Source organism: Pseudomonas saliphila (genome assembly GCF_008638345.1).
In the GTDB taxonomy this organism is placed as follows: domain Bacteria; phylum Pseudomonadota; class Gammaproteobacteria; order Pseudomonadales; family Pseudomonadaceae; genus Halopseudomonas; species Halopseudomonas saliphila.
Genome location: NZ_VTVA01000014.1, coordinates 57,672 through 115,342, shown reverse-complemented (window position 1 = coordinate 115,342; position 57,671 = coordinate 57,672). Strand labels below are relative to the sequence as shown.

The following is a 57,671-nucleotide window of genomic DNA, read 5'->3' as shown; positions in this document are numbered from 1 at the left end:
GAACGCCTGCTCGGTGGTCAGGTTGTTCAGGCCTTCGATTTCCAGAATGCGGCCAGAGAAGACGTTCTTCTTGCCTTTCTTCTCAACGGTCAGGTGACCTTCCTGAATCGCGAAGTAAGGGATCGCATGCACCAGATCACGCAGGGTGATGCCGGGCTGCATTTCGCCCTTGAAACGGACCAGTACGGATTCAGGCATGTCCAGCGGCATGACGCCGGTGGCCGCGGCGAAGGCAACCAGGCCAGATCCGGCCGGGAACGAAATGCCCATCGGGAAGCGGGTGTGCGAGTCGCCACCGGTGCCGACAGTGTCAGGCAGCAGCATGCGGTTCAGCCAGCTGTGGATGATGCCGTCACCGGGACGCAGTGCAACACCACCACGGTTGTGGATGAAGTCAGGCAGTGTGTGGTGAGTCGTGACGTCGATCGGCTTTGGATAGGCCGCGGTGTGACAGAACGACTGCATGACCAGGTCAGCAGAGAAGCCCAGGCATGCCAGGTCTTTCAGTTCGTCACGGGTCATCGGGCCAGTGGTGTCCTGGGAGCCAACGGTAGTCATTTTCGGTTCGCAGTACGTGCCCGGGCGAACGCCTTCAACACCACAGGCTTTACCGACCATCTTCTGCGCCAGGGTGAAGCCCTTGGTGCTGGAAGCCGGAACATCAGGCTTGCGGAACAGTTCTGTGCCCGGCAGGCCCAGCTCGGTACGCGCCTTGTCGGTCAGGCCACGGCCAATGATCAGCGGGATACGGCCACCGGCGCGGACTTCATCGAGCAGCACCTGAGTCTTCAGTTCGAAGGTGGTGATGACTTCGTCAGTACCGTGCTTGCAGACCTTGCCTTCGTAGACGTAGACGTCAATCACGTCGCCGGTGTTGATGTCGTTGACATCGAACTCGATAGGCAGGGCGCCTGCATCTTCCATGGTGTTATAGAAGATAGGAGCGATCTTGGTACCGAAGCAGAAACCGCCGGCACGCTTGTTGGGGACGTAAGGTACGTCATCACCGAAGAACCACAGTACCGAGTTGGTGGCAGATTTGCGCGATGAACCAGTACCGACGACATCACCGACATAGGCGACGGGGAAGCCCTTGGACTTCACCTCTTCGATCATTTTCAGCGGACCAGTGACGCCTTGCTCGTCTGGCACGATACCGTCGCGTGCCATTTTCAGCATGGCCAGCGCGTGCAGCGGGATATCTGGGCGTGACCAGGCATCAGGTGCAGGTGACAGGTCATCAGTGTTGGTTTCGCCAGGCACCTTGAAGACGCTCAGGCTGACCTTGTCGGCCACTGCAGGACGGTTAGTGAACCACTCGGCATCGGCCCAGGATTGCAGTACGGCCTTGGCGTGTTCATTGCCCTGTTTGGCGCGGTCGGCAACATCGTGGAAGGCGTCGAACATCAGCAGGGTGTGCTTGAGTTCCTTCGCAGCAGCGGCTGCCAGCTCTGGGTTATCGAGCAGTTCAACCAGCGTCGCGATGTTGTAACCGCCCTGCATGGTACCAAGCAATTCAACGGCGCGAAGCTTGGTCAGCAGGGGGGAGGTCGCTTCGCCCTTGGCTACGGCGGACAGGAAGCCAGCCTTGACGTAGGCAGCTTCGTCGACCCCTGGAGGTACGCGGTTGGTCAGCAGGTCGAGCAGAAATTCTTCTTCGCCGGCGGGTGGGTTGCGCAGCAGTTCAATCAGGCCAGCGGTTTGTTCGGCGTTTAGCGGCTGAGGCACGATGCCCTGGGCGGCGCGCTCTTCAACATGTTTGCGATAGGCTTCAAGCACAATTATTACCCTCATCAGTCTGTTCCGTTTGTAACGGAACGGTCATCCTCACGGACCATGACGCCGGATCTGAGGTTGGGTGCAAGCGCAGGCCCGATCTGGTGGGGGCAACCTGGGTAACTGGGTTGGCAGCTACAATATGGTCGCGGGCGAACGCCTGTCACACTCCCTAACGGCGCGCCGATTCTACAGTAAGCCTCGTCTAAAGTTAAGCTGCGGTGCGGGTAGACCTTGGGATGAGAAATGCGTGGCTCAACGGGCGGGGTTCTGGCGCGTTACCGCAATTCTTGGTCTGGGGAAGGCAGAGGTGGGGAAGCGTGGCAGGGTCTGTCGACCCTGCCGATGAGCTCACTTTTCCAGCAGATTCTCGAGATGGGCGAGCATGTCTTCAGGCTTGAGGACCAAGACGTCGCTGTGCAGTTGATCAAGCACGACTTCGGCCGTGTTACCGATAAGTGCTCCGGAGATGCCTGTGCGGGCGACGGTGCCAATGACGGTCACGCTGGCGCCGAGCTGTTTGGCCATTTTCGGAATCAAGGTGTCGGCCGGCCCTTCTTCGACGTGTAGCTGGGTCGGCGAAAGGCCGTACTGGTTAATATATTTGGAGGCTTCCTCGGTGTACTGCCGGGCGATGTTTTCGCGCAGCTGGTACACCGGATTGGCGGCGGACAGCATGGGAGCCGGGTGCGCACTGGCCAGATGAATCTCGCCATTAATCATTTCGGCGATATCAGCAGCGTGGCTGACGATGGTGTCATGCAGCACGTGGTGCTGATCATCATGATTACCCAGATCAACCGCAGCAAGCACCTTGCCGCCCATCCAGGAGTCTCCGCTCTTGACCATCAGTACTGGAGCCGGACAGTAGCGCAGGAGTTTCCAGTCATCAGGCGTTAGTAGCGCTTTTTTAAATGCGCTATCTGGCAGATGCTGCTTGATCAGCAGGCCACAACCCTCCCGGCGCAGCTCCTGAACGACAGTGTCGGTCATGCTGTTGTGCCAGGCCTGTGCATGGGAGACCGTCAAGCCCTCACTGCGAAGTCCGGTGCTGAGCTCCTCCAACAGAGGTGTATAGTCCTGCCGGTTTTCGCATACCAGCAAATGCAGCTCGGCTTCTATGACGCCGGCAATCAACTTGCCGCGGGTCAGTGCGAGATGTTCTGTCTGGCTAGGATCAATGACGACCAGAATACGTTTAATGGCTTGCATGGCGCTCCCTTTTTCAAGCTATCGCTAATCAGAAACATGCCGAACACGGTAGTGCTCAGCCTTTCAGGGTCGAAGTCTCGCTAAGAATGCCTGTTTAGAGCATCCGATGCGGGCGTGAACCCGAACCGATTTTCTGTTCCACTTCGTCTGTCAGACCTGGGCATGCTACGTTTGTCAGCGGTTCCCTGTGTTTACTCGTTCCTACTCATTCCAATGTAGCCTGTTTTAAACTATATGCCGTTGATTTGCATCAACGTAGTTGGTGCCGCTGGCGAGGCTGCCCGTATAATTCGTCAAATCAGTATCTGATCACATACAAGAGCTTTCATGACCCTTCCGGAAGAATTAGTGGCGTTCCTGCCATGTGCTACACCCACTGCATGGATCAGTCAGGCGCTGGAGCATCCAGACGAGCTATTGATTGATCACGCCAACTGCGAAAAAAAAGCTGCGTCCACTGCATTGAATCTGATGTTCCGCTATATCGACAAACCGGAGCTGTTGCAGAAGATGTCGCGCCTGGCACGCGAAGAGTTGAAGCATTTCGAACAGGTGACGGCATTGATGACCAAGCGCGGTATCACCTACCGCGGCCTGTCAGCCAGCCAGTATGCCCAGCGCTTGCGCGGACATGTGCGCACGACCGAGCCGGGTCGGCTTATCGATACCCTGATCATCGGTGCTTTTATAGAGGCACGCTCCTGCGAGCGCTTTGCCTGTCTTGCGCCTTATCTGGATAGTGAACTGGCTTATTTCTACCGGTCGCTGCTGAAATCCGAAGCGCGGCATTATCAGGACTATCTGAACCTGGCACGCCAGTACGCGGATGGTCCTATTGATGAACGTATTGCGTTCTTCGCCGGGATCGAAGCCGAGGCGATAGCGCAACCCGACACCGAATTTCGTTTTCATAGCGGAGCGGTCTAGGAAGCAACCACAGGATTCACAGGAGACAATATGAAGCGATTGGCGAGATCTTCCCTGGCGGCGCTGGTGCTGCTTGGTACGGCGCAGGCGCATGCCGCAGAGGGTGCCTGTGAGCGCATCGTGGTGACGGGTAATCCGCAATATCCTCCTGTGCTGTGGGTCGATCCGGAGAATGAAGACAAGCTGATTGGCGCAGGCGTCGAGCTTCTGGAACTGGCGCTGGAAGGGACGGGAATAACAGTTGAGGTGATGAATACCGGGCCCTGGTCACGGGCGCAGGAAGAAGTTCGCAGTGGTCGGGCGGATATGCTGGCCGGGGCGTTTCTCACCCCGGAGCGTTTGACCTACATGGACTACATTCACCCGTCTTACGTCGAAATCCCGAGCGTGCTGTTCGTCCGTAAGGGGCAGGCATTTCCCTATGGTGGCTGGGATGATCTGCAGAGCAAGCGTGGCAGTACGCTGGTGAACAACAGTTTCGGTTCGGCTTTCGACACCTATGCCAAGGATCACCTGGATATCGAACAGGTTCCCTCGGTCGAGCAGTCCTTTCGGCTGCTGCTGAGTGATCGTGTCGACTATGTTGTTTACGAGCGCTACCAGGGTCTGGCGATCGCGGAGGGGCTGGGTATCACCGATGAGCTGGATGTGCTGGAGGGGTCGTTGATCAATGAAGATCTGTACTACACCGTCTCGCACAATTCGGCCTGCAACTCCCCGGCGCTTCGCTCGGCGCTGGCGCTGGGAATGCACAAAGTAGTCAGTCAGGGTGAGCCGCGGCGTCTATTGGAGAAGTATCGGGAGCAGTGGGCGAGTCAGTTCATGCCTGAAGCGAGAAAGGGCGCGCCTGAGGTCAGTGAGTAAAGGGCGCAACCGGGAAGGCGCCTGGACAAGCGCGTTCCCCGGTTTTGCGGGCTGATGCAGCTGGATTCAGGAGGTCGCCAGTTCTTCGCGTTCTTTCGAGTCCCTGCGCTCAAGCTGTTGACTTAATTCAATTATTTGCTCGCGCATCCAGCGGTTGGCCGGGTCCTGGTCGGTGCTTTCGTGCCAGAACAGGTGACTCTCGATGGCTGGCACATCGTTGATCGGCAGGGCCGTCCAGTGCAGGTTATGGCGGCGTGCGAAGCGCTCGGACACCGTCATCACCAAGTCGGTGGATTCCAATACCAGGGGCGCCATCTGATAGTGCTGCGAGCGCATGACCACGCGCCGTTGCAGCCCCACTTTTCCCAGCGCAAGATCAACATGACCCAGGCCATTGCGACGGCTTGAGATGTGGATGTGCGACTGGGCCAGGTAATCATCGAGGGTTATCTTCGCCTTGCTGGCCAGCGCATGGCCTTTGCGCATGACGCACACATAGCGGTCTTCAAACAGCTTGACGTGGCGTACCTGAGTATCGGTATTCAACGGCGCATCAATGGCGAAGTCCAGTCGCCCGGCAGCCAGTTCCTTGGTGGTTTCACGACGCTTGGTCAGAAAGCTGTCGATATTCACGTTAGGCGCAAGCCGGCAGATACGTGCAGCAAGGTGCGGCAGGATAACCGCCTCTGACAGGTCGGTCATGCTGATGCGGAACGTCTTGGTGGCCTGGTCGGGATTGAAACTCCGGCTCTCTTGCACCGACACCCGCAATAGCTGCAGAGCGTGGCGGACCGGTGTGATGATGTTCTGCGCCATTGGGGTGGGCACCATGCCCTGGGCGGTCCGCACGAACAGCGGGTCGTTGAAGGTTTCACGCAGTCTGGCCAGCGCGTTGCTCACAGCAGGCTGGGTGATACCGACGATCTGGCCGGCGCGGGTCAGGTTGGCTTCAGTGTAGATGGCGTCAAATACAATGAACAGATTCAGGTCGACTTTACCGAGGTTCATCGCAAAAAATCCTTCCGTCGTTATGCCTCAAATCGAGACAGGTATGCTTAAGTTCTTGGCGAGAGTATATATTGATTGTATGAATGTTAATACACGCCGGAAATGCCTTCGATATATTCCGCTTTCTCATCTAGCATCGGGCTTGTCATGAACAACACACAGGCGCACAGCTATGGATTTCGGATATTCTCCCAAGGTCAAGGAACTGCGTGAACGCGTAGACACCTTTATGCAGGAATTTGTTTTTCCGGCCGAGTCGATTTTTCACCAGCAGGTCAATGAAGGCGATCGCTGGCAGCCAACTGCTATTGTCGAAGAGCTCAAGCAGAAAGCGCGCGCAGAAGGGTTATGGAACCTGTTTCTGCCTGAGTCGGAGCTGGGTGCCGGTCTGACCAATCTCGAATACGCTCCGCTGGCTGAGCTGATGGGCCGTTCAGGGCTGGCTTCCGAGGCGTTCAACTGCAGCGCACCGGACACCGGTAACATGGAAACCATCGTCCGTTATGGCAATGATGAGCACAAGGAACAGTGGCTCAAGCCGTTGCTCGCAGGCGAGATCCGCTCCTGCTTCGGTATGACGGAGCCAGGCGTAGCGTCATCCGATGCAACCAATATGCAAGCCAATGCGCGCCGCGAAGGCGATGAGTGGGTGATCAACGGCCGCAAGTGGTGGACGTCGGGCGCGTGCGATCCGCGTTGCAAGATCATGATCTTCATGGGGCTGACCAATCCCGAGGCGCCGCGCCACCAGCAGCATTCGATGATCCTGGTGCCGATGGATGCGCCCGGCTTGAAAGTGATTCGTCCGTTGCCAGTGTTCGGCTATGACGATGCGCCACACGGCCATGCGGAAGTCATTTTGGAGAACGTGCGCGTTCCCTATACCAACGTGCTGTTGGGTGAAGGTCGGGGCTTTGAGATCGCTCAGGGTCGGCTTGGGCCTGGACGTATTCACCACTGCATGCGCTCCATTGGTGCGGCTGAACGTGCGCTGGAACTCATGTGTCGCCGCTCCGTCGAGCGCGAAGCTTTTGGCAAGCGTCTGGCGCAACTGGGCGGCAACATCGATCTGATCGCCGAATCACGCATCGAAATCAATCAGGCGCGGCTGCTTACGCTGAATGCGGCGTACATGATGGACACCGTGGGTAACAAGGTAGCCAAGAGCGAAATCGCTCAGATCAAGGTCGTCGCGCCGAACGTGGCGCTGAAGGTGATTGATCGCGCGATTCAGATGCATGGTGGCGCGGGCGTGTCCGAAGATACGCCGCTGGCGCATATGTACGCCATGCAGCGGACATTGCGTCTGGCTGATGGCCCGGACGAAGTGCACCGGGCCTCCATTGGCAAGATTGAGCTGGGTAAGTACATGGCGCGGTAAGCCTGACTTGCAGTAAAAGAGCAGCCCGCGGATTTCGCGGGCTGCTTCGTTCTGGACGGATCAATCTCAATCCGTTGCCTAGCCCTCGTCCTCGGCGCGGTCACCCAGAATATCCTGCACATACAACATGTTGACTAAAACCATGCCTGCAGCAGCGAGCGGCGTGGCCAGAATCAGACCGAGCGTTCCAGCAAGCAATCCGAACAGTATCTGGATACTGATGGTCAGCGCTGGCGGCATTTCCACGATGCGGTGTTGTAACCAGGGCGTGAGTCCCCAGCTTTCAATGGCCTGTACGCCCATATACAGCGCAACCACCCAGAGGACGGTGTCAGTGCCCTCGAGGGAGGCCAGTAGAATCGCCGGAATGATTGCCAGGATCGGGCCGATGTTGGGGATGAACGAGAGCAGGCCTGCGATCACGCCAAGGACCAGCGCCAACTCGATACCGATGAACCACAGGCCGACGGTGGTGAGCACGCCGATCAGCAGCATTTCCAGTAGCTTGGCGATCAGCCAGGATTGTAATGTCGAACCTGTTTCGTGCAACACCTGTTTGGCCCGAGGACGGTAGCCCAGCGGGATCAACTTCAGAAAGCCGCCGACGTATGTCTTGGGCCCAATGCTCAGGCAGATCCCCAGCACAAAAGCGATCGCGAAACTGCTGAACGCGCCAGTGATGGAGGACAGTACGCCCGTCACAACGCTGAATACGCCGGTGCTTTGCTCTACCGCCTGCTCCAGACGGTCTCGCTGCTCCAGAACGAAACTCATCCAGGTCGAGTCTTCAGCGCGTGCGCGCCACTGTTCGAGTGCGCGGGGAAGGTTATCCGCCAGGGATTCGAACTGTGCGCTGATGCTTGGCGCAAGGAGAAACCCGGCTGCGCCCAGCGCGATGATGAGGAGGACGAAGAAAAGCAACAACGAGACGCCGTAAGGCATGTGAGTCTTGTCGGCCATCCATTGGGCTATGCCATTGAACAGCACGCCGAACAGAATCGCCGCAAAGATAAGCAGCAGGAACTCGAAGGCGAGCCATGAAATGATGCAGAACAGCACTACTAGCGCCAGAACGCTGGCCTGCACCAGGGTTCTAGTCCCGACGGCGCGGGGGGAGTAGGGATCACCTTGGTCTGTCATTGAGAAACTCCATGCTGGCGGCCTACAAAGGCGCGCATTTTCACGTGATAACTGCCGCGAAGTGATTGGTGAGCGGATTTGATTCCGCTCATCGTAAAGCTTGCGATAATCAGCAGTTAGGACTGTGTGCAAGGAGCATCGTTCAGCCACGCAACATGGTTCAGCCACGCAACAACGCCATCCGAAGTACCACCGGATGGAGCGATCGAAGGAGCTGGCGTTGTCGTGTAGGTGCTAGCGGGTCGGCTCGGTATTAACGAGCGCGGTAGGTGATGCGGCCCTTGGTCAGGTCGTACGGAGTCAATTCGACACGGACCTTGTCGCCGGTCAGGATGCGGATGTAATTTTTGCGCATCTTGCCTGAAATGTGGGCAGTCACGACATGGCCGTTTTCCAGTTCTACGCGGAACATGGTGTTAGGCAGGGTGTCGATGATGGTGCCTTCCATTTCAATACTGTCTTCTTTCGCCATTAAGCAAAGGCCTCTCAATTTCGGTTCATTAAGCAGGCTATTAAAATGATGCCCGCAAAAAAGGTGAGCAATTGTGCCCTAAAACGGCCGGGCAGCCAAGGTCGGCACCCAATTATATGACGAAGACTCGCAGCGTCGGTTCGCCAGTGCCCGGGAAAATACCTGAATGCGTGTTCGAAGGCTTCTGTCAGAGCGATGTTGCAGGTGTCAGGTGGGCGTCAGTTGACGACAATCCAGCGCTGATTGACCAGCATTTCGATGGGACGGTATTCGGTCTTGTAGTTCATTTTCTTGCAGTTCTTGATCCAGTAGCCCAGATATACAGCCTGCAGATTGCACCGGCGTGCTTCCTCGATCTGCCAGAGGATTGCGTAGCGGCCAAGGCTGCGGCGCTGCTCGTCCGGGTCATAGAAGGTGTATACAGCAGACAGGCCATTGATCATCTGATCGGTAACGGCGACGGCCAGCAGTTTTCCGTCCAGACGGAACTCATAGAAGATGCTGAACGGCCACTTGCGCACCAGAAACGAAGTGAATTGCTCCCGGCTCGGCGGGTACATGTCGCCGTCGGCGTGGCGAGCCTCAATATAACGCGCATACAGCGAATAAATTTCTTCAGTGGTCTCGGGAATGGTCCCTGCCACCACCAGATCGCGGTTGCGCTTGAGGATGCGCTTTTGCGCCGAACTCGGAAGAAAACTGTCGACCGGCAGACGCGCCGCGATGCAGGCCGTGCAGGTGCGGCAATGAGGGCGATACAGATGGTCTCCGCTGCGTCTGAATCCCAGCTCGGACAAGCGGCTGTAGGTCACCGTATCGATTGGCTTCTGGGGATCCAGAAACAAGGTCGTAGCCTGCTCATCCGGCAGGTAGCTGCAGGCATGGGGCTGTGTTGCGTAGAATTTCAGATGTGACAGATCGGTCATGGTCGTAGCTTCAATACGCTTTTCCAAGGAGTATAGGCCGCGCCACCAGGCGCATCAAAGAAACCGCGCCAGCCAGGAGTCAATCGGCTCGTGGCCAGCAGTCAGGCGTTCCCTCGGTGCACAGGCGCGCAAGGAGTAATCTGAACTCACGCCGCGGAATGCTCTCGGCGCCCAGGCTGAACAGGTGCTCGGTTGGCATCTGACAATCAATCAGCTCAAAGCCCCATTCGCCAAGCTGCTCCACCAAGCGGATGAACCCAGTCTTGGAGGCGTTGGTTTGCCGGCTGAACATGGACTCGCCGAAGAACACCTTGCCTAATGCGACGCCATAGAGCCCACCAATCAGCTGATTACCATCCCATACTTCCACGGAATGGGCGATGCCGCGCGCATGCAGTTCACAATACGCTGCTTGCATCTCCGGCGTAATCCATGTGGAGTCGGTGTAATCCCTTGGCTCCGAGCAGGCGGCCATGACGCCCGCGAAGTCCTGATCCATAGTGCTAGTGAAATGCGTCTGACGGAGAAACTTGCGCATGCTGCGTGAGATATGCAGCTTCTCCGGGCGCAGTATGGTTCTGGGATCGGGGCTCCACCACAACAGTGGTTGACCCTGTTGATACCATGGAAAAATTCCGAGCCGGTAGGCGCGTTCCAGGCGGGCAGGGGAGAGGTCACCTCCTACAGCCAGTAGGCCATTGGGATCTGCCAGTGCGTGTTCCGCTGCAGGAAAATCCAGGTTGTGCGGGCTTAGCCAGCTTATTTGGCTCATGGCGTCTCACCGAGTCGTTTATACATAAGACCTTTCATCAGCAAGATGATATAAGTTATTGTCTCGATTAAAGATAGTGCTTACTTGGTACTGAACGCAAATGCGTAAACGAGGTCTGCTCGAATACGCGAAACCCAGGCAAGTCTGCCTCCGACCACCGGCGGTTGTGAAATCAGCCGCGGTAGGCCGTACAATAGCGCCCTGAACAATGACGGAAGCCAGAACGTTGAAGGATACCCGATCCCAGAAAGCAGCCCATCTAGCGGTGCGCGAACAGCTGAGTCTGCGACTGCGCGAAGGCGCATTGCTGGCGATGATCGCCTTGTGCCTGTACCTGTGCATGGCTCTATTCACCTACGATCTCAGCGATCCAGGCTGGACGCGCAGCGGTAGCGTATCGCAAGTGCAGAACGCTGGGGGACAGATGGGCGCCTGGATCGCCGATGTATTGCTGCTGGCGCTAGGTTATCTGGCGTTTCTGTTCCCGGTGATCGTCGCAGTGAAAGTCTGGCAGATGTTTCGCCGCCGGCATCAGCCATTCATCTGGAACGGCTGGTTATTTTCCTGGCGTCTGATCGGTTTCTTCCTGACCTTGTTTGCCGGCACCGCACTGGCAGCCTTGCATGGCACGGCCCCGGAAAGCTTTCCAGATGGTGCGGGTGCCGGCGGGATACTGGGTCAGCTCCTGCGCAATCTGGCCTATCCGGCCCTGAACCTACATGGCAGCACGCTGGCGTTTCTGACGCTGTTCCTGTTCGGTATCACCGTATTCACCAATCTGTCCTGGTTCAAGGTCATGGACCTAACCGGACGTATCACCCTGGATCTGCTGGATCTGCTCAAGCGGGCATGGAGCGGCTGGACTTCGCGTCGGGCCGCCGATCGATCGGAACGCGAGGAGACCGTGCGTCCATCACGCAGCCCGGCACCGCGCAAAGAACCGTCTATTTCCAGCGAGGATCGGCAGCGTGCCGACGATCTGCGCGCCCAGCGTCAGCAGTCGCTCGAGCGGCATGTTGCATCCCAGCAGACCCGTCAGCCGCCGGAAATCGTGCCCCCCGAGAAGAAGCCGATCGAGCCGAGCAGCCGCCTGCAGAAAGAAAAACAGTCAAGGCTCACCTTCGACAGCGTTGAGCCGGGTTCGCTGCCACCGATATCGCTGCTCGATGCGCCCAGCAAGAAAACCAAAGGGTTCTCAGCTGAATCACTTGAGGGTATGTCGCGCCTCCTCGAGTTGAAACTCAAGGATTTTGGCGTCGATGCCGAAGTCGAGAAGGTCCAGCCGGGTCCGGTTATTACCCGCTTTGAAATTCAGCCTGCTGCCGGGGTCAAGGTCAGCAAGATATCCAACCTGGCCAAGGATCTGGCGCGTTCGCTGGCAGTTATCAGTGTGCGGGTGGTGGAAGTGATCCCCGGCAAGACGACTGTCGGCATCGAGATACCCAACGAAGACCGGGAAATCGTGCGCCTGTCCGAAGTGCTGCAAACGCGGGAATTCGATGAAGCACATTCGCCGGTGACCCTGGCGCTGGGGCATGACATCGGCGGCAACCCGGTGATGGCCGATCTGGCGAAGATGCCGCACTTGCTGGTGGCCGGTACCACCGGCTCGGGTAAGTCTGTCGGCGTGAACGCCATGTTGCTGAGCATCCTGTTCAAATCTCACCCGGAAGAGGTGAGGCTGATCATGATCGACCCGAAAATGCTCGAGCTGTCCATTTATGAAGGCATCCCTCATCTGTTGGCCCCTGTAGTGACCGACATGAAGGAAGCGGCCAATGCGCTGCGCTGGTGCGTGGCGGAAATGGAGCGGCGTTACAAGCTGATGGCGGCGATGGGTGTGCGTAACCTGGCCGGCTTCAACCGCAAGGTCAAGGACGCGGAGAAGGCCGGCACGCCGTTGACCGATCCGCTATATCGCCGTGAATCCATGGATGATGAGGCGCCGGAGCTTGAGTCACTGCCGACCATCGTCGTGGTGATCGACGAATTCGCCGACATGATGATGATTGTTGGCAAGAAGGTGGAAGAGCTGATAGCGCGGATCGCCCAGAAAGCGCGTGCGGCGGGTATCCACCTGATTCTCGCTACCCAGCGGCCCTCGGTGGATGTGATAACCGGTCTGATCAAGGCTAACATCCCCACCCGTATGGCGTTCCAGGTCTCCAGCAAGATCGACTCGCGCACCATTCTTGATCAGGGCGGCGCGGAGCAGCTGCTCGGTCACGGTGACATGCTGTACATGCCGCCAGGTACCAGCCTGCCGGTGCGGGTGCATGGCGCCTTCGTATCCGACGAGGAAGTCCACCGGCTGGTCGATGAGTGGAAGCTGCGCGGCGAGCCGAACTACATACAGGACATCCTGGATGGTGTTGACGACGGCGGTGCTGGCGCCTTCGACAGTGCCGGGGGCGGCAGTGGCGACGACAGCGAATCAGATGCGCTGTATGACGAAGCGCTGCGCTTTGTCACCGAAAGCCGTCGCGCCTCGATTTCAGCAGTACAACGCAAACTCAAGATAGGCTATAACCGCGCTGCAAGAATGATTGAAACCATGGAAATGGCCGGCGTAGTAACACCCATGAATACCAACGGCTCGCGCGAAGTGATCGCGCCGCCGCCCGTGCGCGATTAAGCGGAGATACCCCTTATCATGATGAAAACCCTGTTGCGCTCGACACTGTCTGCGCTTTGCCTCGTCAGCCTGCCGTTCACGGCCATGGCCCAGGGGCAGGGCGAGGCGGCCGAACGCCTGAATGAACTGCTGTCGTCGGCCAGGACCATCACGGCCGACTTCTCGCAGATGACGCTCAGCTCCAATGGCGCCAGCATGCAGGAAACCGAGGGCACGCTGGAGGTCAAGCGCCCCGGCATGTTCCGCTGGCATACCGACCCACCGCTGGAGCAGGAGCTGGTGTCTGACGGGCAGAAGATCTGGTTGTATGATCCGGATCTTGAGCAGGTCACCATCCAGAGCCTGGATCAGCGCATGTCACATACGCCGGCGTTATTGCTGTCCGGCGATGTCAGCACCATAGAAGAAAGCTTCACCATCAGCTGGAACCAGGGCGGCACTGTCGAAGACTTCGTGCTTGAACCCAAGGACAACGAGTCAATGTTCGACAATCTGCGGCTGTCCTTCCGCGATGGCGTGCTCAACGATATGCAGATGAGTGACCCTATTGGTCAGCGCACCAACATCCTGTTCCAGAACGTGGAAATGAACCCTCAGCTTCCCGACAGCCGGTTCACCTTCGAGATTCCTCAGGGAGTCGATGTCATCAGTGAATAGCACGGGGCTGTTTGACGACCGGGCACCTCACCAGCCACTGGCTGCGCGCATGCGCCCGGCCAGCCTGGATGAGTACGCCGGTCAGTCCCATCTGCTTGGGCCGGGGCGCCCGCTGCGGGTCGCGCTGGAGCAGGGCGCGCTGCACTCGATGATCTTCTGGGGCCCGCCGGGGGTGGGCAAGACCACCCTGGCCAAACTGCTGGCCACCCTGACCGATGCCCATTTCGTGACGATTTCGGCGGTACTCGCCGGGGTAAAGGATATCCGTCAGGCGGTCGAGACCGCCAGGCAGCAGGCCGCGCAGAACGGCCGGCGGACTATCCTATTTGTTGACGAAGTGCACCGTTTCAACAAGTCACAGCAGGACGCCTTTCTGCCCTATGTGGAAGACGGCACCTTGCTGTTTATTGGCGCGACCACGGAAAATCCGTCCTTCGAGCTGAACAATGCCTTGCTCTCGCGCGCCAGGGTCTATGTACTCAAGTCGCTGGATGACGAAGCGCTGAATGATCTGCTGGACCGCGCACTGAATGATGCGCGCGGGCTCGGCGAGCACAAGCTGTCGATCGACGACGAAGCGCGCAGCATATTGCTCAGCGCCGCCGACGGTGACGCCCGCCGGGTGTTGAATCTGCTGGAAATTGCGGCTGATCTGGTCCCGGATAACGGCACCATCGCAGCCAGCCTGGTCAGTGATTTGCTGAATGACACCCGGCGTCGATTCGACAAGGGTGGCGAAGCCTTCTATGACCAGATCTCGGCGCTGCACAAGTCGGTGCGCGGCTCCAATCCGGACGCCTCACTGTACTGGTTTGCGCGAATGATCGATGGCGGCTGCGATCCACTGTATGTTGCCCGGCGCGTGGTCCGTATGGCCAGCGAAGAGGTCGGCAATGCCGACCCGCGTGCTCTGGAGCTGTGTCTGAATGCCTGGAACGTGCAGGAACGCCTGGGTAGTCCGGAGGGCGAGCTGGCGGTGGCACAGGCGATTGTCTATCTCGCCTGTGCGCCCAAGAGCAATGCGGTGTACAAGGCCTACAACGCGGCGATGAAGGATGTCGCCAGCCAGGGGTCACTCGAACCGCCATTGCATCTGCGCAATGCGCCGACCAAGATGATGAAGGAGCTGGGTTACAGTCAGGGCTATCGCTACGCCCATGACGAACCGGGCGCCTACGCCGCCGGCGAGGATTACTTCCCGGAAGAGTTGGAGCCGCGCCAGTATTACCACCCGGTCAATCGCGGACTCGAATCCAAGATATCCCAGAAGCTGGAACACCTGCGTCAGCTGGATGAGCAGAGCACGGTCAAAAGGAGAACTGATCGGTGATAAGGACTATCGCAGTAATCGCCCTGGGTGGATCCCTTGGAGCCCTCGCGCGGTTCGGTCTGGCACAGTGGATCACTGCACACTGGCCGAAATCCTTTCCCCTGGCGACCTTTGCGGTCAATCTGATTGGCTGCCTGCTCATCGGTATACTCTATGGCCTGTGGTTGCATCGGCCGGAGCTCTCGCCCTTGTTACGCCAGGGCGTGTTCATTGGCTTCCTGGGAGCCTTCACCACCTTTTCCACGTTCTCGCTGGATACCCTGCGGTTGCTCGAGAACGGCGAGAGCCTGATGGCTCTTGGATATATCCTGCTCAGTGTGTGCATCTGTCTGATTGCCACCTGGGCCGGCCTGTCGCTGACCCGTTGAGTCGTCAGGCTGCCACCAATAAACCATAAGTGATGACCCATGCTTGATCCGAAACTGGTCCGTAATCAAACCCAGCAGATCGCTGAACGCCTTGCCACCCGCGGTTTCGAACTTGATATCGTTGCGCTGGAGTCTCTGGAATCACGCCGCAAATCAGTGCAGACCCGCACCGAAACATTGCAGGCCGAGCGCAACAGCCGCTCAAAATCCATCGGCCAGGCCAAGGCGCGTGGCGAAGATATTCAGCCGCTGCTGGCCGACGTTGACCGTATGGGCGAAGAGCTTGCTGCCGCAAAGCAGGAGCTGGATGCGGTTCAGACGGAAATGGACGCTTTATTCCTGACCATGCCCAACCTGCCTGATGAAAGCGTACCGGTCGGCAAGGACGAAGACGACAACGTCGAAGTGCGCCGCTGGGGTACGCCGCGTGAGTTTGATTTTGAAGTAAAAGACCACGTCGCGCTGGGCGAGCGCTATGGCTATCTGGATTTCGAAACGGCGGCCAAGCTGTCTGGCGCGCGGTTTGCAATCATGCGCGGGCCCATCGCGCGGCTGCACCGTGCACTGGCCCAGTTCATGCTGGACGTCCATATCAACGATCACGGTTACGAAGAAGTCTACACGCCGTATCTGGTGCAGGCCGAGGCGTTGCTGGGGACCGGTCAGCTGCCCAAGTTCGAGGAAGATCTGTTCAAGGTCCCGCGTGGCGATGACCAGCGTGATCTGTACCTGATACCGACGGCTGAAGTCTCACTGACCAACATGGTCAGTGGGGAGATTCTCAGCGCAGACCAGTTGCCGATGAAAATGACTGCGCATACGCCGTGTTTCCGTAGTGAAGCCGGTTCCGCCGGGCGCGACACCCGCGGCATGATCCGCCAGCATCAGTTCGACAAAGTCGAGATGGTGCAGATCGTGCGCCCGGATGCGTCGATGCAGGCGCTCGAAGAGCTGACCGGTCACGCCGAGGATATTCTCCAGCGTCTTGAGCTGCCGTACCGGGCCCTGGCGCTCTGTACCGGCGATATGGGCTTCGGTGCGGTCAAGACCTATGACCTGGAAGTATGGATACCCAGTCAGGGCAAATACCGCGAGATTTCATCCTGTTCCAGCTGTTCGGACTTTCAGGCACGCCGCATGCAAGCAAGGTGGCGCAACCCGGAAACCGGCAAGCCGGAACTGGTGCATACCTTGAACGGTTCCGGTCTGGCCGTGGGGCGTACACTCGTGGCCTTGCTGGAGAATTATCAGCAAGCTGACGGCAGCATTCAGGTTCCGGCGGCGTTGCAGCCGTACATGGGTGGTATCGAGCAAATAGGCTAACCGGAGATGGACCCTCGCAGCCCTGTTCCCGCTGCGAGGCTGGCGCGCCTATGCGACGCCAGCGAACCCAAGTGTCGTCCTACTTAACCCTGAGGTAGCCATGGATTATCTTCCCCTGTTTCATAACCTGCATGGTCGGTTGGTGCTTGTGGTTGGCGGCGGCGAGATCGCGCTGCGCAAGTCGCGATTGCTGTCCGAGGCCGGTGCGGTATTGCGCGTGGTGGCTGCACATATCGAGCCCCAGCTCCGCGAGCTGGTCGAGCAGGGTGGCGGTGAATGCCATGAGCGCTTCTATCAGCAAACCGACCTCGACGCTGCGCAGCTGGTTATCGCCGCGACCGATGATGCGCCGCTTAACGCCCAGGTATCAGCCGAGGCGCAGGCACTCAATCTGCCGGTGAATGTAGTGGATGCACCGGAGCTTTGTTCGGTCATCTTTCCCGCCATTGTCGACCGTTCGCCGCTGATCATTGCTATTTCCAGCGGCAGCCATGCGCCGGTACTGGCGCGGCTTACCCGGGCGCGTATCGAAACCCTGTTTCCCCATAGCTACGGAAAGCTGGCGCAATTGGCCAAACGTTTCCGTGGACGGGTGAAGGCGGCCTTTCCGCAAATCAATCAACGGCGGGCGTTCTGGGAAAATGTCTTTCAGGGCGATATCGCCGAGCGGGTATTCGCCGGTCAGGAGCAAGCCGCCGAAGCGCTGCTTGAACGCCAGCTTGGTGCTCAGGCCGGCAAAAGCTACACCGGTGAGGTGTATCTGGTGGGGGCCGGTCCGGGTGATCCGGACCTGCTGACGTTTCGGGCGCTGCGGCTGATGCAGCAGGCTGATGTGGTGCTGCATGATCGTCTGGTGCCGGACGCGATTATCGATCTGTGTCGCCGCGATGCGGATCGCATCTATGTGGGCAAGACCCGCGCCAATCATGCGGTGCCGCAGGAACAGATCAACCAGATGCTGGTACGCCTGGCGAAGGAGGGCAAACGCGTCCTGCGCCTCAAGGGTGGCGATCCCTTCATCTTCGGGCGCGGCGGCGAGGAAATTCAGGAATTGACGGCCAACGGTGTTCCTTTTCAGGTCGTGCCCGGTATTACCGCAGCCAGCGGCTGCTCGACCTACGCCGGCATACCTCTGACACATCGCGATTTTGCGCAGTCGGTACGCTTCATTACCGGACACCTCAAGGATGGGTCGACCAATCTGCCGTGGGCCGATCTGGTGGCACCGGGTCAGACGCTGGTTTTCTATATGGGCCTGGTCGGCCTGCCGGAAATCTGCGCGCGCCTGATCGAGCACGGGCGTGGTGCGGATACGCCCATCGCGTTGATTCAGCAGGGCACCACGGTCAACCAGAAGGTACTGATCGGGACACTGGCGAGCATGCCGGAAATAGTACGAAATACCGAAATTCGTCCACCCACGCTGCTGATTGTCGGCGAAGTGGTCAGCCTGCATGAACAGCTCAAATGGTTCGAGCCGGGTGCCCAGGAAAATCCCCAGGGCGTGCTTTAAGAGCCTGATGCGGTTGCGAATTCCAAAGGAGAGGACATGGCTCGGAAGATAGTCGTCAAGCGCGGTCGCAAGGTAGGCGCGCCGCCCGGCACCCTGGTGCACATTGGCAAGGCCTACGACGGTGCGACGCCGATTCAGGTGATTGACTATGATCAGGATCACCTGACCGACAACGCCATCACCAACCTGGACGAACTGGGCCAATACCGCGATGGCGACCGCGTGTCCTGGCTGAACATCGACGGAGTGAATCAGCCAGAGCTGATCAATGCCATCGGCCAAGCCTTCGAGTTGCATCCTCTGGTGCTCGAAGATGTGCTCAACACCGACCAGCGGCCCAAGGTCGAGGATTACGACGGGTATCTCTATATCGTGCTGCGCATGCTGCGGTTCGATGCCGAGCGTCAACAGATTCACTCTGAGCAGCTCAGCCTGGTGCTTGGCGATGGCTACGTGATTTCGCTGCAGGAACGTCCGGGCGATGTGTTCGATTCGGTACGCGAGCGGCTCCGCACGGGCCGGCGCATCCGCTTCATGCGTTCTGATTATCTCGCCTATGCGCTGCTCGATGCCGTGGTGGACCACTATTTCGTGCTGCTGGAGCATCTTGGTGACCAGATCGAGGCGCTGGAAGACGAGCTGATAGAGAACTCGACGCCAGCGACCCTCAGCAAGATTCACCATTTCAAACGTGAGATGTTGCTGTTACGCAAATCCATCTGGCCACTGCGCGAGCTGCTCGCGCGCCTGTCGCGGGATGAAAATCCACTGATTGGCGCCGAAACCAGACTGTTCCTGCGCGACGTATACGACCACGCAGTACACGTCATCGATACGGTCGATACCCTTCGCGAGTTGCTGATCGGCATGCTCGACCTGTATCTATCCAGCGTCAGCAACCGCATGAACGAAGTGATGAAGGTATTGACCATCTTTGCCACGCTGTTCATGCCGTTGACCTTCATTGCCGGCGTCTATGGGATGAATTTCAAGGTTATGCCCGAGCTCGAATGGGCCTACGGGTACCCAGCAGTGCTGGGGCTGATGCTGGTCATGGTCATCACACTGGTGATTTTCTTTCGAAAGCGGCATTGGCTCTAAAATCCCTCGCGATCCGGCTTAAGCAACTATGCTGGATCAAGCGTCACGGGGGCGGTGCTTCGGGGAGTGCATATGCGCGCACATTATCTGCAACACGCTGACTTCGAGGGGCCAGGTTCCATCGAGACCTGGCTCCAGCGTATGGGCTATGGCATTACCTCGACCCATCTGTACTCCCGGGACCTGTTGCCCAAACTCGGTGAGCTGGATCTGCTGATCATCATGGGTGGCCCCATGAGTGTGCATGACGAAGCAGCTTATCCCTGGCTGATTACTGAAAAGCAGTTCATTCGTGACGCTATTGCTGCGGGCATCCCGGTATTGGGTGTCTGCCTGGGCGCGCAATTGATTGCCGACGTCATGGGCGCACGAGTATTCCCGGGTGCCGAGCGCGAGATTGGCTGGTATCCGGTACAAGGGCTGCAACATGGCAAGCCTGAATGCTTTCAGTTGCCTGATGAGCTCAATGTCCTGCACTGGCACGGTGAAACCTTCGATCTGCCGGCCGGTGCAACACGCCTGGCAAGTAACGCAGTCTTTGAGAATCAGGCCTTTCAGCTCGGTGATCGGGTGATAGGCCTCCAATTTCACCTTGAAGCCACTGCTGCGCTGGTCGACGCCTTTGTCCAGGCAGATACGGCGACGCTGGAGCAGGGCGGCACCTACGTACAAACCGCAGCAGACATATGTGCGGTAACACCCGAACAACTGCAAGCGACGCAGTCAGTGATGACTTGCATACTGGATTTCCTGCATAGAAAGGAGCATGACAATGATGTGTCGTAACGCATTGGTCGCACTGGGTGTTGCTTTGCTGGTTGGCTGCGTCAGTCTGCCGGACAAGGTCGTGCCGGTGGATAACTTCGACAAAGACCGCTACCTCGGTACCTGGTACGAAATCGCTCGACTGGACCATTCATTCGAGCGGGGACTGAGCAACGTCTCGGCCGAATACAGCCTGAGAGAAGACGGCGGCATCCGGGTGCTCAATCGCGGTTACTCCAAAGAGAAAGGCGAGTGGAGCGAGGCAGAAGGCAAGGGCTACTTCGTTTATTCGGAAGACATCGGTCACCTGAAGGTCTCATTCTTCGGCCCATTCTATGGCTCCTACGCCATCTTCGGCCTCGACAAGGAGGACTATCAATACGCCTGGGTGGCCGGCAACAACACCAACTATCTCTGGTTGTTGGCGCGTGAGCCTGAAGTCAGTGATGAGCTGATCGAAGCGTTCGAAACCCGGGCTGAAGAGCTCGGCTTCGCGACCGATGAGCTGATTTATGTCGAGCATGACTAGCCTGTCCGGCTGGTGAGACGTTCGCGCGCTGGGCTGATTGCTGAATAATGACTATATTAAGGGGGTTCCGGACAATGCCGGAACCTGTTTGATGCTAAGGAAGCGCCTGAAAATGCCATGCCAGACCCTCGCAGGTCGGTAGGAGCGTTTTCAGAGGTCCTCTAACAATAACCAAGGAGCACTACATGAGTGCCGCGATTCTGTTGGTAATCGGCCTGGTTCTTATGGCCCTGGGGTATTTTATTTACTCCAAGTTCATCGCTGAAAAAATCTACCGTCTGGATCCGGATTACCGAACCCCAGCCCATGAGTTCGAAGACGGTATCGATTTTGTTCCAACCAATAAATTCGTCCTGTGGGGCCACCACTTCACCTCAGTGGCGGGCGCCGCGCCAATTGTCGGGCCGGCGATTGCGGTGATCTGGGGTTGGGCGCCGGCGTTTCTCTGGGTGGTGTTCGGCACTATCTTTTTCGCCGGGGTGCATGATACCGGCGCCATCTGGGCCAGTGTACGCAACCGGGCTCGTTCAGTCGGCTCGCTGACCGGTGATGTGGTCGGCAAGCGCGCACGCAGCATTTTCATGATCGTTATCTTCCTTGTGCTGCTTATGGTGAATGCGGTGTTCGCGGTGGTAATTGCCAATCTGATGATGAGTTTCCCGACGGCGGTGGTGCCTGTCTGGGGTGCAATCATCGTGGCGCTGATTATCGGGCAGCTGATCTACCGTCGTGTCCTCTCGCTGGCCGTCGTCTCTGTGCTCGGGGTTGTGGCGCTCTACGCGATGATCTGGATTGGGCCGTCGGTGCCGTTGCAGATGCCTGCTGAAGTCGCAGGGATCTCGGGCAATGCCATGTGGATCCTGCTGCTGTTCGCGTATGCCGCCATTGCCTCGGTACTACCGGTCTGGGTGCTGCTGCAGCCGCGGGACTACATCAACGGCCTGCAGCTGTTCGTTGGCCTGATCGTTCTGTATGGCGCGATCGTGCTGCTCAATCCCACCATGATTGCTCCAATGCTGAACATTGACGTGCCGGTTGGTACGCCGTCCATGGTGCCGCTGTTGTTTGTCACCATCGCCTGTGGCGCGATCTCAGGCTTCCATGGTCTGGTGTCTTCGGGTACTACCTCCAAGCAGCTGAACCGTGAAACTGACGCGCGCTTTGTTGGTTATTTCGGCGCCATCGGTGAAGGTGGACTGGCATTGGCCGCGATCCTTGTGGCTTCAGCCGGTTTTGCCAGCTTTGCTGACTGGCAGGCCATGTACAGCGCCTTTGGTCAGGGCGGCGTCAAGGCCTTCGTCGAAGGTGGCGCGTTCATCATCCATAACGGTCTGGGTGTACCAGAAGTCACCGCCGCTACGTTGCTCACGGTGATGGCAGCACTGTTCGCCGGCACCACCATGGACACCGGCTTGCGTCTGCAGCGCTATATCTTCCAGGAGTGGGGCGAGATCTATCAACAGAAGTGGATGACCCAACCGCTGCCCGCTACGCTGCTGGCCGTAGGCAGCTGCCTGCTTCTGGCATTCGGCGCTGGTGGCGCGGATGGCTCCGGCGGCATGATCATCTGGCCGCTGTTTGGCACCACCAACCAGTTGCTGGCCGGTCTGACCCTGCTGGTGATCACCGTCATGCTGGTGCATCTGCGTCGGCCTATGTGGTTCACGCTCGCACCGCTGTGCTTCCTGCTGGTGATGACCGTGGTCGCGCTGCTGTTCCAGCTGCGCACCTTCTACGAAGCGGGCAACTGGTTCCTGCTCGGGTTGGATATCGTGGTGCTGGTCGCAGCCGTGCTGGTCGCGCTGGAATGCGCCGCCGCGCTGAAACGTCACCGCGCGCTGGTCGCCTCGGAAAGCTGATGGCCAGAAAGACACCGTCCGAGTGGCGCGCCTGGTTAGGCCAGGCGCGCTTCTTTCTGGAAGAGGTCTACAGCACCCGTTATCGCGGCGCGATTGCCCGCGCCCGGCGGGACGAAGATGATCTGTTCATGCTTCTGGTGTTCGCCGAGATGATGGGCGTGCCTAACCCTGCGGCGTATTACACCCTCGAATTGCAACCGCTGTTGCTCGAGCGTTTCCATGACTGGCACAAGCGCCAGGGTATGGAGCATTCCCCGCTGGATCATTTCCGCTGTTGCTGATCACAGTCTGTTGCCACAAGGAATGCATATGTTTGATTTGTTGAGTCGTCGCCTGGTCTGGGTGGGCGGCAAGGGCGGCGTGGGCAAAACCACTGTCTCAGCTGCGCTGGCAGTACTGGCAGCGCGCAGGGGCAAGCGCTGTCTGGTGGTGTCTACTGACCCGGCACACAGTCTAGGTGACGTATTCGCCAAACAGCTGGATGATACGCCGCGTCGCCTGCTGCCCAATCTGGATGCCATGGAGATCGATCCGGATATCGAGGTGGAGGCACACCTGGCGCGCGTCACCGCGCAAATGCGCGGCTTTGCTGCCCCCGAAATGATGGAGGAGCTCAAGCGTCAGATGCAACTGACCCGGCAATCGCCAGGCGCGCAGGAAGCGGCTCTGCTTGAGCGCATTGCCCGGCTGATCACCGATCCTGAACTGCCCTACGATCTGATCATCTTCGATACAGCGCCGACGGGTCATACCCTGCGGTTACTGACCCTGCCTGAGGCCATGGCCGCCTGGACGGATGGTCTGCTCACGCATAATCGCAAGTCCGAACAGCTGGGCAAGGTACTCAAGCATCTGACACCCAAGAGCGGCCGCGACCTGAATACCCCCTTCGATGATCCGAAGGAGGACGCATTAAGTGCCCTGGACCAGCGCACCCGGGACATAGCCGAAACGCTGCTCAACCGGCGCCGGCTGTTTCACCAGGCGCGTCGGCGGCTGGAGGACGCAACGCTGAGTGGTTTTCTGTTCGTTCTGACACCCGAACGCTTGCCCATCCTGGAAACCGCCAGGGCAGTGAACACGCTGCAGGAGGCAGGTATTCCTGTGGTGGCCGCTTTGGTGAATCGAGTCATTCCCGCCGAAGCGGACGGTGAGTTTCTTAATCGCCGGCGCCAGCAGGAGGCGACCTATCTGCAGCGCATAGACGAGGAATTCGCCAGTCTGCCGCGCCCGCGTTTGCCTTGGCTGGATACGGACGTGCAAGGCCTCGATATCCTCGAGGACCTGGCCGATCGGCTGGCTGGCGAAGGCTTCTGATCAGCACGCTCTGATACACAGGCACGCTTGTAGCGCGACGCTAAAATTGCTATGGTGACCGACAGTAATCAGTGATCAGGAGAATGGTTATGGCTACGTCTTCACCGCTTCGACTTGATGAAAAACTGGTAGTGGCCGCGGCAACCCAGGGCAGCCTGGAAAAGCGCACCACGCCGCGCCAGATTGAGTACTGGGCCGAAATCGGCCGCGCCGTGGAACGCGATCTGGATGCCCGCGCATTGCTCGCGGTCAGGGAAGGGCTGGCACGGATCTGCATTGAGCCGGTGCGCGTCGAGCCGGTCGCCTCCGATGATGTATTCGCCGATATCGACCTGGCCCGGGCCGCCGGCACCCTGAGTGACCGGGTCAGCGCCTCGACGATCCGTTATCAGGCCAGCCGCTCGATGCCGGGCCTGCTGGAAGAGCACCACCCGGACGGGCGCATCGAGACCGGGCGTTTCCGCGATGGCCAGTTTGTGCCCCTGCAGGGATGATCAACTGACCCATGCCACCGGAGAAACAACTCTGGATCCTTACCGGCGGCAATGGCGCGGGCAAGAGCACCTTCTACCGGCTGTTCCTTGAGCCACGGGGCATGGTCTTCATCAATGCCGATAATATCGCCCGGGATCTATCCCCTGACAGCCCGGAAGAGAGCAGCTACCGCGCCGCGCGGTTAGCGGAGATCATCCGTTATGAGCTGCTGCAGGAGGGCGCCACCTTCTGCTACGAGACCGTCTTCTCGCATCCCTCCAAAATCGATTTCATCGCCGACGCCAGAGCGCTTGGCTATCAGGTGATTCTGGTGCTCATTCATCTCGACTGCTCGGATCTGAACAAGGCGCGGGTCGCGCAGAGGGTGGGTGAGGGTGGTCATGCCGTGCCTGAAATCAAAATTGAATCCCGTATCCCCCGCACCCTCGACAATGTCCGCCGGGCGCTGGCGCTCGCCAATGAAGTACATGTGATCGACAACAGCAGTCTCGAGCAACCGTTCATTCGCATCGCAAGATTGAGCGAAGGCCACCTACAGGCGTACCAGCCGCTTGAATCCTGGGCCAGAGAGCTGTTGATCGATTATCTGTGGAAGGCCAGAAAGGAAAACACCGAGTTGCCAGGATAGCCGCTGGCGAATAGCGGCGGGGTGAATCCAGGCATTTGATCAGATAGGTTGTGATCAGGCTGCGGTGTCAGCCCAGACGACTTGCCAGTAGCCCGGCTAGACTGGAGGTAGGTGCCGAGGGGGAATATATTCAGCAAGGTATGAATGCATTGGTGGTCATGGGAGTGACAGCCTGTGGCAAAAGCACTATCGCCGAGGCCATCGCCGAGCGCGCAGGTGGTGTACACATTGAAGGTGACCAGTTCCACAGCGCAGCCAGCATCGAGAAGATGCGCAGTGGTATCGCACTGGATGATGAGGATCGTGTGGAGTGGCTCCGTCAACTCGGTGAGTTGCTGGTCAGCGCGGTAGCGGCGGGGCAGAAGCCCGTGTTGAGTTGCTCGGCGTTGAGCCGTCGCTATCGGGAGCAGCTGCGGCGGGCCATTCCAGAACTGGGATTCGTATTTCTGGATCTTGATCAGGCAGAAGTACAACGGCGTTCTGCTTTGCGCAAGGGGCATTTCATGTCCCTGAAGCTGATCAGCAGCCAGTTCGCCACCTTGCAGAGACCCGTTGACGAACCACGCGTATTGACCGTGGATGCGACCCTGCCAGTAGCGGAGATCAGTCGCCGAGCGGTTGATTGGTGGAATGCCCAGCGCTGACTCTATACTCACTGGTTTTAGCCGATCTTGCAGAAAACCCCAAAGCGCGCTGCGATCGCCTCCCGCACTCACTTGTTTATCTTGGGGTGACCTAGTATTGATTTCATGTCTCGCTACTGGATCACAAAACCTTAAATTAAAAATCTGAGACGATACTTGTTTTCGTTCGCTCTATTACCTAGAGTACTTTGCATAACGAATAACAAAGAGTTTTTAGCTTATGGCGTCATCTGCCGAAGAAGCCGCCCGCGCCCTGCGGGACATTGCCGAAATCAATGCCCGTGCCGCCGGGTTTCAGGACTATCAGGCCGAATCAGGTCAAATGGTTTTATGGGGCATTGCGTACCTCATCGGTTTCGCGCTGACCGGGCTGTTCCTTGATTACATCCTGCTCATCTGGACGCTGGTGGTCGTAGTCACGCTGATAATCGGCAGTTCCCTTGCCCGTCGCACCAATCCCGACATCCCCGGTATCGCCTGGCGCTATCTCGCGCTGATCGGCAGCATTCTGCTGCTCTGCGTGCTGATCAACATCGTCATGTGGCCGCTGACGCCCAAGCAGGGCTCCATGCTCGCACCCCTGTTCGTAGCCACGTTGTACATCCTGCGTGGGGTGCAGCTCAGGCCGCGTTATCTGGCCATCGGCATAGTACTGGCGGTGCTGAGCATGGCTGGGTTTGTGGGGCTGGACGTCTGGTTCTGGTGGTGGATGGCGTTCGCCTTCGGCGGCACGCTGGCTATCTCTGGCGTCTGGCTACGGAATTTCTGACATGCACAGTCCGGACGAAATCATCCATCAGCCGGTTCGCCTGAAGATCATGGCTGCGCTGAACACGCTCGAAGCCAGTCAGTGGCTGGAGTTCGTGGCGCTCAAATCCATCGTCAAGGCAACTGACGGCAATCTGGGCGCACACCTTGGCACCCTGGAAAACGCAGAGTACGTACAGATCACCAAGGATTTCGCCGGCAAGAAGCCACGCACGCGGGTGCGCCTCAGCCCCTTCGGACGCCAGGCCTTCGCCCGCTATGTCGCCGACTTGCACGTCTTACTCAATCTTTAGTTTCAGCTCTATCAGCAGCATGCCTAACAACAATTGATAACAAGAGGTTCTTTATGCAAACCAGCACCCTTCTTACCCGTGCGGCTCGTTGGCAGGCGCGTATGCGGTTGGCGGCGTTATCGGTACTCATCGTCCTCAGCGGAATGACCGGCAGCCTGGTGCTGGCGCAGCAACTCGATACGCCGCCCGCTCAAGTTCAGTCCGTGGAAAGCAGTCCGGTGGCGAGTGAGGCGGGGCGAGTCGCGCCAACCGAGCGATTCGGCGCACGGGAAATGTTTCTGCAGGCGGATATGGTGGTCAAGGCAGTAATGATACTGCTGGTGTGCTGCTCGCTACTGACCTGGGCGGTGTTGATGGAAAAGTTGATTGTGTTCAGCCGCACGCGCCGTAGCAATCAGCAGTTTCTCGCGGCGTTTCGCCAGGGTGAGACCGCTGCGCTGGCAGAGCAGGCCGACAAAAGCCCCATGGGGCGGATGTGGCAGGTTGCCCAGGCCGAGTTGAAACACTTCGGCCGGCACCGCGCAGGCGATGCCAATGCCGATCAGATCAATCGCTTGCTGCAGCGCATGTCGCTAACGTCCAGCATTGTGCAGGAGCGTGATCTCGCGCGGCTCGGCACCATGATGGGTGTGCTGGCTACCATCGGCGCAACCGCGCCCTTTATCGGTCTGTTCGGCACCGTGTGGGGCATCCTCAACAGTTTCGCCAATATCGCCACGATGAAGACTGCCAGTCTGGCGGTGGTGGCTCCAGGGATCGCCGAAGCACTGTTGGCTACTGCTCTGGGCCTGTTCGCCGCCATCCCGGCAGTGATGATCTTCAACAAGTTTGCCCGGGACATTAATGGCTTCGTCGGATCGCTGGATAACTTCTCGGCCGAAATGATCGCCTCCGTGTCGAGGCAGATGGACGAGGAGCGTTGAGATGAGTATCCAATTCAACTCTGGCCCGATGGTCAAGCGGCACAACTATCAGCAGAACGCCGAAATGAACATCACCCCCTTTGTCGATGTGATGCTGGTATTGCTGATCATCTTCATGGTGGCTGCACCACTCGCCACCGTGGACATCCCGGTGGACTTGCCGAGCAACGCGTCAACTGCCAACCCGGCCCCGGCCGATCCGGTATATGTCAGTGTGCAGCCCGGCGGCAATCTGTTTGTCCAGGAGGAGGCGGTCAGGCTGGCTGATCTGACCGCGCTGATAGGCACGCTGACGGGTGGCCAGACCGACACCCGCATGTTTCTGCGGGGCGATCAGGCCGTTGATTACGGCACCCTGATGCGCGTGATGAATACTCTGCAAAAGGGCGGTTATACCCGCATCAGCCTGGTCGCGACCGAAGAGCTGGAGCCCTGATGAACATGACCAGCGCACATGCCGGCTGGTTGGTTCGCGTAGGGGTGATAGTGGTCTCGGTGATATTGCACGCGGCCTTGATCGCATGGCTCAGCAGCGGTCGCTTCACCCACAAGGCCGCTCCGGAACCGAATGTGGTGGCTGTGGAGTTGGTTGAGCTGCCCAAAGAACCCGAACCAGAACCAGAACCAGAACCGGAACCAGAGCCCGAGCCCGAGCCCGAACCAGAACCAGAGCTAGAGCCAGAGCCGGAACCAGTCAAGCCGACACCGCCTCCGCCGCGCCAGCAGGCTGCTGCAGCGCCGAAACCAAAGGGCCCGCCGGTGCATGCCTTCGGCGCCAATGATGAATGGGCTGCGCCCCCAGCTCCCGCGCCAAGTGCCTCGCCAGGACGCGGCAGAGCAGTGCCGTCAGGTTATGCGGACACAGTGAAGAACAAGGTGATAGCCAACCTCAAGCGGCCGGCTGGCTCCTCGTACAAACCGCCGCCGGGTTACAAGGGTGATCCAGAGGACTTCAAACGCCGTTGTTATATCCCCTATGAAATCCTGGTGGATGCGCAGGGCAAGATGATCTCCTTTGAAATTGACCGCTGCGGCGACTCGGTATTGGACGACGCTGCCGAGCGCGCCATACGTCTGGCTGGCCCCTTTCCGCCACCGCCGAATCAGGGCGCTTCGCGCTACACGATTTACGGCACAGCTATCTTTATTGATTAGGAGTTTCACCATGGCTGTACTGATTGTTTCCAGGAGCACTGTGTTGGCCGGGGCGCTCGCATTGCTGAGCGGCTGCGTGACCGAGCCGGTGTCTGGTCCGGTCCCGTTTCATGACACCACGCCGCGCAGCTACGCCGATAAACCGCAAACGCTGGCGAGCTTTGCCTGCAGCGGTGCATTGCCGGCGGTGCATCAGCAGGTCTGCGCCAGTGAATCGCTGTCACGGCTGGATCGGCAGGTCGTCGATCACTTTCGACAAAAGCTGCGCAAACTGGATGTGCCCGGCGGGGTGCTGCTGGAAGCCAATCAGCGTCGCTGGATGCTGTCCCGGGCCGGGCACTGCGGCCTGGTTGATAGGGCAGGCACTGGCGCGGCAGATCCGCAGGCCATCGCCTGCCTGGAATCCATGTATCGCAAGCGTGCTCAGCAACTGGCCAGTTGGAGCGTGCCGGAGCCTCAGGCGCAAAAGGACGCGCATGCCTGGTCGTCCTATGCCGAGTATCGGCTGGTGGATAATCGCGGGCAGGGCGTGTGTGAAGCGGCCGGCGCAGCCTTGAACCTCGAGCTGAAGCAAGACGGAGTGCCTCATCCGGGTGCTTTGCCGGACGTTAAGGTACTCGCAGGCAGCCATGCAGATAGCGCTCGCACGACCATCGGTGCAGCCACTATCGCGGTCGACCTGTATGACGCCGGGCTCTATGCCGGTTATGAGCGCAGAGCCCGTGGCGTCAGCGTCGACGGTGTACCGATTCTGGATGATCGTACATTGCCGCGCTGGGTTGCCGAACAGCCCAATTACGGCGGTCGCGCGCACGCGTCATCGTCGCAAACGGGCGACTACGCTTCCATCGATGTGCTCGAGCGCAACGGCGAAAGCCTGGTGCTGGTCAACGAGACCTGGGGCTTCTATTCGCCCGCCGCGCGGGGCGAGTCCGCCTACGCCGGGTTGTACCGGCTCCAGGGTCAGCAGCTCGAGCCCTTGTGTCTATACCAGACGTATCTGACCCCGCCGCGTACCAATACCTTGGCCGGATTGCCCGCCTATCAAGCCCTGCAAACCGAGCTGGATATACTGGCTGGCGAGCCGCTGGCCGAATATGCGCAACATGAGCGCCGGGACAACTTCCAGACATGGAAGGAGCAACAGTGGACCTTGATCAATTTGCCGCTGATTGGCGCAGATGCGCTGTCGCGCTATGGCCGCAGTGCGGCGCTGCAGCAGCGGAACGACCAGCTTATGAATGCTTTTTTCGACTGGTCGGAACGCAATCTGCGTAACAAACAGGTTTATCGCCGCGTGTTGCCGATGATGCAGCCGGCGTATCAGGAACTGCAGAAAATGTTCCGCGACCAGGGCCTGGAAAACGCGCAGGCCACGGCTGCTGCTGATCTACTCTTCCATGCCAGTGTTGCGCGCAGCATGGATAACCTTGCTGCGCCGCAAGCGGTCCCTGATATGCCGCTGGCCGCGTTCGCCAGTTATCAGGCACGTTACGCCATCGCACCACAGCCCGGTGAGCTGGAAAAGGGCCGCAATTTCGCCACCTTGCACAGCGTGCTGCTGAACAACGCGCCGTTGCGGGTAATCAGCGATTTTATCGATTATGAAACCGCCGAGCTCGGTATGCAGCGGGGCAGGGGGCCAGACGGTGATTCCGCAACTATGGCAGCGGTGGCCAATCCCGAGGGGCTGCGGCTGTTGTTAGATCAGGGCTTCGATCCGAACCAGGCCAACGACTGGGGCAAGACGGCGCTGATGACGGCCGTGCAGCTGAATCAGCCTGCAAGCGTACAACTGTTGCTTGAGCATGGCGCGAACGTGCACCGGCAAACGCATGCGCAACCGCAAGCCGGCGCTGGTGGGCCGGATCGAGCGGAAGCGGCGAGCGGCCAGCAGACCGCGCTGACCTTGGCGGCGCAAAGCGCGGATGCACGTATCATCGAACGACTGGTCGCCGCGGGCGCGACCCGCATGGAGTGGGTTGGCTACAAGGATCAGGTATGTGGCCTGCTTGAGCAGAACCGCCAGCTGGATGATACGCAGCGCACCCGTATGCGCGGCCCGCTGTGTATGGCGGACTATGCCCCTGCGCCGGCCACCCTGCAGGCACGAGCAGAATTGCGCCGGGGCGAGGAGATTAGCATCAGCGAAGCCGGTCAGGATTACCAGGTGAGACTGGTGGAGCGCCCCGCCATGACACTGTTTGGCCAGGCGGTGGAGATGCACCCGCAGCGCCTGCGCACTGACCTTGGAAAAATGGCCCGGGCGATCGGCACCGCTGCAGTGCGACGCGGCAAGGGCGAAATCAAAGGCCCGCTGACACTGGTGTTCAATGATCTGCGCGAAAGCAACGGCGAGAAGCTGAAAGCGGGCGTGGCCTTTCCGGTCTCGGCGGGCACCACGGCGGTGTGGCGCTATCAGGTCGAGCAAAAGGCGCCGAGCAAGGCGCTACGTATTATCGCGCACGATCCGGACGCCGACTCCAGCGCGCTATGGCGTGCACTGTTTTCCGCCGCAGAACGCAACGAGCTGACGCCCACCATGGAAGGCTACATGCTGATCCATACACGGGGTGTGCGCAGCACGGAATACCAGCTGGGCGTGGTCGACAACACGCACAACTGATCGCTATTTCACGTCCGCTTTGCCTTGGCCGCATCGCGGACGTTGTCCCGCCCAAAGCGCGTGAGCGCGTGTGGTTCGCGCTCCGGGTGTCGCAAAACTTGCAGCGCCGGCCACTTCCTTGCATGCTTCGTATCCTCATCGATGAAAGGCATTGTCGCCGCTTTGCGGCGCGCCCTGAAACCTTACGGATCCTAAGCGAGACCATGTGAATAGACTGGTAGCTGCAGTTCTCATGTTCTGTACGGCAGCCCTGACCGGGTGCGCCACGACTTTGCCCCAACACGAATCGCCGCCGAGCTACGTGCTACCGGTCGACGTGGATTCGCAGGTAAGCCGCTATGTGCGAGACCGGCAACCGGATGACGCCCAGTTATCCGGGTTCCGGTTACTGGCGAGCGGCTCCGACGCGCTGGCCAGCCGACTGCAGATGATAGACATGGCCGAGCACAGCATTGATCTGCAGTACTACATTTACAGCTCAGATCTTACCGGTGCCTTGCTGGCGGATCGACTGCTCGCTGCGGCGGATCGCGGCGTCCGGGTACGCATTCTGCTGGATGACATCGGCAACGGCCTGGCCGATTTCAGCGTCTCCGCGCTCGACCATCACCCCAATATTCAGATCCGGCTGTTTAACCCGCTGACCTTTCGGCACAAATGGCTCCGGAACCTGAGTAAAGTCGCCGAGTTTGCGCGTATCAATTACCGCATGCACAACAAGCTGATGGTGGTAGATGGCAGCGTATTCGTTACCGGTGGCCGCAACATTGGGGATGAGTACTACTCTCTGAGTGAGTTTGACTTTCATGATGTGGACATACTGGGCATAGGCCCCATCACTCACGCCGTCGAGCGTAGCTTTGATGAGTTCTGGAACAGCCGCAGCGCCATTCCAATGAAAGTAGTAGCCGGCAAGTCCTTCAACAGCTCGCTGGTGCAGCTACGCAAAAGCATCCGCTCGGTAACCAGCCTGAAGGCCAGCCAGCGCTACTTGGCCGGTGTGAACGAATCCCCCTATCGCCAGGTTCTCAAGAATGACCAACTGACGTGGTATTGGGGCGTAGCCGAGTGGGTATACGATCCACCGGAAAAGGCCGATCCGACGGAGCCGCGCAAGGATGTTTCGCATGTGGCCTACGAACTGGCAAAGCGCTCCGAGCAGGCCGAGGATGAGCTGCTATTGATGACGGCCTACCTGATCCCCGGTGCGCAGGGTCAGGATTTTCTGGTGGAAAGGGTATTGCCCGGTACAGAGCTGAAGATTCTGACCAACTCGCTCTCAAGCACTGACCTCCTGGCTGTGCATGCCAACTACGCGCCGTATCGAAAGCCGTTGCTCGAAGCTGGAGCGGAGCTCTGGGAGCTGCGGCCCATTGCCGGGCAACAGGGCCGCGCCAGTCCGTTTCTGAGTGAATCGCTGGCCAGTTTGCATGCCAAGACATTCGTCTTTGATCGCAATGAATTGTTCGTCGGTTCGATCAACCTGGATCCCCGTTCGATCTGGCTGAACACCGAGTCGGGTGTGTTCGTCGAGCAGCCCGAACTCGCAGCGCAAGCCGCCGCACTCTTCGAACGCTGGACCTCGGAAAGCTACGCCTTTCGTTTGCAGTTGAATGAGGCCGGCGCTCTCAACTGGCATGCGGAGGGGCGTGTCTGGACCCGCGAGCCGGGGGCCTCGGCGCTAAGACGCGTCAGCGCCTGGTTGTTGGGCTGGTTGCCAATCGAGAGTCAGCTCTGACGCCTGGGCTTACAACAAGGGGCTCATGAAATACATCAACCGCTCCAGCCCGCGGGCTGGCCTGCTGCGCTGCTGCCAACGGCTAAGCAGCAGTTGCTCGCTTTGCGCCTGGTAGGAGTCGAGCACAGCCCGGATACGCGCGCAGCTATCGGGGGTGGTCAGGGCGACGGTCAGCTCGAAATTCAATTGAAGACTGCGGATGTCCAGGTTAACGCTCCCTACCAGGGCGAGTTGCTCATCCATCAGCATCGCCTTGGTATGCAGCAACCCGCCATCAAACAGGAATATCTCCACGCCGGCCTGCAGCAGAATCTCGAAGTAGGAGCGGCTGGCCCAACCCACCATCAGCGAGTCGTTCTGCCGCGGCAGCAATAGTTGCACTTTAACGCCGCGATGGGCTGCTTGGCACAAGGCTTCAAGAATCGCTTCGGAGGGCACGAAATACGGCGTGCTGATGACGATGCTGTGGTTGGCGCGGTAGATACTGGTCAGCGTCGCATGCCCGATCAGATCTTCGCCGACGCCCGGGCCGGACGGTAACACCATCAGCCACTGACTGGGGTTATCCGCAATGGCGCCCATTTCTGGCAGGCGCCGCTGACCGGTCTCGACCTCCCAGTCCCAGGCGAACACCTTGGCCAGGCCCGCAGCCGCCTGACCGTCGATGCGCAGCATGATATCGATCCATGGCCCCACCTTGGCGTGGCGCTTGAAGTACGCCGGGTCGGCAATATTCATCGAGCCGGTATAGGCAATCGCATCGTCGATGACGATCAGCTTGCGGTGCATGCGCAGGTCAATCCGGTGCACCAGCGCCCGCAGCAGCCGCACCGGCAATGCGGCGACGACTTCAATGCCGGCTGCCTTCATCTGCTTGTGCCAGCGCGAACGGAAGAAAGGGCGGCTGCCGGCATGGTCGATCAGCAAGTAAACTTCGACGCCGCGGCCAGCCGCTTCGATCAGCGCCTGGGCAAACTCATCGACCCGTCCGCCGGCAAACCAGATATAGGTCTCAATGCGAATGCAGTGGCGGGCGCGGCGCACGTCGGCACATAGCCGGTCAAAGATGTCCTCGGGCGAGTCCAGCACTTCAAGGGACTGGTAGCTCTGCGCGCTGATATGAACCTGAGTGGACAGGAGCTGGTCGATTGCGAGGCTCAGTTGCCCGCCGGGCAGCGATACATCGACAGGGAAAGACGTATGCAGGCTGCGAAGATACGGCTCAACCATGGCTTCGGCCCGGCCGGCGCGCTTGCGGCCAAGGTTCAGGTCACCCACCAGCAGATAGAGGACTGCGCCCAGAATCGGGAGGATGAATATAACCAGCAGCCAGGCGAGGGTAACGCTGACGGGCTTGCGCAAGGCAATGACGCGTGCGGTCACCAGTGCGATTACCAGCCAATACAGGACGGCCATCGCGATGCCGAGCACGGTCTGAAGATTATCCATTCAGGCGGCTCCGCATCAGAGGCAATTATCCGGTTTGGGCAAACCGGCAATCTTGCTGGCGATCTTCGCCGGGCTGCCCGGGAACAGCTTCAGCAAATACAGGCTGCTGCCTTTGTCCGGGCCAAGTTGCTGACCGATGTATTTGACCAGCGGGCGCATGGCCGGCGAGAGCTGATATTGCGCATAGAAGCGGCGCAACGCGTGGATTACATCAAGATGCTCTGCGCTCAGCGCAATGCCTTCGGCCTGCGCCAACTCGAACGCGACGGGCTCTGACCAATCATCGAGATTGACCAGAAAGCCTTCCTTGTCGAGTTCAATGGCACGCCCGTCCACCGCTATGGCTGTCACCAGCTCACCACTTTTTTATGCTCGAGGCTGAGCCGCACCATGGCCGAATAGTCGATGATCTTTACCCGCTCCGGTAGGTCGTCCAATGCCAGGCCGCGTGCGAGCACATCGGCCTCTATTGCATACAAGCGCACGCTGCCGGGCAATATCTGCAGTGAGGCCAGGGTTCTGGAGTGCGGTAACAAAGCGTACACCGCATCTTCCAGCAGCAGCAGGCTCTGCTGGGCGCCAAGTGCGCGCAGACAACTGGCGAAGCGGGTTTCACTTCCGGGCGAGTGACGAAGGATATGCAGCATCAGAGCGTAACCACCTGATCGTAATGGTCGAGGAGGGCAGCGATCTCGGCGCTTTGAACCGGGCGGGCGTCGAGCAGACATTGGGCTGCGCCGAGGCCGCGCTCACTCATGGAATGCTGGCACACCATGATGTCCTCCACGCCGAACATGGGTAAGGCCTGCAGATTAGCGGCAAGCGATTTGCGGCCGATCTGCGCGGCGTCCTGGCCCTTCAATAACTGGAGCACGCCGTCATCCATGAACAACAGCCCGGTAGGGACACCGAAGGCCGCCGCAGCCAGCGCCAGATCGAGCGCCTCACGGGCAGCCTGGCGGGCAGGCGGGTGACGGCTGATAATCAACAGGCTCTTCATAGTCATGTACCGAAGGTGACGGCGCGATCGGCGGATTGCAAGGCATCGACCCATTGCCCGAGCCCCGACAGCTCCCAGGGAGCGCCGGTATTGGCGGTGGGGCGATCCCAGCGCTTGGCCTCGTCTTCATCAAGCACACCGCGGCGCAGGGCGGCGGCAATGCATACCACCCCATCGAGCTCATGCTTTTCTATGAACTGGCGCCATTCCGCGGCTATGTCGGATTCGTCCTGCGGCTGAACGCCCAGTGTGGAAGCAAGATGCACCGCGTCCCGATAGAGGAACAGGCGGCTGATCTGATGACCCTCGGCAATGACAGCCTGTGCGAAGCACAATGCGCTTCGGGCGGCCGGATCCTGCGGGCCGGCGAGCAGAGCAATAGCGAATTTCATGGACTCTCAACCGGTGAATACAAGAAGGCCCGCATTAAGCGGGCCCCGGTAGTATACCTGCAACGATCAGATCAGTCGTCGCCACCAAAGATACCGAGCAGGTGCAGCAGGCTCAGGAACAGGTTGTAGATGGATACGAACAGCGTGATCGTAGCCATGATGTAGTTGTCCTCACCACCATGGATGATCGAGCTGGTCTGATACAGGATCACGGCAGAGGAGAACAGCACGAAGCCGGCCGAAATGGCCATCTGCAGACCGCTGATCTCGATGAAGAAGCTCGCCACGACCGCACACAGCAGCACCACAAAGCCAGCCATGATGAAGCCGGACAGGAAGCTGAAATCCTTGCGGGTCAGAATCGCGTAGGCTGACAGACTGAAGAACACCAGCGCCGTCATGCCCAGCGCCATGGTCACCAGCGAGCCACCGTTAGGCAGCGACAGGTACATGTTCAGGATCGGGCCAAGCGTATAACCCAGAAAGCCGGTGAAAGCGAAGGTGCTGACCAGACCCCAGGGCGAATTGCGCAACTTGGTGGTCAGGAACAACAAGCCGTAGAAGCCGACCAGCATGATGATGATGCCAGGGTGCGGCAGGTTGAAAGTCATCGAGCCAAAGGCAACCAGGGCACTGAATGTCAGTGTCATGGCCAGCAGACTGTAGGTGTTACGGAACAGCTTGCTGACTTCCGCCTCGTTCACTCCCGAATGCTGCAGAGTACTAGTTCGTTGCTGGGTGTTCATGTTCAAGCTCCAAGGTTGCAAACAAGAGGTCCTTTAATCGGTTCGATCATACCGGTTAGTGACCTCAAATCAAGAATTCCCGCCCCTTGCTGGCATATTGCACGCCTCGCTTTTGTCACAGAGTGCGACAAGGCGACTGCACAGAGCTGTGACAACAGTTTGCGAGGAATTTGCCATAACCAGCGCTTAGACCATTGACTGAAATGAAGTTTCCGGTAGTATTGCCGGCCGTGGAGGGATGGCAGAGCGGTTGAATGCACCGGTCTTGAAAACCGGCGTAGGTTAATAGCCTACCCAGGGTTCGAATCCCTGTCCCTCCGCCACTATTTCCTTGTAAATCAATAGCTTATAGCGCTATTCGGTTTAGAGTCAACAAAATGCCCCGCAACCTGAGAAGGGTTGATTCGGGGCATTTTTGTGAGCGGGGTGTAATGCCCAGACGCTCAAACTCGCCCTCACGTGCCGCCCTACGGAAACACCACCATTTCATCGCCTTCCTGCCAGGGCTGGAACTTGATCATCACTTGCTGAAAAACCGGGTTCGCCAGCCAATCCCTCAGCCATTGCTGTAGATGTGGATAGGGCAGGTTGTAAAACACCTCCTGATCGACATGGGCGAACTGGCGAACAAACGGCATGATACCGATATCCGCGATGCTGATATTACTTCCCAGCAGATACCTGTTCTTTGCGAGTAACTGCTCCAACGCCTGCAAAAATACTTCTCCCTTTTGCCGATACTCTGACTGGGTCAACTCCGGATGGCGATCGGCGTATTTGTAGCGATCCAGCCAATGTTTGAATTCGTTATCGTTCTGGTCGATCAGGCTATTAGCGCTTACTAAGTCGACGTTCAACAGACCTTGCGGATCATTCTGTCGCAGCGCCCATTCCAGTATTTCCCTGCTTTCCTCGATTATGCGTCGCTCAGCGCTGTCGTCCTCAGCCAGTTCCAGGACAGGAACCGTGCCTTTGGGACTGATAGCCAACATCTGCGCTGGCTTGTTTTTCAGCACGATCTCCCGCAGCTCCACCTGCAGCTCTGCAAACAACAGGCCTAATCGAGCGCGCATCGCGTAAGGACAACGGCGGAAGGAGTACAAACGGGGTAGTGAACCGGACATATTTGCTTCCTGACTGAGTAGATCGCCACCGGGCATACTAGCGCCCGATTGCCTAACAGGCGATTAATTGTGGATCGCTGCTGGTTTCGCAGGCACCATGGAATGTCCGCTTCTGGGGCGAAAGTCGCCAGCAGCGGCAGGCAGCTATCGGTCGCTTGAGTTCAGTTCACGGCCAACTCCGATCAGTCCTCAAACATCAAGGCGCCGGTGCTACTGGGAGGATCGAGCTTGGAGTATCGAGCATTTCGATTAAAGTCGGCTCCCCCGTCGCCGATAAATCCTCCTAGTGCCGCGTGCTGCCGTACCAGAGATCTAAGCCGCAGATTCGTGAGCGTAATTCCCCGGCAGATGTCCGGATTTGTGTGCAATCCTGTTTCAGGTACCTAAGCATGAAATTGAATCAAATCAAACTGAGCACCAAATTGGCGCTTGGGTTTGCGATCCCGGTCGTGGCTATGGTTTTCATTGCGGTAACCATATTCACCAGCATGGTCTCGCTGTTGGAAGCCAACCGTTGGGTTGACCACACCCATAAGGTCATTGCGGAAGGCAAGTCCATACTCAGCAGCATGGTCGACATGGAAACCGGTATGCGGGGCTTCCTCATCGCCGGAGACGATGGTTTTCTGGAGCCCTACATCCAGGGGCAGACTACATACGAGAAGACGATCAATGGTCTGAAGCAAACCGTTAGCGATAACCCCATACAAGTCAAACGACTTGAGGATATCGATCTGCTGCAGAAAACCTGGCAAGTTGAAGAGGCAAAACCGCAAATTGATATGCGCAGGGAAGTCGCAAAAAATGAAGCAGCTACTAAAAGGTTCAGGGAGCTTTCATCCCGAACGGTTGGCAAGGAGATGTTTGATGGCTTTCGTGCAGACCTCTCAGAGGTCAAAGCCAGGCTGAACGCGGTAAATGACCAGGCTGCCCTTACGATTGTTCAGAATATACTTTTGGCCATGGTTAATCAGGAGACGGGCCAAAGAGGCTTTCTCCTCTCAGGGCAAGAGGCATCTCTGCAGCCTTTCAAGCTGGGTGCGGAAGCGCTTGAACGCGAAGTGGAAGGGCTTCGCGCTCATTTGGATCGAGCGCCGTACAGCACCTCATCAATCACCGAAGCACTCACAGGTGCCGTGAACAAAGCGAGAGGCTGGGCGTCCGAAGCCGCTATTCCAGAGATCGAAGCTCGCCGTGAGATGAATCAGGCCACCGCTACCATGGACGATGTCACGGCATTGATTGAAAAGGGCACGGGCAAACGCCACATGGATGCCATTCGCGCGGCAGTCGATGAGTTCATCGACGAAGAAGCCAGACTGATTGATGCTCGCCAGAAAGAAGCGTCAGACATTGCATCACGAACCATAACGATCTCCATCGGCGGTACGGTTATCGCTGCCCTTATTGTGGCAATAATCGGCTTTCTCATTACCCGGAACATCCGTCGTCAGGTGGGCGGGGAACCCTCAGATCTTGAGCGGATATCTCGGCAGATTGCCGATGGCGACTTGACGGTGGAACTCGCTGACACAGGCAGTGAAACCGGCATCTACGCCGCCATGCGAGACATGTCGGAACGTTTAAAGGCGATGCTGATGAAAATTGGTGACTCGGCCAAGTCTCAGTCTGCAGCTGCAGCAGAATTGGCAGCCATTGCTGAACAGACAAGTCAGAGCGTGCACGAGCAGCAGCAATCCACTGATCAGGTCGCCGTTGCGATCGATGAGATGCAGGCAACCGCCGCCGAAGTGGCCCAGAATACTGTGGGTGCCGCAGAATCTGCGACGCTAGCTAGTTCAATTGTGGAGTCTGCCAATAAACGAACACAGTTCGTGGCCACAGAGATGCAAATCCTGGCGAGGACCTTGGACGAAACCTCCACGGAAATTCAGGGGCTCGCATCAAGTGCAGACAGCATTTCTCAGATCCTGGACGTTATAAAAGGCATCGCTGACCAGACAAATCTGCTTGCTCTGAACGCAGCGATTGAGGCCGCTCGCGCTGGAGAACACGGTAGGGGCTTCGCTGTGGTTGCAGATGAGGTACGTTCTCTTGCACAAAATACCCAGAGTTCGACCTCCGATATAGCCGACATGATCGTGACAGTACAGGAAAAGGCTAGAGCATCCGTACAGAGCATGGCTTCGGGTCAAAAGCAGTCAGAAAAAGTTGCTGAACAGACAAAGGAAGTTGCACAGGCGTTAATTGATGTTCAGACCGCAGTCCAGAACATCACGGACATGACCACCCAGATTGCTAGCGCAGCCGAGCAACAAAGTGCCACGTCCACGGAGGTCAGCGAAAGAGCCAACGAAATTCGGAATCAATCCGAGCAGACTGGTATGGCGGCAAAACAGATTGCTCAAGCGACAGAAGAGCTTTCCGAGCTAGCCGTCAGGCTCAATGACGAAGTTTCACAGTTCAGGTTGTAACGCAATGCGAACTGGCGTCAGCCGCTGGATAGCTACCGTCTTGCCTGGTGTGACAGTCTAACTTTCAGGCGATCTGATGTTAGGAAAAAGGGGACAGATTGATCTGTCCCCTTTTCGTGAGGAAGCTATGTGACGTGCTGCGGATTTCTTGTTGAGCGAATTGCTCTATCGCCGCGATAAGAAAATTCCATATCCGAGCTGGCAACGATGTTGTCCGTGTATTGAACGCCTCTAAATCGGGGCATGGCGCCGGTGCCGCGTCGTCTTTCAGTGACGTCCCTGATGTGAACCGATATTCCTGCGACATATTCCCCCTCGGTCCCGGTGCTACGCTTATCTGAGCCGTGCCGCAGAGCACCGATTCGCATCAGCCGTGAGGACAGAACATGAGCAACGAGTCTCAAGACAACAAGGCGACGGGCGTATGCCCTTTTGGACATGGCGCGGGACAACCCCGCAAGCGCCAAACCAGCCGGGAATGGTGGCCTGAGGCGCTGAGCCTGACATCGCTCAACCAGCATTCCCCGCGCTCCAATCCCTATGGTGGTGATTTCAACTACGCCGCTGCGTTTGAATCGCTTGATCTTGATGCCGTGATTGCGGACCTGCATCAGGTGATGACCGATTCGCAGGACTGGTGGCCGGCGGACTTTGACCACTACGGTGGCCTCATGATTCGCCTGGCCTGGCACAGCGCCGGGACCTACCGCATCACCGATGGTAGGGGCGGTGCCGGTGGTGGGCAGCAACGTTTTGCGCCGCTCAACAGCTGGCCCGACAACGCCGCACTGGACAAGGCCCGCCGCCTGCTGTGGCCGGTCAAGCAGAAGTACGGTCGCAACCTGTCCTGGGCCGATCTTTACGTGCTGGCCGGCAATGTCGCCCTGGAATCCATGGGCTTCAAGACCTTCGGCTTCGCGGGTGGACGCGCTGATACCTGGGAGCCAGAGGAGCTGTATTGGGGGCCGGAAGGCACCTGGCTGGGCGACGAGCGCTACAGCGGTGAACGCCAGCTGCACCCGGGCCTGGGCGCCGTTCAGATGGGCCTGATCTATGTGAACCCTGAGGGCCCGAACGGTAAGCCGGACCCGAAGGCAGCGGCCACAGACATTCGTGAAACTTTCGCCCGCATGGCGATGAACGATTACGAAACCGTCGCGCTGATCGCTGGCGGTCATACCTTCGGCAAGACCCACGGCGCGGGCGATCCGTCCCTCATGGGCCCGGAACCCGAAGGCGCGGTCATCGAAGATCAGGGCCTGGGCTGGCGCAGCCGCTTCAAGACAGGGGTAGGCGCCGACGCCATCACCTCGGGGCTGGAAGTCATCTGGAGCCAGACGCCGACGCGCTGGTCTAACCACTTCTTCGAAAACCTGTTCAACTTCGAGTGGGAGCTGACCAAAAGCCCGGCTGGGGCCTTCCAGTGGGAAGCCAAGGATGCCGCGGAGGTCATCCCTGACCCATTCGACCCGAGCAAGAAACGCAAGCCGACCATGCTCACGACCGACCTGTCGCTGCGCTTCGATCCGGAGTACGAGAAGATCTCGCGGCGCTTCCTGGAAAACCCGGACGAGTTCGCCGATGCGTTCGCCCGTGCCTGGTACAAGCTTACCCACCGGGACATGGGCCCCTCCGGCCGTTACCTCGGCCCGTTGGTGCCAAAGGAGCAACTGATCTGGCAGGACCCGATACCCGAGCTCGACCATCCTGTAATTGACGACGCAGACATCGCCTCGCTCAAGCAGAAGCTGCTGGGCATGGGCTTCTCCGTCTCCGATCTGGTATCGGTGGCCTGGGCCTCCGCCGCGACCTACCGCGGATCAGACAAGCGCGGCGGCGCCAATGGTGCTCGTATCCGCTTCGCTCCGCAGAAGGACTGGGAGATCAACAACCCGCCCCTGCTGGCCAGGGTGCTGGACAAGCTCAGCGAGATTCAGAACGACTTCAATGGCTCGGCCACTGGCGGCAAGAAGGTGTCCATGGCTGACCTGATTGTGCTCGCCGGCTGCGCGGGGATCGAGCAGGCGGCAAAGAATGGCGGGGCAGAGGTGACCGTGCCCTTTACACCGGGGCGGATGGACGCGCTGGAAGAGTGGACCGATGTGCAGTCCTTCGAAGCGCTCCGCCCAGCGGCGGATGGCTTTCGCAACTACTACCACAACTCCAACTTCATGGCGCCCGAGGAAGCGCTGGTCGACAAGGCCCACCTGCTGCGCTTGAGCGCGCCGGAAATGACCGTGCTGGTCGGCGGCATGCGGGTGCTCGGCACCAATGCAAACGGTGGCAAGGAAGGCGTGTTCACCGACCGCGTCGGCACCCTGTCCAATGACTTCTTCGTCAACCTGCTGGACATGAAGAACGAGTGGGTCGCCACCGAGGATAAAAATCGCTTCCAGGGCCAGGACCGCAAGACCCACCAGCCCACCTGGCAGGCGACACGCGTTGACCTGATCTTCGGCTCGCAGTCGGAGCTGCGCGCACAGGCCGAGGTGTACGGCATGTCCGATGGCAATGAAAAGTTCGTGCACGACTTCGTCAAGGCCTGGGACAAGGTGATGAACGCGGACCGGCTGGACATCGGTAACCCGGCTGATAACTTCAGCCAGAAGCTGTCAGCCTGATGTAAGGAGCGCGGCGGTCCTGACGGGCCGCCGCGCAACCCTAAAAACGCTGGGTGTCGAGAAAATGAAATCAGATTTTCCGCTCGGTTCTGTTCTCAGGACAAAAGGGAACAGATTTATTTATCTCGTAGCGACTGTGCGCTTCTGGCCGAACGCGGACTTACGTCTGCGTCTACTATCGGCCGAAGCGGTCGTTCGATCCGGAAAATAAGCCTGACCGTTTTTTCCTGCGCACCGGTTTGTAATCGGTGGCATGGTTCCGTATGCAAGCTGTGGGCTCTGTGAGAGCTTCGCGCCACATACTGTATGCACAGCTGACGCCGGGTTATGCTGGCGCCATGTACAGTCTTGCTTACCCCGTTACCAGTATTCTGGAAATCCGGAAAAGTCGCTTTCTCGCCTTCGTCGAACCCGTCGCCGATCGCGCCGCGGCGCAGGCTCGGGTGAACGAGCTGCGCATGCTGCATCCCGGCTGCGCTCATGTGTGCTGGGCACTGTTGGCTGGCGGGCATAGCGCGGCAGTGGACGATGGTGAGCCCTCGGGGACAGCGGGCCGCCCGATGCTCGAAGTATTGCGTCACCAGGAGCTAGACGGCGTGCTGGCCGCAGTGGTGCGCTATTTCGGTGGGATCAAGCTGGGCGCCGGAGGACTGGTGCGTGCCTACACCGATGCCGTCGCCCAAGCGCTGTTGCAGGCTGAAAAAGTCGAGCACATCCCCAGCCAGACGCTGTACTGCGAGCTGGCCTATGCCCACGAAGGAATGGCGCGCAACCTCATTACGGAGCTCGGCGGCGAGCTGCTTGCAGTCAGCCATGGACAAGCAGTGCGGTTGCAAGTGCGCCTGCCCACCACCGCAGCCGGGGCGCTGCGGGAGCAGCTCTTGTCGATCACCCGGGGCGAGCTCAAGTGGGAGACTGGCGTTCCCCCAACCTGCTGATCCACAGGGCAACAACGATCAGGCTGTCGCCTAGCGTGTGAGCAAAACCGGGCCCACCCTTGCAGCACTGATACCTGCCCAATCACCCAACGCATGATCACGCTCGCTCGCTTGGCAGCACATGCCTGGCTGCCTATGCTGTCTTTCTACCGAGACACGTACGAGCAGCCAATAGGCCTGACATGACTTTATCTCTACCCGATGGGCTGATCGTAGTTGCCAAAGCCGATTGCCCGACCTGCCGCCTGATTGAGCCTTTGCTGGCAGAGCTGGACCAGGCCGGGCCGCTGACGGTGCTGGTGCAGGATTCCGAAGACTACGCCGCTGCCTTGCCTGGCACCCGGTATGACCGGACGCTGGAGCAATCCTTTCGGTTGGGCATCGAGTTTGTGCCGACGCTGATTCGGGTGGAGCGGGGCGTGGAGGTCGAGCGTACCTACGGCTGGCATAAAGAGGATTGGCGCGCGCTGTCCGGCCTTGGCGCTCTGGGCGAAGACTTACCCGTCATGCGACCCGGTTGCGGTTCCAAAACCCTGGATCCGGGCATTGCCGAGGAGCTGGAACTGGCCTTTGGTAATGTGCAGCTGCAGTCGCGGGAAATTGATATAAGCAGTGCGGATGATGCCATCGAGGCCTGCTATGAGCGTGGCTGGAGTGATGGTCTGCCGGTCGTACCGCCAACCCCGGTGCGCGTGCTGCGCATGCTCAAGGGCACCGAGCGCGCCGGGGATGAAGTGCTGGGCTTGATGCCGCCTGATCTGGTGCCCTGCACCGTGGAAAAAGTAGCGATCAATGCCGTGATGGCGGGCTGCAAGCCGGAATATATGCCGGTGCTTCTCGCCGCCGTCGAGGCAGCCTTGACCGATGAGTTCGGTTTGCACGGGCTGACCTGTACCACCATGTTTGGCAGCCCGATGATTGTGGTCAACGGCCCCATTGCCAAGGCTATCGGCATGAACTCCGGCGTCAATGCGTTAGGGCAGGGCAACCGCGCCAATGCCACCATTGGCCGCGCGCTGCAATTGATCGTGCGCAATGTGGGTGGCGGCCGGCCGGGTGAGATTGATCGCTCGACCATGGGCAATCCTGGCAAATACAGCTTCTGTTTTGCCGAAGCCGAAGACAGCGACTGGTTGTCTCTGGCACAGGAGCGCGGCGTTCCGGCTGGCCGCTCTGCTGTCACGCTGTTTCCAGGGGAGGGCGTGCAGGGCATTGTCGATCAGAAGTCCCGCGATCCCGAATCGCTGGCGCGCTCTTTCGCGCTGTCGCTGCGCACGGTCGATCACGCCAAGTTGGCCATGGCCGGCGATGCGGTGCTGGCGGTATCACCCGAGCATGCGCGCGTGTTCATCGAGGCTGGCTGGTCCAAGCAGCGTCTGCGTGAAGAACTGGAACAACTGCTGCTGGCGCCGGGCGCCGATCTGGTGGCCGGCGCCGGCGGGATTGCCGAAGGCATTCCAGATCGTTTTAAAGATAAACAGGTACCCAAGTTCCGCCCTGGCGGCCTGTTGATTGTGCGGGTTGGCGGCACCGCCGGCCTGTTTTCTGCCATTATCGCCGGCTGGGCCGCATCCGGCCCGGTGGGCTCATCACCGGTAACCTGCGAGGTGACATCATGAACGAAAGCATATTGCTCGACCCCACGGCCGAGCGCGCGCCAGCCGAGCGAGCGCGTCTGGCGCGGCCAGACAGCCTGAACGGCAAGGTCGTTGGCCTGCTGGATATCTCCAAGCCGCGTGGCAACGTGTTCCTCGATCGGATTGAGGAGCAACTGAGTGGAATGGGCATCGAGGTCAAGCGTTACGCCAAGCCGACCTTTACCCGTGTTGCGCCGACCGAACTCAAACAACAGATTGCCGCTGAAGTGGATCTGCTGGTGGAAGGTCTGGCCGACTGAGGATCGTGCACGTCGTGCTGTATGCATGACATCGCCGATCTGGAGTCACGTCAGATCCCAGGAGTAGGGGTCGCCTCCAGTGAATTTGTTGAAGCAGCGGCAATGCAGTCCAGAGCGCTGGGGTTCGATCCGGCCATGGTCTTTGTGCCGCATCCGATTCAGGACCGCACCGACGCCGAAATGCGCACATTGGCCGATGACGCGTTGGGCGACATCCTGCGGCTATTGCGTGCCGAAGGAGCGGCTGGCGAACCTTGAAGGTTCAGCGCGCTATGTACTGATTGGAGCACTGAACGGTTCCTTCCCGGCCCAGCGGCAGGCGCGCCAGTGATTATTGCCACAGCCGGGCACGTGGACCACGGCAAGACCGCCTTGATCAAGGCACTGACCGGCAAGGACACCGACCAGCTGCCCGATGAGCAGCGCCGTGGCCTGACCATCGATCTCGGCTTTGCCTGGCTGGATGACCCGCAACTGGGGCCGCTTGCCTTTGTCGATGTGCCCGGGCATGCACGCTTTATTCGCACCATGCTGGCTGGCTTGGCCGGGGCTGACGCGGCCCTGCTGGTGGTGGCGGCTGACGATGGGCCGATGCCGCAAACCCGTGAACATCTGGCACTGCTGAACCTGCTGGGCATTGCCCATGGGCGAGTGGTGATAAGCAAAATCGACCGCGCCAGTACTGACCAGCTGGAAGCCACGCGGCAGGCCGTCGCCGAACTGGTTCAGGGCACTGCATTCGCCGGGCACCCGACGCTAGAGGTTTCCACTCTGACCGGAGAGGGCATGGACGCCCTCCGTCAGGCCATTCAGCAATTCGCACATAACGCTGATCCAAACGATGCTTCAGGGCCACCGCGCTTTCTGGTCGACCGCCGTTTCAGCGTTACTGGCAGTGGCTGCGTGGTCACCGGGACCTTGCTTAAGGGCGGGATGCGTACGGGAGATCAGCTGTGTCTGACGCCGGACGCGCGCAAGGTGCGGATTCGCGGCATGCAGCAGGCTGGCCAGCCAGTAAACCGCCTGCAGGCAGGTCAAAGAGCCGCACTGAACCTTGCGGGTGAGCTGGACGCCGAGCACCCCCAGCGCGGTGACTGGCTACTCGATCCCGCCATGCACCAACTGACCGATCGACTGGATATCTCCCTAGGCCTTTTAGGCGGTATGCGCCTGCACCGCGGCACCTTGCAGATTCTGACCGGCGCCACGGCCACCAGCGGGCGCGTGGTCTGGCTGGATGAAACGGCAGAGCTCGCCCAGGTATTGCTCGACCAACCCGTACATGTCGTGGTGGGAGATTGTGTGATCGTACGCGAGCCGGCTGCGAACCAGACGCTCGGCGGCGGCATAGTGATTGACCCGCTGGGCCGCCAACGCGGGCGCAGTAAGCCGGACAATCTTGCCCGCTTAGCCGCCCTGCATGGTGTCACGTCGCCGATAGAGGCGCTGGCAATAGAACTTGAACATCAGAGCGAAGTGGCGATATCCGCCTTTGCTCTGCGCTGGCAATTGACCGACACAGCGCTGGCGACCGTCCTGAACCCTTCTCCGGTGGTGCGTCTCGGGGATCAGGCACTGCATCCGCAGCGGGTTGCGCAGGCCGAACGGGCGATAGTCACTGCGTTGCAGCAATGCCATGCCGAACAGCCGGAGCAACGCGGGCTGACGCAGCAAGTACTCCTGAATCGCGCTGCACTGGGGCTGTCGCCACCCACTAGCGGCTTGCTACTCAAGCGTCTGGTGGATACACAGCAGTTGCGCCAGGACGGCGGCATCTTCGCCTTGCCGGATCACCAGCCGCAGCTTGCCGACGCCGATGTGGCTCTCTGGGAACAGGTCGCCGCTGTACTGAGCCAGGCAGATTTACGGCCACCTATCGTTGGTGAATTGGCAGAGCGGCTCGGTACCAGCCGCGACGACATGCTCATGTTCATGCGCCGCATGCAAGCCTGGGGATATCTGCTGGGCGTGGCGCCCAACCGCTTTTATCTGCCACAGCAACTGGATCAGCTGGCCGCTGTGGCCGTTGCACTCTGTAGCGAATCCGAGGATGGCGGCTTTATTGCGGCCGAGTACCGCAACAGGTCAGGCATCGGCCGCAACCTGACCATACAGGTACTGGAGTACCTCGACCGTGCCGGCGTCACCTGGTATCGCCGGCAACGACGCTACCTGCAATCGGCCTGGCAACGTCAGCACGCAGAGGAAGCACCGAAGACCAGCGCCTGAAAGCAACAACCCGTTAGGGAAGAACATCGGCCCCGGGTGGGGCGTCCGGACTTCAACTCCGGTGAACATGCGCAACGTCTCAACCATGCACAGCGCCGGGCTTGATAGGCGCGGCGCTTCGAGTGACGACCTTGGGCAGTTCAAGCGTGAAGGCACTGCCTTGGTTCGGTCCTTCACTCGTAACGCTTATGGTCCCGCCGTGCAGTTCAACCAGCTGCTTGACCAGGGCCAGGCCAATCCCGAGTCCGCCATGCGCATGCCGCAGATGGTCTTCGACCTGCTCGAACATGCGGAAGATCGCCGCTGACGCATCCAGCGTCAGGCCCAATCCATTATCAGTAACAGTAATGCGAGATGTGGTCGGCGTACTGTCGAGCGTGACGTCGATCCGTCCGGCCCGGGGAGTGTATTTCGCCGCATTATTGAGCAGGTTGGCGATGCATTGGGTAATGCGAACCTGATCGGCCAGCAGCTCGACCGGGTGGTCGGGCACATTCACGCTAAGAGTATGGTCCTGCGCCTCGATCCCCGGCTTAGCCATATCGACGGCCGCCCACACGGCCTCTCTCAAGTCACACACGGCTGCGCGAAGTTCGATTTTGCCCTGCGTCACGCGCGACGCGTCCAGAAGATCGTCGACCAGGCGAACCAGATGCGACATCTGCGCTTTCATCAGAGCCCTTACTCTTCCAGCCTGCGGCTCATCCGGTTTGCGCACGAGCAGTTCAAGCCCGCTGTTAAGTGCAGCCAGAGGATTGCGTAGTTCGTGCGCCAGCACCGCAAGAAACTCATCCTTACGTTTGTCCGAACGTAGCAGAGCCTCAGCCTGTGTCTGCACCAGATCGCGTTGCTCGGCAATCAACTGCCGCTGGAGGAACAGCTCGAAAAAGACATCGGTCTTGCTGCGCAGAATGTCGGGCTCGATCGGTTTCTGAATGAAGTCGACTGCGCCGGCTTCGTAACCCTGAAAGCGGCGTTCGGCGCTATGCGTGCCTGCCGTGACGAAGATGATCGGGATCCGCCGTGTGCGCTCATTGCCACGCATCAGCTCGGCCAGCTCGAAACCGTTGAGCCCCGGCATTTGCACATCGATCAGTGCCAGTGCCACGTCATGGTCCAACAGCAACTCCAGCGCCTCGTCACCGGACGTTGCCATGAGCAGCATCAGCCCATCACGACGAAGAAGCGCCTCCAGAGAAAGCAGGTTCTCTGGCAGATCATCGACCAGGAGAAATTTGACGGGTGTCTTCATCCGGAGATACTCGACAAGTAAGTGGAAATATCATTGAGCGACATGACCTGCGCCTGTGGGCAGGCGGCGATGGCAGCTTCGGGCATGGCGCTGGCATAGGCGCCCACGGGGCTCTGCACGATCGCCATGCCGCCCGCTGCGGAAATAGCCTGCAGCCCCCGGGCGCCATCCTGATTGGCGCCTGTCAGAATGATGCCGATCAACTGCTCCCCCCACACATCGGCCGCGCTTTCCAGCGTTACATCAATTGATGGGCGCGAGAACAGCACCGCTTCCTCATTCGAGAGCGCTATGGTCTGTTTGTCTTCGAGCAGCATGTGGTAGTCCGGCGGGGCGAAGTATATGACGCCAGGAACGATGGGTTCCTTGTCTTCCGCCTCGATCGCGTGCAGCTTGCATTTGGGGTCAAAGATATCAGCGAGCACGCTGGGCTGGTCCGAAGGGACGTGCACGACCACAAAGATCGGCAGGGGGAATGTGGCAGGGAGCGGAGGCAGGAGGACGGACAGCGCTTCGAGTGCGCCTGCTGATGCACCAATGATTACCGCTCCCCTCGACACTCCGGTCATGAATCATTCCTCTGATAAATTTTCTCGGTACGCACGAAGTCGCGGAAGGCATGGGCGTGCGTCGAAAACCTGAGATTTTCCTTGGAACCGAGGCCGAGAAACCCCTGTCGCGACAACGATTCCTTGAACAGGCCCACTGCGCGATCCTGCAGATTGCGGTCGAAATAGATCATCACATTGCGGCACGATATCAGATGCATCTCACCGAAGACCTGATCGGTCACCAGGCTGTGATCGGAAAAAACCACGTTCCGACGCAGGCTCTTATCCAGAATGCAGCGGTTGTATTGGCTGTGATAATAATCGGATAGCGACGTCTTACCGCCGGCCTGGCGATAGTTTTCCGAAAACTGCCGCACGCGTTCTGCATCGTAGATACCGGTTTCGGCCTGATGCAATGCCTCCGGGTTGATATCAGTGGCGTAGAACAGCGTACGCTCTTCGAGACCTTCTTCGCGGAAGAGGATAACCAGCGAATACAGCTCCTCGCCGGTACTGCAGCCTGCAACCCAGACCTTAAGGGAAGGGTAGGTGCGCAGGTGCGGAATCACCGCCTGCCGAATCGCCTGAAAGTAGCTCGGATCCCGGAACATTTCACTGACCTGGACCGTCAGGTAGCGAAGCATTTGCGGCAACATGTCCGGATCATGCAGCACCCGCTCCTGCATGGCTGAAATGGTGGCAAAACCCAGATTGTCTTTCGCTTGCCGTAAGCGTCGTCTGATCGACGCCATCGCGTAATGGCGAAAATCGTAGTGGTACCGGTGGTACAGCGCTTCGAGCAGCAGGCGGATCTCGATGTCTTCGATCTTTTCGAACGTTTCCATTATTGCGGCATCCACACCCGGACCAGCGACAGCAACTTCTCTACGTCCAGCGGTTTGGCCATGTAATCGTTGGCTCCCGCTTCGATGCAGCGCTGTTGATCGTCCGGCATGGCCTTCGCGGTCAGCGCGATGACAGGCAGTTTCTTCCAGTTCGGATTCTTGCGGATATGGCGAGTCGCGGTCAGGCCGTCCATGACTGGCATCATGATGTCCATCAGCACCAGATCGATGTGACGCTCCGGCTGGCTGAGTGACTGATCCAGTTTCTGCAGCGCCTCTTCGCCATTACGCGCGATCTCGATCAATGCCCCGCGGGGTTCGAGGATGTTGGTCAGCGCGTAGACGTTGCGCACATCGTCTTCCACGATCAGGATGCGCTTGCCTTCCAGCAGCGCATCACGGTTGCGAGCCTTGCGAATCATTCTCTGTTGTTCGTCCGGCAGTTCCGAGACCACCTGATGCAGGAATAGCGATACCTCGTCCAAAAGCCGCTCTGGCGATTTCGCACCCTTGATGATGATCGACTTGGAATAGCTGCGCAGCGTCTGTTCTTCCTCGCGAGTGAGTACGCGCCCGGTGTAAACGATGACCGGCGGGAAGGAGTGTGCGGCGTCCTGGCTTATGGTCTCCAGCAGGTCGAACCCGGAGGCGTCCGGTAGCGACAGGTCGAGCACCATGCAGTCGAACGTCTGCTCTTTGAGCAGCGCCAGGCACTCGGCAGCGGTGCCAGCGCCGACCGTTTCGACGTCGTGCGAGCTGATCAGCTCGCTTACTGCTTCACGCTGCACCTGATTATCCTCGACGATCAGCACGCGCCGCAGGTTCTGCGAAATCTTCGCTTCGAGCGCTTGCAGCATTCCAACCAGTTGCTCGCGTTGTACCGGCTTGAGCGCATAGCCGATAGCGCCCAGGGACAGAGCGCGTTCCGAATAGTCGTCGGCCGAGATGATATGCACCGGAATGTGGCGGGTACGTACGTCGCGCTTGAGCCGATCGAGGACGGACAGACCAGACTGATCGGGCAATCCCACGTCCAGTACGATAGCGCTTGGCAGAAACTGGCGCGCAAGCTCCAGCGCTTCGTGCGCCGTTTCGGCAACCAGTGCCAGGAAGTTCGACTCGCGCGCCAGGTCGCGCAGGATCAGTGCGAAGGTTCGGTCATCCTCGATGATCAAAAGCCTGCGGGCTGCTTCATCACCCTTCATGCGATCATCTTCGACCACACCTGTGCTCTGCAGCTGCGGCCGCGACGGCAGTGTGGCAGGCCGCATCGCAAAGCCGGGTTCAACCTGCGAGGTCTGAGCTTCTGGCGCCCGCATGCTGACGGCAGCGCCGTGGTACCGCTGCGGTATGACCACGGTGAAGGTGCTGCCCGATCCTGGGCGACTTTTCAGTTGAAGGGTGCCGCCCAGCAGCCTGACGACTTCGCGGGAAATTGACAGACCCAGGCCGGTGCCACCAAACCTGCGACTGATGGTGCTGTCAGCCTGATGAAAGGCCTCGAAGATACGCGCCTGCTGATCGGGTGCAATGCCGATGCCGGTGTCGGTTACCGAAATGGCGATCTGATCGTCGCTCAGCGCGCGCAGGGTCAAGGTTACGCTGCCTTTGTTGGTGAACTTGATCGCATTGGCGATCAGATTCTTGAGCACCTGTTCCAGTCGCTGCGGGTCGGTTTCGATGGCGGGCGGGGCATCGGGTGAGAGCTCCACTGAAAATGCGAGCCCCTTGTCGTTGGCTAGCGGATCGAAAAGATGGTGAAGGGAATTGAGCATGCGCTCGATCGATACCGGCTCGGGCCGAACATCCACATGGCCTGCCTCGATTTTCGACAGATCCAGAATGTCGTTGATGATGTTTAGCAGGTCGTTGCCCGAGGATTGAATGGTCTGGGCGTATTTCACCTGATCGGGCGTGAGGTTTTCTTCTGCATTGTCGGCAAGCAACTTGGCAAGAATCAGCGAAGAGTTGAGCGGCGTGCGCAGTTCATGGGACATATTGGCCAGAAAATCGGACTTGTAGCGGCTTGCCTGTTCGACCTCCTGCGCCTTCAGCTGAATCGCCACGTTGGCTTTTTCCAGCTCATCGCGCTGGCCTTCCAGCTCCTGCGTCTGTTCTTCCAGCTGCGCGTTGGTCTGTTCCAGCTCGACCTGCTGTTGCTCCAGCCGCGCCTGGGACTCCTTCAAAGCCCGGCCTTGCTCTTCCATCTCCTCGTTGGACACCCGCAGTTCTTCGCTTTGAACCTGCATCTCTTCAGCCTGGCGCTGCGTTTCGGCAAGCAGTGACTGGAGTCGGGCGCGGAATTCGGCTGATCTGATCGCCGCGGCGATGGTCCCGGATGATTCCTCCAGCAGAGAGAGCACATTATCGCCTACCGGATTAAGGAACCCGAGCTCGAACAGCGCTTTGATTTCGCCATCCACCGTCGCGGGACCCAACGCGAGGAAGCGCGGGGTCTGCTGGCCCAGACTGGAACCGAAACTGATGTAACCTTCAGGGAGTTCGCCGACGGTAATGGGTCGCTGGTCTTCCAGTACATGGGCAAACAGACTGTCATTGCCCTCGAAATGCGCTGGAAGAGTGCCGTTTTCGGGCACGCCGTAACGGGCCAGCAGCGAGTACCGGCCGTTGTCCAGTGAATAAATGGCACCCGCCACGGCACCGAGATGATTGGTAAGAAAACGAAGGATGTTCTGGCCCAACTCCTTTGTTGACTGCTCGCCCATCACCACCGACGCAAGACCCACCTGGGCGTTCTGCAGCCACTGCTCCCGACGACGCGCCAAAGTGGCTCTGCGTATCAGGACAGCGAGGACGAGCGTCAGGATTATGCCGAGCGAGCCGGACAGCGCGCTGGTAATGAACGTGACCGTATAGGCCTTGTTCATCGCGTCCACCCGCTGTGCTCGCAATGCGCGTTCCTCTTCGCCCAGCTCGGAAATTGCCTGGCGGATCGCCTCCATTTCTGCCTTGCCGCGCTCCAGATTCGCGCCGGCAATCGCTGCCTCCTGGCCTTCGCGCCGATAGATGCCCAATATGAGTTCCAGCTCCTGGAACCGGGTGGTGATGTACCCCTGCAGTTCGTCAAAACGCCAGCGCTGCGCGTCGTTCTGCGCGATCAGGTCCTCGACCGCCTGCATCCGGGCTTTTAGCTGAGAAACGGATCGGTTATAGGGCTCGAGGTAACGCGCATCACCGGTGAGCAGGAATCCCCGCTGGCCCGTTTCGGCATCTTGGACATCCGCCAATAAACGATCAATGGCGACAATGACCTTATGTGTCTGCAACACCTTCTCGTTGCTCGATTCGAGAAGGTGCGTGGTGTAGATCGCAACTGCTGTGCTCAAAACGAAGAATACAAAGGCGGCCGCCAGACTGGCAGCAACTTTCGGGTCGAGGCCAAGTGTGCCCTTGGTACTCGCACCCGCGTTTTTTCTATGCATTTGATGTACGCAAACTCAAGGCAACGCAATGTTCCGGACAAGCCCGGGCAGAGGAAAAATGATTGCCCGGACGGCGCCGCATAATGCGCTGTCGATTAAAGTTGGCTGGAACCCCCTAACTGAACGACCCAGCATGGGTTGGCGCGGTCACCTGCGACCGGTCAACCGGCGCAGTTTAACATTGAAGCGCCCTAGCCGGGAAAGCGGGGCAGGCGGTGATCCAGAGCCTTACGCCCGTCATCACTACACCCGTTGCCCCCCAGCGCTTGCAGACAAGGTCTTGAGCATCTTCAACACCAGCAACGCAAACTTGCGGCCGCTGATCTCGTTGTCCAGCACGTCCAGTGACAGCTTTTCATGGTCGGTCATGGCGTCCAGCACGGTGTCCACGACGCGCTTGGGAAAGAGCCCGTGCATGACTTGCTCATTGCTGTGGTTGTCCAGCTGAGCCATGACGTCGTCCTGCCGACTTATGCGCTGGGCGATGCCGGTGAGGAACTGCAGCTGATCGTCATCGCTGACTTCGGCGCCGAACAGGTCGTTCAAGGCATCGATAATTTCTGACAGGCGCTTTTTCTCCGGGTCATGTGGCTTGCCCGAGCCTATCGCGGTGGCCGGGTCCAGGCCCCATTCGCCGTGTTCTTCATCCAGTCGCAGTTGATGCTCTGCCTGCTTTGCCAGGCGGTAATGCGTTAACTGGAGTTCACCTACGTCCACATCTTCACGCTCAAGCTGATCGACGCTCAGCAGCGGATACAGGCCGCGCGCGAATACGCATAGCGCTTCCAGATCACGGTCTTCGTAGGGGACGATTTGCGACAGGAATTCATACAGCCGCACGAAGCTCTGCAGGTTCTTGCGAAACAGCGTCAACTGGTCGAGCTGTTCACCCGCTGCCTTCAGGTCGTGCTCGGCTTTCTTCAGGCCATCACTGTCGCCGTTTGCCTCTGCGTTGCGCTTGTACGCCAGCGCGTCCTGACGCGCCTCCTGATTGAACTTGTAGCGCTTGGCGAAGCGGTCCTTGGCTAAGTAGCAGTGAAAAATCAACTTGGACGCGGCCGCCTTGGGGTTGAAGAAGGCCAGCGCGAAGGCTTCGACCTCGGCGCGGTAATAGATGCACTCGTCATCCAGTTTTTTCTGCAGATCGTAGAGAATCTGCGGATCGGTCACGTCGTTGAGTTCGGCCTTGGCGTAGTAGGGCAGAAAGGCTTCGAGGATGTCCTTCGCGTCGTTGAAGAAGTCCAGGATGAACGTCTGCTTGCTGTCGCCGAAGGTCCGGTTCAGGCGAGACAGGGTCTGCACGCAATCCACGCCCTGCAGTTTCTTGTCCACGTACATGGCGCAGAGCTTGGGTTGATCAAAGCCGGTCTGATACTTGTTGGCGGCGATCATTACGTTGAAGTCCTGGGTATCGAAGGCTTCAGCCAGGTCGCGGTTGTTCAGACCAGTGTTGAGCAGGCTACTGTTCTCCGTCACTTCCGTCGGGATCACCTCGTCGGGGAGCACGCTGCCGGAGAATGCCACCAAGGGGTGCACGTCCTTATAACCCTGCTGCGTGACGTAGGCCTTCATTGCCATTTGATACCGCACGGCTTCCTGGCGACTGCTGGTTACAACCATGGCCTTCGCCTGACCGCCAAGCAGGTGCGCAATGTTGGCGCGGAAATGCTCGACGATGACCTCGACCTTCTGGCTGATGTTGTAAGGATGCAGGCGCACCCAGCGCGCCAGTTTCATGCGGGCCTTCTTGCTGTCGACCTCTTCGTCATCGGCGTCGGGGTGGGCGATCTTCCAGGCGGTGCTGTAGGTGGTGTAGTTGCGCAGCACATCGAGAATGAATTTCTCCTCGATGGCCTGGCGCATGGAGTACAGGTGAAAGGGTTCTGGCTTGTTGTCCGCGCTGGGCGGCGATGTCGGATCGGGTGGCCGGCCGAACAGCTCCAGCGTCTTGGCCTTGGGCGTGGCGGTAAAAGCGTAGTAGCTGATGCGCTCATTCGGGCCGCGTGCCGCAACGGCCGCATCGAGCAGCTCCTCGGCGCTGAGCGATACCTCCTCGTCGTCAGTTTCCGGCGTATCGCTGCCGAGTATCTGCTTGAGCTTGCTGGCGGAGGAACCGGTCTGGGAGGAGTGCGCCTCGTCGGCGATCACCGCGTAACGCCCGGCGGCGAGCTTGGGGTGTTTGTCCAACGCAGCGAATAGTGCCGGAAAGGTTTGGATGGTGACAATGATGATGCGGGTTTGCTCTAGCAGTGCCTCGGCCAGTTGCTCGGATTTGCTCTTGTTGCCCGCATCGCGGGTAATTGGCTGCACCACGCCCTGGGCATGCTCGAACTGGTAGATAGTGTCCTGCAGCTGCTTATCGAGAACCGTGCGGTCGGTAATTACAATGACCGAATTGAACAGTTTGTTGCCCTGCGCATCATACATGGCGGCCAGTTGATGGGCCGTCCAGGCGATGGAATTCGACTTGCCCGAGCCGGCGCTGTGCTGGATCAGGTAACGCTGCCCCGGCCCTTCGATGTGGGTCGTCTCGATCAGTTTATTGACCACGTCCCACTGCTGAAAACGCGGGAAGATCAACGTTTCCTTGGTGACCGGCTTGCCATCGAAGCCCTCGCTGGTCTGCTTTTCCAGATGCAGAAAGCGGCCCAGCACCTTGAGCCAGGCGTCTGGCTGAAAGAGCCTGTTCCACAGATACCCCGTCGCGTACTGGCTCTCGTCCACCGGCATCGGATTGCCGGCGCCGCCTTCCTCGGTGCCCTGGTTGAAGGGCAGGAAGAAGGTGTCCTTGCCGACCAGCCTGGTGGTCATGGCCACCTCGCTCTGGCCCACGGCAAAGTGCACCAGCGCGCCGCGCTTGAAGGTCAGCAGCGGCTCAGGTTTGCGTGTTACCGGGTCCATCGGTGGGCGATCGTAGCGGTACTGGCGTTTGGCGTTTTCCACCGATTGCTTGAATTCGCTTTTCAGCTCCAGCGTTGCGACCGGGATGCCGTTGACGAACAGCACCAGATCCAGCCTGGGGTTGTAGCCTGTGGCCGAGCCTTTTTCGCTGGCGTGGGGCGAGTAGGACACTTCCGGCACAACCCGCAGGCGGTTGGCCTGATAGCGGGCGAGGGTATCGGGGTTCATGCCGTGATCCGGCTTGAAACTGCACAGGTCGATCTTGACCCCCGGCACCTTGAAGCCATGGCGCAGTACATCCAGCGTGCCGCTTTGCTCCAGCTCGCGTACCACCTTCTTGATCAGAACCGTCTCTGGGTCTTTGGGGTTGGACTTGCGGAACTTGTCCCAACGCTCCGGCCAGGCTTGTTTGAAGTAGCCAAGCAGATCCTCGGTGTAGAGTGCCGTGCGCCGGTCGTAGCCGTTGGCCGGGCCGGTAAGCCAGCCCTGGGCGGTCATTGCAGTGATGATGTCCTGCTGAAACTGAGCTTCCTTGCTGTCCGCCATTTATACGGCCTCTTCCAATTCTTGTACGGGGGCTTGCGAGCCGGCGGGTGGATGCCAGTCGCGTACGTCGATTTTGCCGGTGACGGCGGCGGAGATCAGGGCGGAGCGTCGTTCTCGAAGTAGTCCAACCGCAAACTCGCAATCGGATATTCCTTGA

The 57,671-nt window shown here is 59.0% G+C and carries 51 protein-coding genes, 1 tRNA gene and 1 pseudogene (2 of these 53 cut by a window edge); 33 read left to right on the top strand and 20 right to left on the bottom strand.

The features are described from left to right. Window positions 1–1,779, bottom strand: the 5' portion of a protein-coding gene (gene acnB / locus FHK95_RS14945) for a bifunctional aconitate hydratase 2/2-methylisocitrate dehydratase (RefSeq protein ID WP_150305445.1). 816 nt of this gene lie to the left of the window's left edge; the window shows 1,779 of its 2,595 coding nt (coding positions 1–1,779); the start codon lies at window positions 1,777–1,779; its stop codon lies off the left edge, out of view. Between the two features lie 348 nt (window positions 1,780–2,127). Beyond that, a complete protein-coding gene (locus tag FHK95_RS14940; RefSeq protein ID WP_150305426.1) occupies window positions 2,128–2,988 on the bottom strand; it encodes a universal stress protein in 861 nt (286 codons plus the stop codon). A 327-nt stretch (window positions 2,989–3,315) separates the two neighbouring features. On the opposite strand from FHK95_RS14940, the gene miaE reads away from it, so the two are divergent. Both miaE and FHK95_RS14930 read left to right on the top strand, forming a co-directional pair. After that, window positions 3,316–3,915, top strand: coding sequence for a tRNA-(ms[2]io[6]A)-hydroxylase (miaE, locus tag FHK95_RS14935; protein ID WP_150305425.1), 600 nt, complete (start codon window positions 3,316–3,318; stop codon window positions 3,913–3,915). Window positions 3,916–3,945: 30 nt separating this feature from the next. Further along, window positions 3,946–4,779 (top strand): substrate-binding periplasmic protein, encoded by an 834-nt coding sequence (locus FHK95_RS14930; protein WP_150305424.1) that lies wholly within the window; start codon window positions 3,946–3,948, stop codon window positions 4,777–4,779. A 66-nt stretch (window positions 4,780–4,845) separates the two neighbouring features. On the opposite strand, the gene FHK95_RS14925 is transcribed toward FHK95_RS14930, so the two are convergent. Next, entirely contained in the window at window positions 4,846–5,787 is a 942-nt protein-coding gene (locus tag FHK95_RS14925) for a LysR family transcriptional regulator (protein WP_150305423.1), read from the bottom strand. A 172-nt stretch (window positions 5,788–5,959) separates the two neighbouring features. Here FHK95_RS14925 and FHK95_RS14920 point away from each other — a divergent pair, with 172 nt between their 5' ends. Continuing rightward, entirely contained in the window at window positions 5,960–7,168 is a 1,209-nt protein-coding gene (locus tag FHK95_RS14920) for an acyl-CoA dehydrogenase (RefSeq protein WP_150305422.1), read from the top strand. A 78-nt stretch (window positions 7,169–7,246) separates the two neighbouring features. Here the strand turns inward: FHK95_RS14920 and FHK95_RS14915 are convergent, their stop codons facing one another. The 4 genes from FHK95_RS14915 to aat all read right to left on the bottom strand — a co-directional run bounded on the left by FHK95_RS14915 (window position 7,247) and on the right by aat (window position 10,478). Then, the gene (locus FHK95_RS14915) at window positions 7,247–8,308 is read right to left on the bottom strand and encodes an AI-2E family transporter (protein WP_150305421.1); all 1,062 of its coding nucleotides are present in this window, start codon (window positions 8,306–8,308) and stop codon (window positions 7,247–7,249) included. A 253-nt stretch (window positions 8,309–8,561) separates the two neighbouring features. Continuing rightward, complete coding sequence (gene infA / locus FHK95_RS14910) at window positions 8,562–8,780, bottom strand: translation initiation factor IF-1 (protein WP_080050557.1); 219 nt, start codon at window positions 8,778–8,780, stop codon at window positions 8,562–8,564. Between the two features lie 218 nt (window positions 8,781–8,998). Next, window positions 8,999–9,706 carry an arginyltransferase gene (locus FHK95_RS14905; RefSeq protein WP_150305420.1) on the bottom strand — a complete coding sequence of 236 codons (708 nt, stop codon included), beginning with the start codon at window positions 9,704–9,706 and terminating at the stop codon, window positions 8,999–9,001. Between the two features lie 79 nt (window positions 9,707–9,785). Next, on the bottom strand, window positions 9,786–10,478 hold the full coding sequence (gene aat / locus FHK95_RS14900) for a leucyl/phenylalanyl-tRNA--protein transferase (RefSeq protein ID WP_150305419.1): 693 nt from the start codon (window positions 10,476–10,478) through the stop codon (window positions 9,786–9,788). Window positions 10,479–10,704: 226 nt separating this feature from the next. On the opposite strand from aat, the gene FHK95_RS14895 reads away from it, so the two are divergent. The 22 genes from FHK95_RS14895 to FHK95_RS14785 all read left to right on the top strand — a co-directional run bounded on the left by FHK95_RS14895 (window position 10,705) and on the right by FHK95_RS14785 (window position 33,145). After that, a complete protein-coding gene (locus tag FHK95_RS14895; protein WP_268977568.1) occupies window positions 10,705–13,113 on the top strand; it encodes a DNA translocase FtsK in 2,409 nt (802 codons plus the stop codon). Window positions 13,114–13,134: 21 nt separating this feature from the next. Further along, window positions 13,135–13,770, top strand: coding sequence for an outer membrane lipoprotein chaperone LolA (lolA, locus tag FHK95_RS14890; RefSeq protein WP_150305444.1), 636 nt, complete (start codon window positions 13,135–13,137; stop codon window positions 13,768–13,770). Then, the gene (locus tag FHK95_RS14885) at window positions 13,754–15,100 is read left to right on the top strand and encodes a replication-associated recombination protein A (RefSeq protein WP_150305417.1); all 1,347 of its coding nucleotides are present in this window, start codon (window positions 13,754–13,756) and stop codon (window positions 15,098–15,100) included. Before lolA ends, FHK95_RS14885 begins: the two co-directional genes overlap by 17 nt. Continuing rightward, window positions 15,097–15,468 (top strand): fluoride efflux transporter CrcB, encoded by a 372-nt coding sequence (crcB, locus tag FHK95_RS14880; protein WP_150305416.1) that lies wholly within the window; start codon window positions 15,097–15,099, stop codon window positions 15,466–15,468. The genes FHK95_RS14885 and crcB overlap by 4 nt, the downstream gene beginning before the upstream one ends. 39 nt (window positions 15,469–15,507) lie before the next feature. Next, complete coding sequence (gene serS, locus FHK95_RS14875; RefSeq protein ID WP_150305415.1) at window positions 15,508–16,791, top strand: serine--tRNA ligase; 1,284 nt, start codon at window positions 15,508–15,510, stop codon at window positions 16,789–16,791. Between the two features lie 100 nt (window positions 16,792–16,891). Beyond that, window positions 16,892–18,304, top strand: a complete 1,413-nt coding sequence (gene cysG, locus FHK95_RS14870; protein WP_150305414.1) for a siroheme synthase CysG — start codon at window positions 16,892–16,894, stop codon at window positions 18,302–18,304. A gap of 36 nt (window positions 18,305–18,340) precedes the next feature. Further along, window positions 18,341–19,405, top strand: a complete 1,065-nt coding sequence (corA, locus tag FHK95_RS14865) for a magnesium/cobalt transporter CorA (protein WP_150305413.1) — start codon at window positions 18,341–18,343, stop codon at window positions 19,403–19,405. 72 nt (window positions 19,406–19,477) lie between these two features. Further along, window positions 19,478–20,191: a type 1 glutamine amidotransferase gene (locus tag FHK95_RS14860; RefSeq protein ID WP_150305412.1), complete on the top strand. Its 714-nt coding sequence runs from the start codon at window positions 19,478–19,480 to the stop codon at window positions 20,189–20,191. Further along, complete coding sequence (locus FHK95_RS14855) at window positions 20,178–20,699, top strand: lipocalin family protein (RefSeq protein ID WP_206668586.1); 522 nt, start codon at window positions 20,178–20,180, stop codon at window positions 20,697–20,699. Before FHK95_RS14860 ends, FHK95_RS14855 begins: the two co-directional genes overlap by 14 nt. A gap of 185 nt (window positions 20,700–20,884) precedes the next feature. Next, window positions 20,885–22,558, top strand: a complete 1,674-nt coding sequence (locus tag FHK95_RS14850) for a carbon starvation CstA family protein (protein WP_150305411.1) — start codon at window positions 20,885–20,887, stop codon at window positions 22,556–22,558. Continuing rightward, window positions 22,558–22,839, top strand: a complete 282-nt coding sequence (locus tag FHK95_RS14845) for a cory-CC-star protein (RefSeq protein WP_150305410.1) — start codon at window positions 22,558–22,560, stop codon at window positions 22,837–22,839. Before FHK95_RS14850 ends, FHK95_RS14845 begins: the two co-directional genes overlap by 1 nt. Window positions 22,840–22,867: 28 nt before the next feature. Further along, window positions 22,868–23,875 (top strand): ArsA family ATPase, encoded by a 1,008-nt coding sequence (locus FHK95_RS14840; protein ID WP_150305409.1) that lies wholly within the window; start codon window positions 22,868–22,870, stop codon window positions 23,873–23,875. A gap of 89 nt (window positions 23,876–23,964) precedes the next feature. Next, complete coding sequence (locus FHK95_RS14835) at window positions 23,965–24,369, top strand: TA system antitoxin ParD family protein (RefSeq protein WP_178114810.1); 405 nt, start codon at window positions 23,965–23,967, stop codon at window positions 24,367–24,369. A gap of 11 nt (window positions 24,370–24,380) precedes the next feature. Next, window positions 24,381–24,998, top strand: a complete 618-nt coding sequence (locus FHK95_RS14830) for an AAA family ATPase (protein ID WP_150305407.1) — start codon at window positions 24,381–24,383, stop codon at window positions 24,996–24,998. Window positions 24,999–25,138: 140 nt separating this feature from the next. Beyond that, window positions 25,139–25,642, top strand: coding sequence for a gluconokinase (locus FHK95_RS14825; RefSeq protein WP_408003627.1), 504 nt, complete (start codon window positions 25,139–25,141; stop codon window positions 25,640–25,642). A 220-nt stretch (window positions 25,643–25,862) separates the two neighbouring features. Next, window positions 25,863–26,411 (top strand): hypothetical protein, encoded by a 549-nt coding sequence (locus tag FHK95_RS14820; protein WP_150305406.1) that lies wholly within the window; start codon window positions 25,863–25,865, stop codon window positions 26,409–26,411. Window position 26,412: 1 nt separating this feature from the next. Beyond that, a complete protein-coding gene (locus FHK95_RS14815) occupies window positions 26,413–26,703 on the top strand; it encodes a winged helix-turn-helix domain-containing protein (RefSeq protein ID WP_150305405.1) in 291 nt (96 codons plus the stop codon). A gap of 53 nt (window positions 26,704–26,756) precedes the next feature. After that, window positions 26,757–27,626: a MotA/TolQ/ExbB proton channel family protein gene (locus FHK95_RS20370; protein ID WP_150305404.1), complete on the top strand. Its 870-nt coding sequence runs from the start codon at window positions 26,757–26,759 to the stop codon at window positions 27,624–27,626. A gap of 1 nt (window position 27,627) precedes the next feature. Then, a complete protein-coding gene (locus tag FHK95_RS14805; protein WP_235906795.1) occupies window positions 27,628–28,062 on the top strand; it encodes a biopolymer transporter ExbD in 435 nt (144 codons plus the stop codon). Further along, window positions 28,062–28,781 (top strand): TonB family protein, encoded by a 720-nt coding sequence (locus FHK95_RS20050; protein WP_178114809.1) that lies wholly within the window; start codon window positions 28,062–28,064, stop codon window positions 28,779–28,781. The genes FHK95_RS14805 and FHK95_RS20050 overlap by 1 nt, the downstream gene beginning before the upstream one ends. Window positions 28,782–28,791: 10 nt before the next feature. Then, a complete protein-coding gene (locus FHK95_RS14790; RefSeq protein WP_150305402.1) occupies window positions 28,792–31,407 on the top strand; it encodes an ankyrin repeat domain-containing protein in 2,616 nt (871 codons plus the stop codon). Window positions 31,408–31,612: 205 nt separating this feature from the next. Continuing rightward, on the top strand, window positions 31,613–33,145 hold the full coding sequence (locus FHK95_RS14785) for a phospholipase D family protein (RefSeq protein ID WP_150305401.1): 1,533 nt from the start codon (window positions 31,613–31,615) through the stop codon (window positions 33,143–33,145). Between the two features lie 9 nt (window positions 33,146–33,154). On the opposite strand, the gene cls is transcribed toward FHK95_RS14785, so the two are convergent. The 6 genes from cls to FHK95_RS14755 form a co-directional block, all read right to left on the bottom strand. Beyond that, on the bottom strand, window positions 33,155–34,594 hold the full coding sequence (gene cls / locus FHK95_RS14780; protein ID WP_150305400.1) for a cardiolipin synthase: 1,440 nt from the start codon (window positions 34,592–34,594) through the stop codon (window positions 33,155–33,157). Between the two features lie 15 nt (window positions 34,595–34,609). Continuing rightward, complete coding sequence (locus FHK95_RS14775) at window positions 34,610–34,945, bottom strand: TusE/DsrC/DsvC family sulfur relay protein (RefSeq protein ID WP_150305399.1); 336 nt, start codon at window positions 34,943–34,945, stop codon at window positions 34,610–34,612. Further along, on the bottom strand, window positions 34,942–35,241 hold the full coding sequence (tusB, locus tag FHK95_RS14770) for a sulfurtransferase complex subunit TusB (RefSeq protein ID WP_150305398.1): 300 nt from the start codon (window positions 35,239–35,241) through the stop codon (window positions 34,942–34,944). The genes FHK95_RS14775 and tusB overlap by 4 nt, the downstream gene beginning before the upstream one ends. Continuing rightward, window positions 35,241–35,594: a sulfurtransferase complex subunit TusC gene (tusC, locus tag FHK95_RS14765; protein WP_408003626.1), complete on the bottom strand. Its 354-nt coding sequence runs from the start codon at window positions 35,592–35,594 to the stop codon at window positions 35,241–35,243. Before tusC ends, tusB begins: the two co-directional genes overlap by 1 nt. 2 nt (window positions 35,595–35,596) lie before the next feature. Then, window positions 35,597–35,986: a sulfurtransferase complex subunit TusD gene (tusD, locus tag FHK95_RS14760; RefSeq protein ID WP_150305396.1), complete on the bottom strand. Its 390-nt coding sequence runs from the start codon at window positions 35,984–35,986 to the stop codon at window positions 35,597–35,599. Window positions 35,987–36,057: 71 nt separating this feature from the next. Beyond that, window positions 36,058–36,732 (bottom strand): Bax inhibitor-1/YccA family protein, encoded by a 675-nt coding sequence (locus tag FHK95_RS14755; protein WP_178114808.1) that lies wholly within the window; start codon window positions 36,730–36,732, stop codon window positions 36,058–36,060. A 232-nt stretch (window positions 36,733–36,964) separates the two neighbouring features. Here FHK95_RS14755 and FHK95_RS14750 point away from each other — a divergent pair. After that, window positions 36,965–37,055: transfer RNA gene (locus FHK95_RS14750), tRNA-Ser, on the top strand. Between the two features lie 144 nt (window positions 37,056–37,199). On the opposite strand, the gene FHK95_RS14745 is transcribed toward FHK95_RS14750, so the two are convergent. Beyond that, entirely contained in the window at window positions 37,200–37,856 is a 657-nt protein-coding gene (locus FHK95_RS14745) for a glutathione S-transferase (protein ID WP_150305395.1), read from the bottom strand. Window positions 37,857–38,245: 389 nt separating this feature from the next. On the opposite strand from FHK95_RS14745, the pseudogene FHK95_RS20485 reads away from it, so the two are divergent. The 7 genes and pseudogenes from FHK95_RS20485 to selB all read left to right on the top strand — a co-directional run. Next, window positions 38,246–39,184: pseudogene (locus FHK95_RS20485) on the top strand (CHASE3 domain-containing protein); the annotation flags it as partial. 234 nt (window positions 39,185–39,418) lie between these two features. Beyond that, window positions 39,419–40,291, top strand: a complete 873-nt coding sequence (locus FHK95_RS20480; RefSeq protein WP_408003628.1) for a methyl-accepting chemotaxis protein — start codon at window positions 39,419–39,421, stop codon at window positions 40,289–40,291. Between the two features lie 386 nt (window positions 40,292–40,677). Further along, entirely contained in the window at window positions 40,678–42,912 is a 2,235-nt protein-coding gene (katG, locus tag FHK95_RS14735; RefSeq protein WP_150305393.1) for a catalase/peroxidase HPI, read from the top strand. A 338-nt stretch (window positions 42,913–43,250) separates the two neighbouring features. Beyond that, complete coding sequence (locus FHK95_RS14730) at window positions 43,251–43,850, top strand: IMPACT family protein (protein ID WP_150305392.1); 600 nt, start codon at window positions 43,251–43,253, stop codon at window positions 43,848–43,850. A gap of 182 nt (window positions 43,851–44,032) precedes the next feature. Beyond that, window positions 44,033–45,469: a thioredoxin family protein gene (locus tag FHK95_RS14725; RefSeq protein ID WP_150305391.1), complete on the top strand. Its 1,437-nt coding sequence runs from the start codon at window positions 44,033–44,035 to the stop codon at window positions 45,467–45,469. Further along, on the top strand, window positions 45,466–46,005 hold the full coding sequence (locus FHK95_RS20365; RefSeq protein WP_328592956.1) for a UGSC family (seleno)protein: 540 nt from the start codon (window positions 45,466–45,468) through the stop codon (window positions 46,003–46,005). Before FHK95_RS14725 ends, FHK95_RS20365 begins: the two co-directional genes overlap by 4 nt. 69 nt (window positions 46,006–46,074) lie before the next feature. Then, a complete protein-coding gene (gene selB / locus FHK95_RS14710) occupies window positions 46,075–47,976 on the top strand; it encodes a selenocysteine-specific translation elongation factor (protein ID WP_150305388.1) in 1,902 nt (633 codons plus the stop codon). Between the two features lie 79 nt (window positions 47,977–48,055). On the opposite strand, the gene FHK95_RS14705 is transcribed toward selB, so the two are convergent. From FHK95_RS14705 to FHK95_RS14680, 6 genes are all read right to left on the bottom strand, one after another. Then, complete coding sequence (locus FHK95_RS14705) at window positions 48,056–49,228, bottom strand: hybrid sensor histidine kinase/response regulator (protein ID WP_150305387.1); 1,173 nt, start codon at window positions 49,226–49,228, stop codon at window positions 48,056–48,058. After that, window positions 49,225–49,797 (bottom strand): chemotaxis protein CheB, encoded by a 573-nt coding sequence (locus FHK95_RS14700; RefSeq protein WP_150305386.1) that lies wholly within the window; start codon window positions 49,795–49,797, stop codon window positions 49,225–49,227. Before FHK95_RS14700 ends, FHK95_RS14705 begins: the two co-directional genes overlap by 4 nt. Then, complete coding sequence (locus FHK95_RS14695) at window positions 49,794–50,624, bottom strand: CheR family methyltransferase (protein ID WP_150305385.1); 831 nt, start codon at window positions 50,622–50,624, stop codon at window positions 49,794–49,796. Before FHK95_RS14695 ends, FHK95_RS14700 begins: the two co-directional genes overlap by 4 nt. Then, complete coding sequence (locus FHK95_RS14690; protein WP_150305384.1) at window positions 50,624–54,067, bottom strand: response regulator; 3,444 nt, start codon at window positions 54,065–54,067, stop codon at window positions 50,624–50,626. Before FHK95_RS14690 ends, FHK95_RS14695 begins: the two co-directional genes overlap by 1 nt. A 243-nt stretch (window positions 54,068–54,310) precedes the next feature. Beyond that, window positions 54,311–57,514, bottom strand: a complete 3,204-nt coding sequence (locus FHK95_RS14685; protein ID WP_150305383.1) for a type I restriction endonuclease subunit R — start codon at window positions 57,512–57,514, stop codon at window positions 54,311–54,313. After that, window positions 57,515–57,671: the 3' end of a restriction endonuclease subunit S gene (locus FHK95_RS14680; protein ID WP_150305382.1), read on the bottom strand. The gene runs 1,247 nt beyond the window's last position; only the last 157 of its 1,404 coding nucleotides appear in the window; its start codon lies beyond the right edge, outside the window; the stop codon is at window positions 57,515–57,517.

What these genes read in the sequence shown, in the direction of transcription:
- FHK95_RS14855 (WP_206668586.1), top strand. Translation starts at nt 20,178, where the DNA reads ATGATGTGTCGTAACGCATTGGTCGCACTGGGTGTTGCTTTGCTGGTT.
- FHK95_RS14860 (WP_150305412.1), top strand. Translation starts at nt 19,478, where the DNA reads ATGCGCGCACATTATCTGCAACACGCTGACTTCGAGGGGCCAGGTTCC.
- FHK95_RS14940 (WP_150305426.1), bottom strand. Translation starts at nt 2,988, where the DNA reads ATGCAAGCCATTAAACGTATTCTGGTCGTCATTGATCCTAGCCAGACA.
- FHK95_RS20050 (WP_178114809.1), top strand. Translation starts at nt 28,062, where the DNA reads ATGAACATGACCAGCGCACATGCCGGCTGGTTGGTTCGCGTAGGGGTG.
- serS (WP_150305415.1), top strand. Translation starts at nt 15,508, where the DNA reads ATGCTTGATCCGAAACTGGTCCGTAATCAAACCCAGCAGATCGCTGAA.
- FHK95_RS14690 (WP_150305384.1), bottom strand. Translation starts at nt 54,067, where the DNA reads ATGCATAGAAAAAACGCGGGTGCGAGTACCAAGGGCACACTTGGCCTC.
- tusD (WP_150305396.1), bottom strand. Translation starts at nt 35,986, where the DNA reads ATGAAATTCGCTATTGCTCTGCTCGCCGGCCCGCAGGATCCGGCCGCC.
- tusC (WP_408003626.1), bottom strand. Translation starts at nt 35,594, where the DNA reads ATGAAGAGCCTGTTGATTATCAGCCGTCACCCGCCTGCCCGCCAGGCT.
- FHK95_RS14695 (WP_150305385.1), bottom strand. Translation starts at nt 50,624, where the DNA reads ATGGAAACGTTCGAAAAGATCGAAGACATCGAGATCCGCCTGCTGCTC.
- FHK95_RS14745 (WP_150305395.1), bottom strand. Translation starts at nt 37,856, where the DNA reads ATGTCCGGTTCACTACCCCGTTTGTACTCCTTCCGCCGTTGTCCTTAC.
- FHK95_RS14815 (WP_150305405.1), top strand. Translation starts at nt 26,413, where the DNA reads ATGCACAGTCCGGACGAAATCATCCATCAGCCGGTTCGCCTGAAGATC.
- FHK95_RS14685 (WP_150305383.1), bottom strand. Translation starts at nt 57,514, where the DNA reads ATGGCGGACAGCAAGGAAGCTCAGTTTCAGCAGGACATCATCACTGCA.
- FHK95_RS14905 (WP_150305420.1), bottom strand. Translation starts at nt 9,706, where the DNA reads ATGACCGATCTGTCACATCTGAAATTCTACGCAACACAGCCCCATGCC.
- FHK95_RS14915 (WP_150305421.1), bottom strand. Translation starts at nt 8,308, where the DNA reads ATGACAGACCAAGGTGATCCCTACTCCCCCCGCGCCGTCGGGACTAGA.
- FHK95_RS14835 (WP_178114810.1), top strand. Translation starts at nt 23,965, where the DNA reads ATGGCTACGTCTTCACCGCTTCGACTTGATGAAAAACTGGTAGTGGCC.
- FHK95_RS14730 (WP_150305392.1), top strand. Translation starts at nt 43,251, where the DNA reads ATGTACAGTCTTGCTTACCCCGTTACCAGTATTCTGGAAATCCGGAAA.
- aat (WP_150305419.1), bottom strand. Translation starts at nt 10,478, where the DNA reads ATGAGCCAAATAAGCTGGCTAAGCCCGCACAACCTGGATTTTCCTGCA.
- FHK95_RS14805 (WP_235906795.1), top strand. Translation starts at nt 27,628, where the DNA reads ATGAGTATCCAATTCAACTCTGGCCCGATGGTCAAGCGGCACAACTAT.
- cls (WP_150305400.1), bottom strand. Translation starts at nt 34,594, where the DNA reads ATGGATAATCTTCAGACCGTGCTCGGCATCGCGATGGCCGTCCTGTAT.
- FHK95_RS20370 (WP_150305404.1), top strand. Translation starts at nt 26,757, where the DNA reads ATGCAAACCAGCACCCTTCTTACCCGTGCGGCTCGTTGGCAGGCGCGT.
- FHK95_RS14925 (WP_150305423.1), bottom strand. Translation starts at nt 5,787, where the DNA reads ATGAACCTCGGTAAAGTCGACCTGAATCTGTTCATTGTATTTGACGCC.
- FHK95_RS14755 (WP_178114808.1), bottom strand. Translation starts at nt 36,732, where the DNA reads ATGAACACCCAGCAACGAACTAGTACTCTGCAGCATTCGGGAGTGAAC.
- FHK95_RS14790 (WP_150305402.1), top strand. Translation starts at nt 28,792, where the DNA reads ATGGCTGTACTGATTGTTTCCAGGAGCACTGTGTTGGCCGGGGCGCTC.
- corA (WP_150305413.1), top strand. Translation starts at nt 18,341, where the DNA reads ATGGCTCGGAAGATAGTCGTCAAGCGCGGTCGCAAGGTAGGCGCGCCG.
- FHK95_RS14920 (WP_150305422.1), top strand. Translation starts at nt 5,960, where the DNA reads ATGGATTTCGGATATTCTCCCAAGGTCAAGGAACTGCGTGAACGCGTA.
- FHK95_RS14725 (WP_150305391.1), top strand. Translation starts at nt 44,033, where the DNA reads ATGACTTTATCTCTACCCGATGGGCTGATCGTAGTTGCCAAAGCCGAT.
- FHK95_RS14705 (WP_150305387.1), bottom strand. Translation starts at nt 49,228, where the DNA reads ATGAAGACACCCGTCAAATTTCTCCTGGTCGATGATCTGCCAGAGAAC.
- FHK95_RS14850 (WP_150305411.1), top strand. Translation starts at nt 20,885, where the DNA reads ATGAGTGCCGCGATTCTGTTGGTAATCGGCCTGGTTCTTATGGCCCTG.
- FHK95_RS14840 (WP_150305409.1), top strand. Translation starts at nt 22,868, where the DNA reads ATGTTTGATTTGTTGAGTCGTCGCCTGGTCTGGGTGGGCGGCAAGGGC.
- FHK95_RS14825 (WP_408003627.1), top strand. Translation starts at nt 25,139, where the DNA reads ATGAATGCATTGGTGGTCATGGGAGTGACAGCCTGTGGCAAAAGCACT.
- lolA (WP_150305444.1), top strand. Translation starts at nt 13,135, where the DNA reads ATGAAAACCCTGTTGCGCTCGACACTGTCTGCGCTTTGCCTCGTCAGC.
- FHK95_RS14700 (WP_150305386.1), bottom strand. Translation starts at nt 49,797, where the DNA reads ATGACCGGAGTGTCGAGGGGAGCGGTAATCATTGGTGCATCAGCAGGC.
- FHK95_RS14845 (WP_150305410.1), top strand. Translation starts at nt 22,558, where the DNA reads ATGGCCAGAAAGACACCGTCCGAGTGGCGCGCCTGGTTAGGCCAGGCG.
- FHK95_RS14930 (WP_150305424.1), top strand. Translation starts at nt 3,946, where the DNA reads ATGAAGCGATTGGCGAGATCTTCCCTGGCGGCGCTGGTGCTGCTTGGT.
- infA (WP_080050557.1), bottom strand. Translation starts at nt 8,780, where the DNA reads ATGGCGAAAGAAGACAGTATTGAAATGGAAGGCACCATCATCGACACC.
- FHK95_RS14885 (WP_150305417.1), top strand. Translation starts at nt 13,754, where the DNA reads ATGTCATCAGTGAATAGCACGGGGCTGTTTGACGACCGGGCACCTCAC.
- miaE (WP_150305425.1), top strand. Translation starts at nt 3,316, where the DNA reads ATGACCCTTCCGGAAGAATTAGTGGCGTTCCTGCCATGTGCTACACCC.
- FHK95_RS14830 (WP_150305407.1), top strand. Translation starts at nt 24,381, where the DNA reads ATGCCACCGGAGAAACAACTCTGGATCCTTACCGGCGGCAATGGCGCG.
- FHK95_RS20480 (WP_408003628.1), top strand. Translation starts at nt 39,419, where the DNA reads ATGCGAGACATGTCGGAACGTTTAAAGGCGATGCTGATGAAAATTGGT.
- cysG (WP_150305414.1), top strand. Translation starts at nt 16,892, where the DNA reads ATGGATTATCTTCCCCTGTTTCATAACCTGCATGGTCGGTTGGTGCTT.
- FHK95_RS14820 (WP_150305406.1), top strand. Translation starts at nt 25,863, where the DNA reads ATGGCGTCATCTGCCGAAGAAGCCGCCCGCGCCCTGCGGGACATTGCC.
- katG (WP_150305393.1), top strand. Translation starts at nt 40,678, where the DNA reads ATGAGCAACGAGTCTCAAGACAACAAGGCGACGGGCGTATGCCCTTTT.
- tusB (WP_150305398.1), bottom strand. Translation starts at nt 35,241, where the DNA reads ATGCTGCATATCCTTCGTCACTCGCCCGGAAGTGAAACCCGCTTCGCC.